The sequence below is a fragment of the Pengzhenrongella frigida genome (genome assembly GCF_004168625.1).
Classification (GTDB): domain Bacteria; phylum Actinomycetota; class Actinomycetes; order Actinomycetales; family Cellulomonadaceae; genus Pengzhenrongella; species Pengzhenrongella frigida.
The window spans coordinates 1-57671 of sequence record NZ_SDWW01000025.1; the positions used below are offsets into that span (position 1 = coordinate 1).

The window sequence follows — 57671 nt, forward strand, 5'->3', positions numbered from 1 at the left end:
ACGCCGACACCATCCTCGCCAAAGCAACCCGCCCCAAGCCCACGAACACACAAGACGCGTCAGTTACACGCCACTAGGCCTGGACCATACGTTCGACGAAACAATCGCAACGATGGCGTCCTAGACCGGGCATGCCCCAATTCTTCCGGACCGGCCAACGGGGTAGTTCGTTCGGACTCTTACGATTCTCGAGGGCTGGCTTCGCGTGCGGCGCCCTGTTCCGTCGTCGCACCTTCGGTGCTCAGCGTGCCGGTCGAGGATTCCAGGTGCGCGCGCACGAACCACTGGAAGAGTTCCAACTCGTGCAGGTGCCCGATCAGGAGATCGTTGGTGACCGGGTCGTTCTCCTCGGTGTCTGCGGCCGCTGCGCGATGTGCGGTGATCACGCCGCCGTAAACCTCGTCGAGCGCGCCGAGGTGCTCGATGGCACCTGCGCGGCCGATCGAGTAGTCGTCCCAGGTGCGCTCGGCTACCAGGGCGCCCGGAGTGCCGACCGGCGAGGCACCAAGGGTGGCGATGCGCTCAGCTGTGGCGTCCACCATCACGCGGACCGCATCGACCTGCGGATCGAGCATCTGGTGAACCGCGATGAAGTGCGGCCCCACGACGTTCCAATGGATGTGCTTGAGCGTCAGGGCGAGATCGTTCAGCGCATTGAGCCGCTCTTGCAGCGTTCGCGCCACCCTGGCCCCGTCCTGCAACGACATCGACGGGACGGTGAACTTCGGCAGATTTGTCGCGCGGGCCATGGAGGTTCCCTTCTCAGTCCTGGTGCTGAAGGCGCCGAACATAGGCGGTCGTTCACCCCCTACGCAACCGAGACCACGTGCGTGGTCCCGCCGGCTCATTGCCAACCCGGGTCCGCAAAGGCCCGGCCGGACGGCCCTTTACGCCGCGTGGACGTCCACGCGGCTACGCCTCAAGAACATCGTCGATGTGGACCTCCATCGTGGTCACGGTGACGGGCGGGGTGATGTCGCCGAGCAGGTCACGCAGCCGCGCTGCGGCCAGGTCGCGCATTGCGTCGGCGATGGGCAGCAATGGCTCGCCGTAGCGTGCACTGATGGCCACGGTGATGCCGGCGTAGGCATCCTGGGCCCCGACGGCGATGATGATGTCGTCCACCCGTGCGCCCGGCACGGCGGTCAGCGCGTCGCGCAGGTAGGTGATGAGGACTTGTTCGCTGACGTGGACCGGGCCGCTGGGCGCCTGCGCCGTGATGGGCAGGGACCTGCGGGTGACACGCAGTGCCCGGGCGCGCATCCGATCAGAGATCTCCACCCAACGGGCATCGGTGTGCGCGCGGCTGGCGGTGATCGCGGCTGCCCAGCGGGCATCGGAAACCAGAGCCGTACCGGCCTCGTTCGATTCGTGGGCGTTCTGGGGGGTCATCGCCACTGCACCATCCTGACAGCCAAGGTTCCTCGCGCGCGGTGCAGTTGTCCGCGGACAACTGCCGGGCTGGTCTGAAGGACGTCGGCGATCTCGTCGTAGGACAGTCCCTCCATCTCGCGCAGCAGCCACGCTGCTCGCTGCCGCCAGGGCAGCTCGGTGAGCGCGAGCTCTAGTGCGGCCCGCAGCTCGGCGTGCTCGACCTGGTGGACCGGTCCGGTCTCAGCCAAGGCTGGCAGGGCTGTGAGGAGTTCGTCGTCAACGGCGATCGGGCGCCGCCGACGCCGCGCGGACAGAACGACGTTGGCCGTGATCCGGAACAACCAGGTCCGCAGCTGTGCCTCGCCGCGAAAGCCCGGCAGCTTCGACCACGCTCGCTCCAGGGCGTCCTGGACGGCGTCCTCGGCGGCGTCGAGGTCGCCGTCGAGCATGTTCACGGCGTAGCGGAACATCGCCGCGGCGTGTCGGTCGAAGATCGTTGCGAATGCCGCCCGGTCCCCCATCCCGGCGCTACGGGCCAGCACCAGGTCAGAGACGTCATCGACGGACTCATCCACCGGTTCACTCCGTGGCGGTTCGCCAAGGGCGTTGGTCGGGGCGATGACGACTCCACCTGTCCGAAGGACTCACCAGGCACCGGCAAGGTGTCGGGCCCGGCGGTGACATTACCCGATCAGTGAGTGTGACCCACGTCACACTGAGGGGACCGTGACGTTTTCGGTGGAGCGGCGTCTAACTCTGTGTAGAAGTCAACTTTTCGATGTCAGGAGACCCATGTGAGTGACACCACGATCAACAAGCCGGCCACCTCCCTGACGGCCAACCCGTCCAGCGCGGTCGCGACGGCGCCCGCAAGTTTGCTCGTCACCGAGCACGGCAAGACGACCATCTCCGACGCGGTCGTGGCGAAGATCGCCGGGATCGCGACCCGTGAGGTCTCTGGCGTACATGCCCTGGGCGGCAGCACTGCTCGCGCCGTGGGCGCGCTGCGCGAGCGGATCCCGGGCGGGCGCATCAACCACTCCCAGGGGGTCTCGGTCGAGGTCGGCGAACGGGAGGCGGCCGTGGACCTCGAGCTCGTTGCGGAGTACGGGGTGTCGATCACGGACCTGTCTGCCGGGATCCGCCGCAACGTCATCCTCGCCATCGAGCGGATGACGGGGCTGGCCGTGACCGAGGTGAACATCGTCATCCAGGACGTCTACCTGCCCGCCGACGACGAGGACGGCGACGACACCGGCGACGCCCCGCGCGTCCAGTGAATGCACCGGGTGAGGCCGCCGCGACGAACGCCGACGTCCACCACCCCGTCATCGAGCAGCCCGCCACGGCGGACCAAGGCAGGCTCGCTGACGCGGTAGCGAACGCGGCTCGCGCCGTGCCGGGGGTCGTCGGCCTGCACACCGGCACGTTCGGTGAGATCGCCACCTATCTGGCCGGACGCCGGGTGGAGGGCGTACAGATTCGCCCCGATGGCTGCGCCGTCCACCTCGTCTTGGCCTGGGGAGCGCCCGTGCTCGCCACTGCGGACCTGGTCCGCGCCGTGGTCGCACCACTGGTGGGAACCCCGGTCGACATCAGCATCGAGGACGTCCTCGACCCGTCCTTTCACTCGTCGGAGCCGTCGACGGTGTCGTCGCCGGGATCAGGGGGACGGCATGACCGCGCATCCTGACCTGGGTGTTCAGGTGGCGTGGCGCGCTGAGAGGCGTCACGCGGCCCGGAGCCACCACCCGGATCTCGGCGGGGACGCCCAGGAGTACCTGCGCGTGATCGCCGCGATCGATGCGAGGTACGGGCTGTGCGTTGATCCGGGCGGCCGCCCATCGGGCCGCACCTACGCACGGGCCGCTGCCGAGGCCGATCTGCTCACCGCGGCCCGGCGCACGGTGCGCCGTTGGGCGCGCCGCGCCCGCCGGCTGACCCGGACGCTCCGCACGCGGCTGCCACGCTCGATCCCCGGCGCGCGCCGCTACATCGAGCTGTGACCGGGCTCCACGACGACCCTCAACTGCTGCACCTCACATGGAGGAGATCCTCATGACCACGTCCACCATTGGCCTGATCGCTGGTCTGCTGCTGGGGGTCGCCGCTGCTGCCGGAGGTTTCAGCGGGTTCCTCATCGCGCTGGTCATCGGGGTCGTCGGCTACGCCGTGGGCGGGCACCTCGATGGCGAGTTCGACCTCACCCATCTCCTGGGCGGGCGTCGCCGTGGCTGAGGACACACAGCTCACGCGCGCGGCGCCGAGCGAGCGCGGTGACCTGGAGATCGCCGTCCGCGTGGTCCAGAAGGTCGCGAGAATCGCGGCCGGTGAGGTGCGCGGGGTCGCGAGCACCGGGTCGGGGCTCGACCACCTCCTCGGGCACCAGTACCCGAGCGCGGACGCCACCGTCGCCGGCGCACACGCCAGCATCCGCGTGGACGTCGCGGTCCTGTGGCCCTACCCGCTCGCACTAATCGGCGCGCAGGTCCGCGACCACGTCCGCGCCCGCGTGAACGAGCTGGTCGGCCTGAACGTCGACGCCGTCGACGTGACGGTCTCCAAGGTCGTGCTCGCATCCCAGCCCGAGACGCGGAGGGTCCAATGACCACCATCGCGCAGCCCACCGGCGACGCGCAGCCCGGCGCAGGCGCCCGGCTGGAGCCGTTGGCGGCCGCCAAGGCCCCCGTGGGTCCCGGCAAGATCACCGCCGTGGGAGTCGTCCTGGCACTGGGGCTCCTCAGCCTCGGCGTCATCGCCCTCCACGACGCCCTGATCCCCTCGGGACTTGTGGCCGGCCCCTCGTGGATCGACTCGGGGCTCACCACCCTTCACGGATCGGAGCCAGCGCCGTGGATGGTCCCCTCCGGTCTCCTCATGGCGACCGTCGGCGTGTGGGCATTGGTCACCGCGCTGCGACCCAGGCCCAGCACGGCGATCGCGTTGACAGCCCGCACCGGGGTGTATCTGCGCCCCCGGGACGTCGCGCGCATCGCTCGCACGGCCACCGAGAACGTCGACGGCGTCACGTCCGCCACGGCGAACGCCACCCGGCGCACCGTCACCGTGTCCGTGCGCGCCATCGCGCCCGGACAGATCGCCGCGGACGTGCAACAGGCGGTTGCCCACGCGCTGGACGCCCTGGCCGCCGCACCCAGGATCCGCGTCCGAGTCACCCCCGAGCGGGGCCCACGATGAGCCGGGCCACCATCGCGGCCGATCGGGTCGCCACGTTCGTCGTCGCCGTCATCCTGATCGGCGTCGGCGTGACCGCGATCGCCTGGTGGCTCGACCTGTTCACATGGATGCCCGCCCGGCTCGACCTGACCGCGGCGTTGGACCTCGTTTACCAGTCCTGGTGGCCGTGGGCCGCCGGTGTCGCGGGCTTGGTCGCGGTACTCGTGGGGCTGCGATGGCTGATCGCCCACGTACCCGACCGCGGTGTGGGCGACCTCAAGCTGGCTGGCTCCGGCCCTGGCGGCAAGCTCCGGGCAGCCGCCAGCCCCGTCGCTGAGGCTGCCGCCCAGGTGCTGGCTGGCGCCCCCGGCGTCCGCTCCGCCTCCGGCAAGGTCCTGCACGAGCGGGGCCAGCTCGTGGCCCGCCTGACCGGGACCATCGAGACCGGTGCCGACCTGCACGCCATCGCGCAAGCCGCCGACAAGGTCGCGGCCGAGCTCGGCGCGGTCCTGGGACGCAACGACCTTCTCTGCCAGGTCCAGCTCAAGACGGCCACCCGCACCCGGGTCCAGCCCCGCGTCAGGTAGCACTCCCGCCCGACTCGCACCCCCGCCCGCGACCGGGTTGGGGCCACCTTCCCGCGGACGCCACCCGGCGGCCGCTTGCCCACCGCACCGAGGAGCAACCATGAGCGCCACCGACAAGATCAAGAACACCGCCGAAGACCTCGCCGGTCACGCAAAAGAAGCCGTTGGCAGCGCCACCGGCAATGACCGGCTCGAGGCCGAAGGCCGCGCCGACCAGACCAAGGCCGACCTGAAGAAGGCCGGCGAGAACGTCAAGGACGCCCTCACCGACTGACCACACCCCTCGGGCCCCGGCGCCCACCCGGCACACCTCAACAGCACCGACACAAGGAGCCACACCCATGATTTCGACCATCATCTCCGCGATCATCGTCGGCGCGATCATCGGCGCCCTCGGGCGCCTGGTCGTGCGCGGCCGCCAGAACATCTCGATCCTGGCCACCATCGTCATCGGCATCATTGCCGCCCTCATCGGCACGTTCATCGCGAACGCCCTCAATGTCGGCGCCACCGACGGCATCGACTGGATCGAGGTCGTCATCCAGGTCGTCCTCGCCGCAGTCGGCGTGGCCCTCTACACCGGCACCCGCACCCGCAGCCGAGTGCACTCCTGACCCACCCACCACCACGCAACACCTCATGCGTCGGGGACCGATCGCACCGTCGACCGGTCCCCGACGCTGGCGGGCCAGCGCGCCCGGGTCAGCCTCCACGCGCAGCCTCCGTCACGCTCGACAACCGCCTGAGAACCAGTCCCGACACGCGCTTTCGCCCGAGGTCACCACACGAGGGAAACCAACCCATGACGACGCAAGAAGAGACCAACACGTCCGCGAAGCTCCTGTACCGACCCGTCGGAATGGCCAGCTCGATCGTCGGTGGACTCCTCGCCTCGGTGATCTTCCGAAAGATCTGGCAGCACGCCGCGCCCGGCGACCAGTCCGCCCCTCCCACAGCGCTGACCACCGAGTACCCCGTCCGGCAGATCCTGCTCGCCGCCGTTGTCCAAGGCGCGCTGTACTCGCTGGTCAAGACCGTCATCGACCGCACCGGAGCACGGGTGTTCCAGCGGTGGACCGGAGAATGACCGGGCAACTAGCTGCCAGCTGTCCGCATGGCTTCCGCATCCGTGATCGCGAACGACTCCTGCCACCCCTCGTGCCGAAGGATCCACCGTGACGTCAACCTCGACCGCTCCCGGCGCCACCCCGCGTTCACCTCGCGGCCCGCTCCGATCGGCAGTGGTCTTCAACCCCGTACGGGTGGAGGACATGCCAGCGCGGCGTGAGGTCATCGAGTCCGTCCTCACCGACGCGGGCTGGCCGAGCCCTGCGTGGCTCGAGACCACCGAGCAGGACCCCGGCGCCGCCCAGGCCCGCCAGGCGATCAAGAACGGTGCCGAGCTCGTGTTCGCCTGCGGCGGCGACGGGACCGTGCGCTCCTGCATCGAGGGGCTCGCCGGTACCGGCATCGCCCTGGCGATCCTGCCCGCCGGGACCGGGAACCTGCTGGCGACCAATCTCGGCGTGCCACTCGATACCGCAGCGGGCGTGCGCCTGGCCACCGCCGGTGGCCGCCACCGCATCGACATCGGCGAGGTGGAGGGGCGCGCGTTCGCGGTCATGGCGGGGGTCGGCTTTGACGCCGCCCTGCTCGGGGACGCCTCCTCGACGCTGAAGGCCCGCATCGGCGCCCCCGCGTACGTCCTGTCCGCGCTGCGCCACCTGCGCGACCGCCCCATGAGCCTGCAGATCCGCATCGACCAGGAGCCCACCCGCAAACGTCAGGCGCGCACGGTCGTGATCGGCAACGTCGGACGACTCCAAGGTGGGGTCGACCTCCTGCCGGACGCGTCACCCGACAACGGGCAGTTCGATGTGGCGATCCTCGCGCCCCGCAGCCTGGGCCATTGGGTCGCGCTCGCCTGGGGAGTGGTGCTCCGCCACCGGCGCGTCCAACACCGGGAGGTCCTTCGCGGCTCCCGCATCACCGTGACCAGCGACCGCGACCAACCCCGCCAGCTCGACGGCGACATCATCGACCCCGGGCGCAGCCTGACCGTTGACGTGCGGCCCGGCGCACTCGAGGTCTGCGTACCGCTGCCCAACGGCGGCTCCGATCCGTCCGCCCGCACGAGGTCCCCCGCAGGTGACTGACGCGGAGCGACCAGACCCGTTACCCCACTGGAGGTTCTTGTGAAGATGCCCGACGCGCGCGGCGAGGCGAGCGCAGCAGTCATCTCTGCTCTTCTTTCACCGTCCGGATCCGGTGACGTCGGTCCCGCCGCGGCCGCGGTCGACGCGGCGCTGCGGCAGTGCCACGACCTGCTGCACGACGAGGACCTGCAGCTCGCGTTGCTGGTGCTCTACGAGCTGCACTATCAGGGCCTGCGCGGCGTCGACGAGCGGTGGGAGTGGAACCCCGACCTGCTCAAGGTGCGAGCCCAGATCGAAGGCGCCTTCGAGGACACGCTCCGCCGCCACACGCAGGTCCCGGTCGGCGTCGGACCCCACGGCGAAGACGTCGCCGGTGCCCTGTTCGCGCTGGCGGCCAAGGACACCGGACCAGGGCTCTCTGCGTACATCGCCAAACGTGCCACAGACCAACAGCTGCACGAGCTGCTCATCCACCGGTCGGTGTACCAGCTCAAGGAGGCAGACCCGCACACCTGGGCTATCCCCCGGCTGGCGGGGGCACCGAAGGCCGCCCTGGTCGAGATCCAGGCCGACGAATACGGCGGCGGCGATCCGGAGCGGATGCACTCGACACTCTTCGGCCGAACGATGCGCGGCCTGGGCCTGGACGACACCTACGGCGCCTACGTCGACCTCGCCCCGGCCCTCACACTGGCCTCGGTGAACATGATGTCGATGTTCGGCCTGCACCGGCGCCTGCGGGGGGCCATCGCCGGCCACCTCGCCGCATTCGAGATGACCTCGTCCATCCCCAACCGTCTCTACGGGAACGGATTCCGACGGCACGGATATGGGGAGGATGTGACCTGGTACTTCGACGAGCACGTCGAGGCGGATGCGGTGCACGAGCAGATCGCCGGCCGGGACCTGGCCGGGAAGCTCGCCGAGCAGGAACCCGGACTGCACGACGACGTCCTGTTCGGAGCTGCCGCCTGCCTCTACGTCGACGGACTGGTCGGCTCGTGGCTCGTCGAGCACTGGCAGCGCGACGAGACCAGCCTGCGCACCACGACCCGACCCGCCGCTCTGGTCGCACGATGAACCCAGACGCGGCAGCGAGTCCCCACGCCGTGGCGCCCGCCGACGGCGCACCGCCCCGAGCGACCGTGATCGTCCCGTGTCCCGACGGCCCCTTGCTCATCCGCGGACCAGTGGAGCTCCGCACCCCGTCAGGCGAACTCATCCCTCGACGGCGACGCACCGTGGCGCTGTGCCGGTGCGGCGCAACCGGCATCCCGCCGTTCTGCGACGGCTCGCACAAGGCGGTCGGCTTCCAGAGCGCGCGATGATGCCGAAAATGGCGCCATCGCTCTCGAACCGGGCGGCCGCTGACCCTTGGTGGAGCGCGCCCCCGGTCGTGCGTGCGCGCAGGAGTCTCGCCACCGGCACCCGATAGCGGTACCGGCGTCTACCATCCGTCAAGTCGCTCCAGGGGGGAGCGACCTTAGCCAGGGGAAACCGATGCTCTACCTGCTCCGCCCGCACCAGGGGATCCGTTGGATCGACATGCTGAGCTACATACGTGCCGCCGCTGGCGAGCGCAGGGTCGACCTCGACGGCCTCGACTGGCTGGAGGACGACGCCACCACCGAGGGCACGACCCTCCTACGACTGCGCCTCGCGCTCCGGCACGGCACGGCGACCCGGACTGGGATCGTCGTCGACGCCGGAGAGTTGGTCGCGTTGTCCCGCTGTGAGCAGATTCGGTCCGACTACGAGGACCTGGTCGCCACCCGACCGAACTACCGCAAGTCGCTGGCCGAACTCGAGGCTGTCATGCCCGGCACGATCGCTGACGAGGACGAGTCGGACGCCTTGCTCGATGAGGAAATGGTCGAGACGTTGGCCGCGTCCGATGCCGATCTCGTCGCCGCGCTCGAAGTCACTGCCGACCCCGTACTGGTGAACCACTGGCGGTCCTTGGGTGGGTCGGTCCCGGACCCGGTGTAGCCGCACCGCCACAGCGAGCCTTGACCGACCGCTCCTGAGTCTCGCGGGCGGAATCGGTGAGATGGCCGACGGCGGTGGCTCTTCCGCCACGTCGATCGCTCCATGCGCGTGATGGCGGCGGCCCTGCGGTCCGGCGGCGACGCCCACGCGGTGATGGACTGGTACCTGCTCAGCGACGAGCTTTTCGCCCCACGACCGGAACCAGTTGGGCACTCGGTGCTCGACGACGCCGAACGAGGAAGAACGACTTTGAACTGGGCTACAACGAGTCAAGGGCTCGATGACCGCTGCCCCTCGCCGTCGATGCTGCCCCTTGGCGACCTGCGGATGGCGCAACTTGATCAAGTCCCCTACCCCGAACGTCGCTCTGACCTGCCTACTCGCCACCGGGCCGAGGATTTGAACCTGCGAATCCCCATCGTCTCAACAAGAGTCTCGACACTCATCGCGTCGCTCCGCGAGCCTCTCACCTGCACAAACGCGCCAAGGACGTTGCGACCACGCAGCGTTTGTGCCCCGTTCTTGCCCCGTGACACGAAAAGGCCCAGGTCAGAAATTGCTTCTGACCTGGGCTTTTGTCGGGCTGACAGGATTTGAACCTGCGACCCCCTGACCCCCAGAATCATTCTTTGCGCTCAGAGACCTGCATTGATCTAAGCGTTTGCGCAGGTCAGGGGTCCACTCGCGTCCACCCCAATCCAGGCTTGCCCGAGGCGCTTTTTGGGGGCTAGGCTCCGTGTTATGGCACATTCTTGACCCCCTGAAGAATCGGCACAACAATGGCGAGAGGGGCTGGCATGCCCAGGACACGAAGAGACCGCGGCGATGGAACCTTGTACTTCGACGACCACACCCAACGGTGGGTCGGGCAACTGGACCTCGGTCGTGACTACACCGGCAAACGGCACCGCCCGAAGGTGTCCGGGCGCACCCGGGCCGAGGCGCGCATCAAGCTGTTGGACCTGCGCGCCAAGCACGAGGCCGGCGTCGACCTCAGCTCCCGATCCTGGAACTTCGCCGACCTCACCGCGGCCTGGCTCGAGCGGGGCTTGCCCGCGGACCTGTTCGAGAACGCCCGCTCGAACTACGAACGGATGCTCACCCTGCACGTCGTGCCGGTCCTGGGGGACATCAAGCTGCTCGAGCTGAAGTCCGACCACGTCGAGGCGATGCTCGACGAGATGGCCGAACAGAACCTGGCCGCCTCCTCCATGCGCCACGCCCTGAACCTCACCCGCCGCGTGCTGCGCTTCGCGATGCTGCGCGACCTCGTCATCCGCAACGTCGCCGAACCCGTCCAGACCCGCCGCGGCCCCAAAGCCCAACGCTTCGGCCTGACCGTCGACCAAGCCAAAGGCCTCCTCGCCGCCGCCGCAACCGACCGCCTGGCGAACATGCTCACCCTGTGTCTGCTCCTCGGGCTGCGCCCCGGCGAGGCCTCGGCCCTGACGTGGCCGCACGTGAAGACCGACGGCGACCGGCCCACCATCACCATCGCGGCGAGCCTGCGCCGCACTCCCCTGGGCGAACTGGTCCTCGTGCCACCCAAGACGTTCACCAGCCGGCGCACCCTGGAAATCCCACCACCCGTGGTGGACGCGTTGAACAAGCAGCGCAAACTGCAGGCCGCCGACGCCGCCACGGCCGGACAGGCGTGGTCCAACATCCACGACCTCGTGTTCAGCACCGAGGTCGGCACACCGCTGGACCCGTCCAACGTGCGCCGGACCTACAACCGCATCGCCAAAGAAGCCGGCATCGTCCACCTGCACCCGCACATGCTCCGCCACGCCGCGGCCAGCTTGCTTTCCGCCGCCGGTGTGCCGATCGAAGACATCTCCGACACCCTCGGCCACCGCTCGGTCGCGGTGACCGCCGAGATCTACCGCCACCCGATCGCGCCCATCCGCTCCGGACACATGATCGCCATGAACCAACTCTTCGACGCCCCACCCGAACCCAAGAAGGCTCAGCCGAAACGAGCCAAGCCCGCGCCGACGAAAACGAAGGCCCAGCCCACGAAGCCGAGAAGGCCCAAGCCGGACGGCGGTGTCTCCGACAACGGTGACCGACAGCCCCCGGCGCCGGTGGCCAAGGCGCGATCCACATCGATCAACAACGCATCCCCGACAAGTTGGACCGAACCGAGCTGACAACCATCCGGCCGCAGGCACGCGCGCGGACAATGTCAGGGCATTGCCCTGACCGTGCCCGTCAAGGCGGTCCCGTCATTCGCCTTCGCCCCCCTTCACTTTGAAAAGTGCACGCCCCACCGCACCCTTGCCAACGCGCCTCTGGAGGTCCCGCACGGGGTCGACCTCAGCCACCAACCTGTTCGATCAGCTCCTGCGCAACCCGCCCCGCCGTGCCTGGCGGCCGTGAGGTGGCGCGGTGGGTACGTCGACCGTCCCCCGATTCGGCGCGAACCCTTTACACTAGATGCGTTGGTGTTGAGGTTTCCCGACCTTGGAGGTGTGGTCATGGCTCCGACGAGTGATGAACTGCTCGCCAGTCTGCCCGAAACCTTTCGCTCATCGGAGGCCCTCGACCACGTCAGCGAGCGTCAGTTCCGCCGCCTCAAGGACGAGGGCAGAATTGCCGCGCTTTCCCGCGGCCTGTACCGCAAGAGTGACTGGCTGGGCGATGAGGACCTGATCGAGATCGCCGCCAAGTCGCCCCAGGCCACGCTCTGCCTGCGCTCGGCCCTCGCTCGCCATGAGTTGATCGACGACATCCCGGTCGAGATCGACATCGCTATCCCGCGCGGATCGTGGACCCCGCAGACCGCTGCCCCGGTCAGGTGGCGCCACTTCGACCCAGACACCTTCTCCATCGGCCGCAGGCAGCTGAACACCGACGGTGGACGCAACATCGGCCTCTACTCCGCCGAGCGAAGCATCATCGACGCCTTCCGGATGCGCCAACTCGAGGGTCCCGATCTCGCCAACGAGGCACTCAAGCGATGGCTTCGTCGTGGCGGTCAGCCCTCGGAGCTTCTGGCTTTGGCCAAGTCGTTCCCGCGCGCCCGGACCGCGCTGCGCAAGACGCTGGAGATCCTGCTGTGAGCCGCGTGACAAGGGGTACGCCGTCTGGCGACGCCCACCTCGACCTACAGAACGAGGCTCGCCGCACCGGGCGCCCGACCCAAGAGTTGCTTCAGCTCTACGTGCTCGAAGGGTTCCTCGCCCGCCTCGCGGTCAGCGAGGTTCGCCAGAGCTTCGTCCTCAAGGGCGGTGTCCTGCTGGCCGCCTTCGACTCGCGGCGACCGACCAAGGACGTCGACCTGGCCGCCATCGACCTTGCAGGCGACACCCAGACGATTCTGGAGCTGGTGCGCCGAGTGCTGGTAGCCGAGCCGCCCGGCGATGACGGCGTCGAGTTCGTCGGCGACACGGCGACCGCTGAAATCATCCGCGAGGACGACGAGTATTCCGGAGTGCGTGTGCACATTGAAGCGCACCTTGCCAGCGCCAAGCTCCCGTTCCATGTCGACGTAAACGAGGGTGATCCAATCTGGCCCGAGCCGACAACCGTTGCCGTGCCCCGGCTTCGAGGTGGCGACCCGATCGAGCTGCCGGGCTACCCGATGCACATGGTTCACGCCGAGAAGATCGTGACTGCCATCCAGCGCGGTATCGCGAACACGCGGTGGCGCGACTTCGGCGACATCTGGAGCCTCTCGCGCCGGCACCCGATCAGCGCGAGCGACCTGGCGAGCGCGATCGGTGAGGTCGCCCGTCACCGCAAGGCGAGCATCCGGCCACTGGCCGAGGTTCTCGACGGGTACGCCGAACTCGGGCAGGCACGGTGGGCTGCCTGGCGCCGCCGCAGCAACTCCGCCCGGCTGCCCGAACAGTTTGCGTCAGTCCTCGAAGAAGTCGTCGCGTTCGCAGACCCTGTGCTCTCCGGCTTCGTCGCCAGCGAGACGTGGAACCCGAACGGTGGCGATTGGGAGTAACGACGCCGACAGCATCTGCCCGGACACTAACCTGCTCGGCTGCCGCAAGAACCGCAGCGGCGAACTGCTCCGGCTCGCCCGTCCCGACGCAAAGACCGCGGCACGCACGCGACGGCCAACAAGCGCGTCGCTGCGGGACGCTCCTTCGTCGGGTTGCGACCGCAGTGGCTGACGGAGGTGGCGACAATCGCCACTGCCATGCCCGTGAACGCCCCCGCCACGACCCGCGAGCCCACGCTCGGCGGGGTCGAAGGCGTCACAGAGAATATCGCCATGGGCCCAGCGAAAAGCGTTGCCGGCACCGCCCAGAACGTCGATGCCCTCCTCGCCAAGACCCATGCGGAGCCCGTTACCAGACCCGCGGCGATTGCCAGAATGACCGTCAACTCGCCCTCTCCGGTGTTGCTCGGAACCCGACGCACGACTGTCCGCTCGTCTCGTGGTCCACGCCCGTAGGTCCCCGCCAACTTGCCCGGACCCAAGTGGGAGCCACTTGCTGCCAGATGATTCTGCCGACCGGCGCTCTCACCCCAAAGTGAAGGAAGGTGCCTTCGAGAAGACGACCCTGCCGCGTTGACGAAGGTAGGAGCGTCGAGACGCCGTTCGCTCCGCGCCTATCCGGGCTCGTCAGTGGGCGGCGTCGACCAGATCGTCGCCATTCTCGTCGCGGCCTCGTCCACCGCCGTCCTGGCGATCTCCGCCTCCGCAACCCCTGCGTTAATGAGCTGCCGCACAAGGCCAACTGGCAACGAGGGCAACACGACGTCGGGCCGGCTGCGCTGCGGCAGCACGCCGTCGCGCACGCACGCCCAGAACGCATCGGCGTCGACGGCCAGCTGATCACGCAGGATGTGGGCCCACATCGACGGCGCATACGAAGTGCGGTCGACAGGATGGGAGATCCGCGTGCGAAGCACCGAACGATTCGCCAGTCGCAGCTCGTACTTGACGTTGCCCTGCCCGGGCTTGTCGCGCGAGCTGACGCACGTCCCAGCCCTCGTGTTCGCAGAAGGCGCGATGGTGGTGACGATCCGCTGGCGGGTACGGGTCCCCGGTCACTGGTCAGCGAGCAACCACGCGCGCAGCTGGTCGTCGTCGGACAGGCGCATCAGGTTCACCAGGCCCCAGTTCTCGGCGTGGTTCGGCGCGTCCGCGAGGTGAGAGTCCCAGTCCTGGGCGTAGTCCCGAAGCCCCTCGAGCGTCTCGGTGATCGCCTCCTCGAACGTCGACGCTTCGGCGGCAACCGCGAGCCCCGGGATGAACACGACGCAGGCGCCGTCCTCGAACACGACCCGAGCACGGGAAGCCACCGTGGCCGCGAGGAACTGGCGAAGCCGGACCGCAGAGACGACCGCGGACACATCCGGGCCACGGGTCACGGTCACCAGGCGGCCAGCGCGCGCGGTGTCCAGGATCGCCTTCAAGTTCGTGCGCGCCACAGTGAAGCCGTCGTACGACGTCACGCTCATGGGACTCCCCCGTGAGAACCAGAAACCCACTCTCCTGACGTACGGAACGTACGCGGCGTACGCCGCGTACGCCAGGGGCGAAGCGCCAGCGACGCGTGCACGAGCAATGGGCTCGACGAGAGCAGGCGTCGACGTGATTAGTGCCAAGGACGATGCTGCCGCGCCCAAGCGTCCGGAGGCACACAAGCTCGCCGTCGGCGTGGAAAACTGACCACCGTGACCGAGACCGTGGAGCAGCCGAACGGGGCATATGCCCCGTTCGCGTACGCGACGGCTCCGAACTCGGCCCTCTACCGACGCATCATGCACACCTTCGTGCGCGCCAAGGAGCGCTTCACCGTGCACCTTCGCCCCGAGGACATCCGGTCGGCCCTCGAGGATGACGGCGGCATCTCGGTCACGGACGCGGCCGTCGCAGCCGCGCTGGACTCGCTCGCGGCGCCCACGTGGGGCAACCTCGTCGCCTTTCCTGATTCGAGCCGGGTCACCGCCATCGAGGACTTCTACCGACGACGAATGCTCTACCAGTTGTCGCACGCTGGCGAGGCGGCCGAGCGCGCGCTTCGCCAGTTCGACGACTCGCTCGGCGCCCGCGGGGCGCTCCAGGCGGTCGCCCTCGAGGACATCGCCATCCTGCTCCGGTCGCTGGTCAGCCTGGGGAAACCCGGGGAACAGCCGATCGACGAGGCGCGCATCCATCAGGACCTGCGCTCGCTGCGGGACCGGTTCACCGAGCTGGCCGACAACGCGGTGCTCTTCATGGGTTCGGTGCAGCGCTCGATCGACCTCCAAGCCGCTGACCTCGACGCATTCCTTGCATACAAGGACAGCCTGATCGGCTACCTCGAACGATTCATCGCGGACCTCGTCACCCGCGGCGCGCAGATCAGCGCGCTCCTGCGGCGATTCTCCAGCCACGACGTGCAGCGTCTGTGCACCATCGCCGCCCGACGTGAAGCTCAGGATGCCGCTCCCGGCCTGATCTCCGCCGGCGCCAGCCTTGAGGCACCTCCGGTGCCCGAGCGGACCGACGCGAGCGTGCCCGATCCCCTGGCCGATCTCACCGTCATGTGGCTGCGACGCTGGGAGGGCCTGACGGACTGGTTCGTCGCCACCCCCGCGCGTGAGAGTGAGGCCAAGCTCCTACGCGCCCGAGCACGGTCAGCCATCCCCGCCCTGCTCGCGGTCGTGGCCACCTTGCACGACCGGCATTCGGGGCGTTCGGACCGGTCAGCGGACTTCCTCACCCTGGCGTCGTGGTTCTCCGCCCTGCCCGACGACGAAGCCCGGCATCGGCTGTGGCGCGGCGCGTTCGGGCTCGCCCCCGCACGCCACCTGTCGACCAACCCCGAGACCGAGGAAGCCTGGGAGCATGCCCGCGTCGGACCGTCGACGCAGTGGGCCGAATCACCCGGAATGCAGATCAGCAGCCAGCTACGCCGGACCGGTACCTACGAGCGCCGCGGCCGGCAAAACAGGGTGACGGACCGCACGGGAGCCAAGGCGCTGCTGGCCGACCGGGCCCGCGAGCAGTCCGAGCAGACCGCTGCGGCCCGGCGGCGCATCCTCACCGACGGCCCAGTTCGGCTGTCGACCTTCGCCGTCCTCGACCGCCAGTCCTTCCACCTCTTCCTCGCCCTGCTCGGCGACGGCCTGGCGGCGCTGCGCCCCGATCTGGACCACGCGGAGATCTATACGTCCGACGGCGGGTTGCGCCTGACCATCACCCGGCTGCCTGGCGCACCCCCGATGCGACTCGAGACGGTCGACGGGGCACTGAGCGGTCCCGACCACCTGGTCGACATCGGCCTGGTGGGGCTGGCCGCCGTATGACCGACGCCCGGCACGTGGACGGCATCGCACCGCGCATCGCGACCGTCCTTGAAGAGCGGGATCGGGACGAACAGATCCGCGCCGCGCGGGCTCTGCTGGGCAGCCCGCTGCTGCGGGCCGATTCCGATCCGGAGGCGTTCCGCCTCGCCCGACGCCACAGCGACCACCTGCGCCGGTGGTTCGAGCAGAACACCGGCTGGCGTCTGGTGGTCGATGCGCGGGTCGTGCGTCTGCTCAAGGCACCCAGCTTGAGCGGCCCCGCATCGTTGGCGATCGCCGGGAGCCACTCGGCGCGGGCGCGCCGCGGGGACCCGCCGTTCACCCGACGGCGATACGTGCTGCTCTGCCTGGCCCTGGCGTCGCTCGAACGGTCAGATCCGCAGGTCTCCCTGGGCCGGCTTGCCGAGAACGTCGTGCTCCTGTCCAGGCAGACCCCGCTCGAGGGTGTCGAGTTCGCCCTCGCCACCCGCGACGAGAGGTCCGACCTGGCCGCAGCGATCCGCCTCCTGCTGGGGCTCGGGGTCTTGACCCGGGTTGCCGGGGACGAGGAGTCGTTTGTTCAGTCGGGCGGTGACGCGCTCTACGACGTCGACCGCCGGGTGCTGTCCCGGCTGCTCGTGGTGCGCCACGGCCCGTCGGTCATCGTCAACACGCCGGGCTTCGACTCCGGCGAGCTCGAGATCAGCCAGCTCGAAGGCGCACTGTTCGCCGAGCCACCCGCCTTCACCGACGACGAGACGAACCGCCGCGTGCGGCATGCGCTGACCAGCCGGCTGCTCGAAGACCCGGTCGTCTACTACGACGAGCTGGACGAGGCCGAGCGCGTCTACCTCACCCGCCAGCGAGCAGCGATCACGCGGCGCATCACCGAGTTCACGGGCCTGACCGCCGAGATGCGCGCCGAGGGGATCGCCATGGTCGACCCGCTCGACCAGCTGACCGACCTGCGGATGCCCGAGTCAGGCACCGACGGGCATGCCACGCTGCTGATTGCGGAGCACCTGGCCGGATCCGGCTCGACCGAGATCGAGCAGCTACGTCACCTCGTGCGCAAGCTCGCGGGCGAATACTCGACCTACTGGCGGCGCACCGCGCAGCAGCCGGGCGCCGAGAACGCCATCGTCGCGGACGCCGTCGGGCGCCTTGCGGGCCTTGGCCTGGTACGCATCGCGGGCACGACCGTCACCCCCCGACCGGCACTGCACCGCTTCTCCATCGGCGCACCCACGATCCGCGCAGCAGTGCTCAGCGCACCGGACACCAGCAGAGGAACCCATCGATGAACCAGGACTCCCCGGCACCTCGGCCTACGACCCGCCGCTGGCAGCCGCTTCGCCTCGGCCTCGTCGACCTCTTCTACTACGACGATGAGCAGTTCTGGTTCCACGACGGCAGGCTCCTGCTGCGGGGCAACAACGGCACGGGCAAGTCCAAAGTCCTGGCGCTCACGTTGCCGTTCCTGCTTGACGGGTCCCTGGCCGCGCAGCGGGTCGAGCCCGACGCCGACCCGAAGAAGCGGATGGAGTGGAACCTGCTGCTCGGTGGGGACCACCCGAACAGCGAGCGGCTCGGGTACACCTGGGTCGAGTTCGGCCGCGTCGACGACGACGGCATCGAGCACTTCACCACGCTGGGTTGTGGCCTGAAGGCCGTGACCGGTCGCGGGATCTCCCGGCACTGGTTCTTCGTCACGGACCGCCGGATCGGCGACCTGCGGCTCGTGGACGCGAACGGCGTCGCCCTGGCGCGCGAACGGCTGCGCGATGAGCTCGAGGACCGGGGTCGCGTCTACGACACACGCGAGGAGTACCGCCACGCGGTGGACGAGGCGCTTTTCGGGCTCGGCCCGAGCCGGTACAGCGCACTTGTCGATCTGCTCATCCAGCTTCGTCAGCCGCAGCTGTCGAAACGACCGGACGCACGCGCACTGTCCGGGGCGCTCACCGAGGCGCTCGCACCTCTTGACCAAGCCGTGATCGCCGACGTCGCCGAGTCGTTCCGCAGTCTCGAGGAGGACCGGAGCCGGCTGCTGGAGGCCGAATCGACGCACGACGCCGCTGCGGCCTTCCTGCGCCACTACGCCGAGTACGCGCGCGTGGCCTCGCGCCGCGCTGCGAAGGGCGTGCGAACCACGCAGAGCGAGTACGAGCACCTTGGCCGCGAACAAGGCGTCGCCGACGAGAAGCTCGCCCTCGCGCTGGCCGAACTCGATCGAGTGACCGGCGCCGAAACACAGCTCGCCCTGGATCGCAGCGGCCTGCTCGGCACCCAGGAGGCCTTGCGCACCAGTCCGGAGATGGATGCGGCCCGCGAGCTCGAGGAGGCGGGGAAGGCTGCCGCAGTGTCGCAGGCAGCCGCGGCTCTCGCCCTCGGCGACGTCCAACAGGCAGAGAAGCGCCGTGGAGCGACGGCGGCCGAACTCGAAACGGCGACGCGGGCTGACGGCGACGCGCGGGAGCACTTCGGCCGGCTCGACAGCAACGCCGCCGATCGCTTCGTCGCGGCGGGGCTCGGCGCGACCCACGGCGCCCTGCTCACCGACGACGGGACAGCCCGGGAGGCAGTGTCCCGGCGCCGCGACCAGCTCGACCACGTCGGGAGGCTAGTCACCACCGCGGACCAGGCACACCGGCACGCCGAGCAGCAGCGACAGGCGTTCGACGACGCACAGGCCAGGGCAGCCCAACGCAGCGAGCAGGCCGCGGCGAGCGACCGAGTCCTCGAGGACGCAATCACCGGGTACGCGGTCAGGCTCGGTGACTACGTCCGGTCGCTGACCGTCCTGGTGGTCGAGGACCACGACGACGTGCTCGACCTCAGTGCCCGCTGGGCGGTCGCCCAGGATGGTCCAGCACCCGCGCGCCGGGCGGTCGAACGGGCCGCTGCGGAGGCGACCAGCCAGATCGCGGCGAGCCGCGCACGGAGCGAGAACGAGAAATCCGAGCTGAGCGCTGAGCTCACAGAGGTACGCGCGCGGCTGGCCGAGCTCGACCAGGGCGAGACACCGCAGCCAGCCGGCCTGCCGACCCGCGACACCCGGGTGCGCGCGAGCGCACCCGGGGCGCCGTTATGGCGGCTGACCGACTTCGCGGAGAACCTCGATGCCACCGATCGAGCCGGCCTCGAGGCCGCGCTCGAAGCTGCCGGGCTGCTCGACGCCTGGGTGCGACCCGACGGCTCGGTCACGCGAGTCGCGACGGGCGATCTCGTCCTCGGCGCGGCGCCCGACGGCGGCGACGGCGACGAAACCCCACCACTACCCGCACCTGACTCCCTCGCCGCCGCCCTGAAACCATCCGTCGCCCCGGGCGGTGCGGGCCCGGACGCGACCCCGGCGGTCAGCGACGCCGTCGTACAGGGAGTAATCGCGCGGATCGGCTGGGGCAAGGACTCCGGGGCGCCGGTCTGGGTCGATCGCGACGGCAACTTCGCGCTCGGACCCGCGCGCGGCGCGTGGTCGAAGTCGCACGCGCAGTTCATCGGAGCCAGTGCACGGGAAGCCAACCGGCGCGCGGCGATCGAGCTGCAGCAGGCGCGAGCACGTGAGCTTGAGGCGCTCCTCGAGGCGTTGCTCGGCGAACTCGCTGCGCTCGAGGTACGTCGTCACGCAGCCGAGGTCGAGCAGGGCAAGTATCCGCAGGAGAGCGAAACGCTCTTGGTGCGCGCCCACGCCGCCGTGGAGGCCGCAGTCCGCGAGGTCGACGGTGCCCGCGCCGACGCCCTGGAGTCCGACCAGGCCTGGCAGGCCGCGCTGCGGGCCGCGACCCACTGCCGTGAGCTGGCCGCCGAGGCTGCCGCCGACGTCGGATCCGCCCACACAGCCGACGGGCTGCGCACGAACCGAGACGACCTGGACGAGTACGCAGCGGCGCTGCGGCTCGCCCGGGAGGGCCGCGATGCTGCCGCCCGCGCGGGGCGGGACCTCGCGGCCGCCGTCGTGCGGGCACAGGACGCTGCGGCCGACCACACCGATCGGCAAGGCCGGCACCTCGCCGCCGGCCGGGAGAACACGCTCGCGACCGCCCGGCACGCGACCCTGCTCGGTGCCGTCGGCAAGGCCGTTGCGGAGCTCCAGGAGGACCTCGCCCGGATCCGAACGGCGCTCAGCGACCTCGACGGCCTGGCCACCAGGCTGGTGCGCGAGCGAGACAGCGCGAGCCGTCTGCTCGGTATCGCCGAGGAGCGCATCGCTGGCCTCGCCCGAGAACGCGAGGCCGCCACCGGCCGTCGGGCCGACGCCATCACGGTCCTGCGCCGGTTCGCTTCCACCCAGCTCTTGCACATCGCCCTGCCCGGCATCGACACGCCCGGCGCGGAGCCGGCCTGGACAGCACGTGCGGCAACCACGCTGGCCCGGGAGGTCGAGGCCGCCCTCGTGGACGTCGCGATGGACACCGACGCGTGGGACCGGGTCCAGCAACGCACGTCCAACGCGTTCACGGAGCTGAGCGCCCAGATGAGCCGGCAGGGTCACACCGCAATCTCCGAGCAGCACGAGGAAGGGATGACCGTCCGCGTCGCCTTCCAGTCGCAGGAGCTCGCCATCGACGCCCTGGTGGACACGCTCGCCAAGGACATCGAGATCCGCCAACAGATCCTCAGCGCACGCGAGCGGGAGATCCTCGAGAACCACCTCGTCACCGATGTCGCGGGCCACCTGTCGGACCTGTTGGGTCAGGCCCAGGGCCAGGTGGACGACCTGAACCGCGAGCTGTCCGGGCGAAAGACGTCGACCGGAATGCAGCTGCGGGTGCTCTGGCGCCCCCGCCCCGACGGACCGTCCGGATTCGCGGTCGCGCGGGGCCTTCTGCTGCGCTCCGCGGATGTCTGGAACGCAGCCGATCGCGCGGCGATCGGAGACTTCCTGCAGGCCCAGATCTCGGCTGCGAGGCTCGCGGATCCCACCGCCGGCTGGGCAGAACAGCTCCAGATCGCCCTGGACTACCGGACCTGGCACGACTTCGCGGTAGAACGACAGCAGAACGGGCAGTGGCGACCCGCAACGGGCCCAGCCTCGGGCGGCGAGCGGGTACTGACGGTCTCGATCCCGCTGTTCGCGGCGGCGTCCTCGCACTACCACTCCGCCAGCAACCCCTTCGCGCCGCGCCTCATCCTTCTCGACGAGGCGTTCGCGGGCGTGGACGACGACTCGCGCGCCAAGTCCCTCGGACTGCTCGCAACGTTCGACCTCGACGTAGTGATGACCAGCGAGCGTGAGTGGGGCTGCTACCCGCAGGTTCCCGGACTAGCTATCGCCCAGCTATCCCGGGTTGAGGGCGTCGACGCCGTCGGGGTCACGCGGTGGCGGTGGGACGGCAGGAACCGCACCCTCGACGCCAGCCCCGGCCAGAGCGCCGCCGCGGGCGAACCCCGCACCAGCGAGGTCGACGCCGGAAGCCTGTTCGACTGATGCAGGCCAACGACGACGTCGTACGCCTTCAACGGCTCCTGGGCGGGCCCGAAACCGCATGGCTTGTTCGGCGGGTACGCGCACGCCTGGGACAAGGCCACACGGGGCCGTTGACTGGGTCGGTCCAGCTCCGCGAACCGAGCGCTGACCAACGCGCGGCCATCATGCGCATCGTCGGGGCGCCGCGACGACCGGGCGCCACCTTGCGGGTGGACCTCGGCGAACTCGAGGACCTGCTACGCCGAGGTGTCTGGCCCAACGGTTTGGCCGACGCCGTCGCGGTGCTCACCGGGCCGATCCCGAACCGGCCGCGAGAACGCGCAACCGCCGACGCCGCGTGGGCCGACGCACAGGACGCCTTCAACCCCGCAATCCTGGTTCACCCGACGCTGGCCGACTGGTGGCAGCAATGGTGCACGGCCGGGCACCTCAAGCGAGCGGCACGCTCCGACCCCAGCGTCGCGCGCCGGCTCGCCGTCGACGCAGCCACCTGCCTATGCGCCCTGCCGAGCACGGGCGAACCGCTGGCCGTGTTCGCCCGCCGCACCACAGGCGACGCGCACGGATTGGACCGCACACGCCCGCTGGGCCGTGTGGTCTTGGCCGCGGTCGGAGCACTGGGCGAGGTTGATGCGAAATCCGCTGCCGACGACGCACTGGGACCTCGTGAGATCTGGGCGAGCGTCGGAGTCCTTGTCTCGGCGGTGTCCTCAACGGTGCTGTGCCTGGGCGTGCCCGGAGAACCGTCCGCTGAAACCGGCGGGACGGCTGGCGCGCGCGCCACCGCGATCGCCCTGCGCGAATGGCGGAGCGCCGGGCTACCCGTCGTTCTCACTCTTGAGCAAGTGCGCTCTGGAGGCATCGGCGTCGTTCCGGCAGGCGAGGTGATCCACGCGTGTGAGAACCCCAGCGTGGTCGAGGTTGTCGCGGATGAATTGACGCGGCGCGGCGGGCCCGAAGCGGCGTCCATGGTCCCGCCCGTTCTGATCTGCACCTATGGTCAACCCGGTGCCGCCGTCCTGGAACTGCTCGACCACCTCACCGCTGCAGGGGCGGGCGTGCGTTACCACGGCGACTTCGACTGGGCCGGGCTGCGCATCGCCTCGACGCTCGCGGCCCACACCCCGTGGGAGCCGTGGCGGTTTCGCGCGCCGGACTACGCCTCGGCTGTTCACGGACTCGATTCGCAGCCGCCCGAACTCACCACCGAGCGGGAGCGACTCCCCCTGCGCGGAGCCCCTGCGGCATCGGCCTGGGACCCCGCACTGGCCGACGCCATGCGTGCGACCGGCATCGCGATCGAGGAAGAGGAGGTCATCGCTCTACTCGTCGCCGACCTCGTACCTGCACCACTCCAGAAGCGCGAACCACACTCCCCCGATCGATAACCAACGAACGAGGTCTTGCCGGTAAAACCGCTCTTCGCAGTTAGCCGGGCAGCGGGCGGGCCCGTCGTTGAGGTAGTAGGCCCGTGACCTCGGTGATTATGGCTGTAACGAGCAGATCATGGTTTCAAATCGAGGTCACGGGCTTGGTTCAGCGTCCGTAGTTCAGGTGGTTCCCGAGAGCGGCATCTCGGCTGTGTCGCGACTGTTGGATCTGCAGGGGTTGGAGGTCCGGGACGTCACCACGGACCGGCACGGTGGTCGTGTGGTCCATATGGTGACCGCCGATCTGCCCGCGTCGGTGTCCTTCGCGCGGGGAGTTCTCGACCTCGGCGAATGGCCAAGTCACGACGGCGCCGCGGGATATCCCGTACGGGGTACGGCTACTATGGTAGACACAGCGCTCATTAAAGCTGACAGTGGTTGATTTACGTACCGTAAAAAGGACTCGAGATGGCCACAAGGCCGCTGCCGGTGAAGGTCAGTCACGCCGCGACCACCCTGGGCGAACAAGTGTCGACCTGGCGCAAGCTTCAGGGACTGACCGCTGAGCAACTCGCCCAGCGCGCAGGCATCACCCGGGGCACGCTGAGCCGGCTCGAGCACGGCGATCCCGGCGTCGGGCTGGGTGTGTTTCTCTCGGTCGCCCAGGCGCTGGGGCAGATGGAAGGCGTCGTCAAGGCACTAGACCCGTACGAGACCGACCTGGGCCGCGCCCGCGCGGACTGGAACCTCCCGCGCCGGGTGCGTCCATGACGGGGGCCGACGCGACCCAGGTCTCGGTCGCGCTGCGCATCGGCGAGCAGGACGTGCACGCCGGAACCGCCTTCATCCAAGAGCGTCGGGGTGCGCTCTCCACGACCTTCACCTACACCCCGGCGTTCCAGTCCGACACCCGCGGGTTCTCGATCAGCCCCGACCTGCCACTGACCGCAGGCCGACACCACCTCACGGGCCTGCCCGGAGTTTTCGCCGACAGCGCCCCCGACCGGTGGGGCCACAATCTGATCGCCAAACGGGTCCGCGGCGAGGCCCGCCACGACGGCCGACCGGTCCCCACCGTCCTGGAGGTCGACAACCTCCTGGGGGTCAGCGACCTGACCCGCCAGGGAGCGCTGCGGTTCCGCCTCGACGACGGGCCGTTCCTGGCCGCAGATTCGCACGTGCCCACCCTGATCGAGCTACCCAAGCTGCTGCGAGCCGCGGACGCGATCTCCACCGGCAACGAGGGCGACACCCTGGCCGCGGTCAAGGTGCTCCTGGACGCGGGGACCGGCTCGCTCGGCGGGGCCCGACCCAAAGCCTCCGTGCGAGACGGGGAGCGACTGCTGATCGCCAAGTTCCCCCACCCCGGCGACCAGTGGGACGTCATGGCGTGGGAGAAGACCGTTCTGGACCTCGCCGAACGCGTAGGGATCGCCGTGCCCCGCAGGCGCCTGGTCAGCATCGACGGACGACACGCGCTGCTGCTCGACAGATTCGACCGGATAGGTGCGCAGCGGGTGCACTACCTCAGCGCGATGTCCCTGGTCGGCGGCCACGACGGGACCACGTACGACTACCTCGAGGTCGCCGAAGCGCTCGCCAGGCACGGCGCCACCGTCGCTGCCGACCTCGCTCAGCTGTGGCTGCGCATCGCGTTCTTCCTCGCGGTGAACAACACCGACGACCACCTGCGCAACCACGGGTTCCTGCGCGCACGGGCCGGGTGGTCACTGGCACCCGCCTTCGACGTCAACCCCAACCCGGACCCGCGGGCCCAGCCCGTGACCTCCATCGGGTTCGCGTCCGGCTCACGCGCCGTGCGCCGGCAGGCGCTGCTGGCCTGCGCCGGCGACTTCGGCCTCAGCCCCCAGGTCGCGAAAGAGAAGCTCGCGACCGTGACAGCGAGCGTGAACAACTGGCGTCAGGTCGCGGCAAGCAACGACATCCAAGCGGGCGAGCAAGACCTGTTCACCGACTGCTTTCAAGCCGAATGAAGGCACCGCCACGGGCGGCCGGCGAACGGAGGTAACCCCGAGCATCTCAGCGGTCAGCCGCACGTTGGCCGCGCCCGATGCCGAGCCCCGCGCGAGAACCGGCCTTCGCCCCGGCGGCCGGGAGTTCTGACAGGATCGGGCGATAACCAGCACAGGGCTCTCTCGCGGGCGGCCGGACGAGTTGCGGGAGGGGTACGCAATGGCCGAGGTTGGCGCGATCCTCGAGCCCGCGTTAACGAGGCTTGGCTCGTGACCACGAACAACTTGGCCAACGCTGTCCTTCCGCTGGTTCGCACCCGCGCCGACCTGCACCGCTGGGGCGCCGCGAACGAGCACGACCGTCAGATGCACGAGGCCGTCGACATCCTGCAAGCTGCCATCCCGTCCACAGATCCGTCCGAGGCCCATGCCGTGACCCACAAGGCGCTTGCTTCCGCGATCACGGTCATCGCCCGGGCCGACGACTCCAGCAGATCGACTGCATGACAAGGGGTAGCTCCACACTCGAGAATACAAGAATTTCACCCAGAAATCGACCGCCTCAATGTGTCACAACGGCAAAATCACGATTCGACGGCGCGAATTCTGCTCACTTTTTCGGGGTTACCGAAACAATGTCACCGAACCGTCAATCTATCGACGATCACTGCGTAGGCACCCCAGAGTGCCTATGCACAGGTCGGAGCCGATCCGCTGATGCGACCCGGCCCTCTGACCTGCTGTTATACCGTCGGGCTGACAGGATTTGAACCTGCGACCCCCTGACCCCCAGTCAGGTGCGCTACCAAGCTGCGCTACAGCCCGCCGGCCCCGGAGGGCCAGCGGAAACACTACCTCACCGGGGCCCCGGTTCCAGACCCTCGCCCGGCGGCCCGCATCACGTTCAGCTCCGCCCCCACCACCCCGAGCACCGCGAGGTCCACGACAACCCCCGCCATCGCCGCCCACTGGTCGAGCCGGAACACCGCGACCTGCGTCACCAGCAGCGAGACCAGCACCGCCCGCCGGAACCACACGTACCCCACCAGCCGGTCCCCGCGCACCCGTGCAGCCCCGATCATCACGAACAAGACTGACACTCCCCCGCTGACCACCAGCGCGCCCACGACCCAACCAGGCACCGCACTCCCGCCGACCCACACAACCAGCCCGCGCCCGACGGTCGCCACCCCGGCCAGCGAGAGCACCCCCACCGCAACCCACGGCGCCCACCGCGCCCGCACCACGAGCCTCGTCGCCCGCACCACCCACGACGCCACCGCCCCGATCGGATCGGGCAGTTCGTCGGCGTCGGACTCGACCACGTCCAGCAGCGCCCGCACCTCCCCCGCCCCGGCCACGGGCCCAGCCGAGGAGACCAGGTCGCGCGCGCGACGTCGGGCACGCGTGCTGAAGCCGCCCGCAACCCCCGCCACAGCCAGGTCCACGGCCCCAGCAAGCGCCTCGGAGGCGTGCGGCGGTCGACGCCCCTGCACACCCTCGGAGACGAGCAGCAGAGCGACCACCACGAGGTAGATCAGCGACGCCGTCGGCTCGTAGAAGTAGTCGTTGTCCGACGTGACGAACTTGCCGATCTCGTCGATGAACAGCCCGAACCCGACCCCGCCCACGAGTGCCCCGACCGGCCGCACCACGGGCCCCGCGAACGACAGCAGCAGCACGAACGCGAGCGCCATCAGCAGCCCGCCCCACAGCACGTGCGCCACGTGCAGCCCGCCGCCCCCGAGCTGCGGGTACCCCAGCGCAGCCAGCGACAAACGAACCAGCAGCACCGTGACAACAGCAGAGACGAAGAACCCCGCCACGTGCCGCCCGCCGGCCTCGTCCCGCGGCAGCCCCCAGCGCAGCAGCAGGCCCCGGCGCCGAACCCCGTCGGGTCCGGCCACCGGGGCCGCGTCGCTAGCTGAAGAGGACGAGCTCAACGCCGGCGCTTCTCCCGCACCCGCACCGAGATCGAGATCGGCGTGCCCTCGAACCCGAAGGTCTCGCGCAGCATCCGCTCGATGTACCGCCGGTACCCCGCCTCGAGGAACCCGGTGGTGAACAGCACGAACCGCGGCGGGCAGGTGGCCGCCTGGGTCGCGAACAGGATCCGCGGCTGCTTGCCACCGCGCAGCGGGTGCGGGTGCGAGGCCACGAGCTCGCCGAGGAACGCGTTGAGCTTCCCGGTCGAGATCCGGGTCTCCCACGATGCGAGCGCGCGCTCCAGCGCCGGAACCATCCGGTCGGTGTGCCAGCCGGTCTTCGCGGAGAAGTTGATCCGCGGGGCCCACTGCACCTGCACGAGGTCCTGGTCGATCTCACGCTCGAGGAACGAGCGACGGTCCTCGTCCATCAGGTCCCACTTGTTGTACGCGATCACCAGCGCGCGCCCGGCCTCGACGACCTGGGAGATCACGCGGGTGTCCTGCTCGGTCATCTTGACCGAGGCGTCCACCAGCACGACGGCGACCTCCGCCTTCTCGATCGCGGCCTGCGTGCGCAGCGAGGCGTAGAAGTCGGCGCCCGAGGTCTGGTGCACGCGGCGGCGGATGCCGGCGGTGTCGACGAACCACCACGGCTTGCCCTTGAGCATGACGAGCTCGTCGACCGGGTCGCGGGTGGTGCCGGCGACGTCGTCGACCACGACGCGCTGCGAGCCGAGCACCTTGTTCAGCAGCGAGGACTTGCCGACGTTCGGCCGGCCGACGAGGGCCACCCGGCGCGGGCCGCCCACGGGGATCGCGGCGCCGTGCGCGGAGATGGTCGGCAGCGCCTTCATGGCGGCGTCGAGCAGGTCGCCCGTGCCGCGCCCGTGCAGGGCGGAGACGGGGTGCGGCTCGCCGAGCCCGAGGCTCCACAGGTCGGTGGCGTCGGACTCGGTGCGCGGGCCGTCGACCTTGTTGGCGCACAGCACGACCGGCTTGCCGGCCTTGCGCAGCAGCTTCACGACGCGCTCGTCGGTCGCCGTCGGGCCCACCTGGGCGTCGACGACGAACAGCACGGCGTCGGCCAGCGAGATCGCGATCTCGGCCTGCTCGGCCACGCGCGCGGCGATGCCCTTGGCGTCGACCTCCCAGCCACCGGTGTCGATGACGGTGAAGTGCCGGCCCGCCCACTCGGCGCGGTAGTTCACCCGGTCGCGGGTGACGCCGGGCTTGTCCTCGACGACGGCCTCGCGGCGGCCGAGGATGCGGTTCACCAGCGTCGACTTGCCCACGTTGGGGCGGCCGACGACGGCGAGCACGGGCAGCGGCGCGGATCCGGGCTCGCCGGCCTCGTCGGCGAACTCGCCGTTGAGGAGCTCCTCGTCGTCGTCCTCGAGCTCGTAGTCGGCCATCCCGGCGCGCAGCGCGCGCTCACGGGCAGCATCGAGTTCAGTTTCGTCCGCGGCCTCGGCAGCGGTTTTCTCGGCCACGACGGGTGCCGTCACGTCCGGCACTAGCTCGTCGGGCAGGGTCTGGTCGGTTCCACTCATACCCCTATCCTCCCAGCCCGCGGGCCTTACTTCGAACCGCGCCCCGATCGCAGCGGGTCATCGGTCGGCAGAGGGAGCCGGGTGCGCGCCGCCGCGGACGTCACCAGGTCCGCCAGCGCGACCCGGATCGCCTCGTTCGCGCGCTCGAGCGCGACCCGCCCGGACGTGCCGGGCGTGCGCTCCAGCTCCAGCGGCCGGCCGAACTCGACGGCCAGGCACCGGCCCAGCCCGGGCACCCGCGCGACGCCGTCGCCGGTGCGCCGGATCCCGAGCATCGCGACCGGGACGACGACGGCCGGCGCGTTCAGCGCGAGCCACGCGACCCCGGCCTGCGCGCTGGTCGCGTCGCCGCGGCCGCGGGTGCCCTCGGGGAACACCCCGACCACTCCCCCGCGCCGCAGCACCGCGAGGGCGCTGACCAGCGCACCGCGGCCGCCGTCCTTCTCGACCGGGATCGACCCGGAGGCGCGCAGCAGCACGCCGCTGGGGCCGGTGAAGCTCTCGGCCTTGACGAGCAGGTGGACCGGGCGCGGGGTGACGCCGACGATCACAGGACCGTCCATCGCGCTGGTGTGGTTGGCGGCGAACAGCACCGGGCCGCTCGTCGGCACGTTGCCGATCCCGGTCACCCGGGTGTCCCACACCCCGTACGCGAGGAAGTGACCGACCCAGTGCGACCAGCGCGGCCCCCACACCGACGGGCCCACCCGCCCACCGGTCGCCTGCCCGACGGCGGCCTGCTCGCGTCCGGCATCGGCGCGGCCGAACCCGCGGGGTCGGGTCATGCAGCGCGCCCGGTGACCGTGGCGACCACGTCGAGCACCGCCTGGACGGTCTGCTCGAGATCGAGGTCGGAGGAGTCGACGGTGACGACGCCGTCGGCCGCGACGTGGAACTGCACCACGGTGGAGTCGTCGGCGTCGCGGCGCAGCACCTGGTCGCGGGTGGCGAGCATCGCGGCCGCGTCGGCGGTGCCGTGCACGTCCAGGGCGCGCCGGGCGAGCCGGGCGTCCTCGCTCGCGGTGAGCAGGATGCGCGCGTCGGCGTCGGGCGCCACGACGGTGGTGATGTCGCGGCCCTCGGCGAGCACGCCGCGCCCGCCCGAGAACGAGTCGGGGAGCCCCTGGGCGGCGATGGCCGCGCGCTGCAGCCGGACCAGCTCGGCCCGCACGGCGAGGTTGGTGGCGACCGCGCTGACGGCCGTCGAGATGCGGGTGTCCCGGATTGCCTCGGCGACGTCCACGCCGCCCACGTGCACGGTCGGGGCCTGCGGGTCCACGCCCATCACCAGCGGGAGCGCGGCCACCTCGGCGGCGACCGCGTCGGCGTCGTCCAACGGCACGCCGCGCTCGAGGCACCACCAGGTCGCCGCGCGGTACATCGCGCCGGTGTCGAGGTAGGCGAGCCCGAGCCGGGTCGCGACCCGTTTGGACACCGACGACTTGCCGGACCCGGACGGTCCGTCGATCGCGATCACCAGCGGAGTGGAGGGGGTCGTGCCGGGCATGTGTGCGGTTCCCATCAGCTTGCGAGCCGCCAGCCGCGCGCGGTCAGTTCGGTCTGGAGGTGCTCGGCCCGGCCGGGCAGCACCGAGATGGCCGCCATGCCCACGGGTCGGCCCGAGGAGTGCTCGAGCTGCAGGTCCTCGAGGTTGACGCCGGCCGCGCCGACGTCGGTGAGCAGGCGGGCGAGCTCGCCGGGCGCGTCGGGCACGAGGACGGTGACCACGGCGTAGACGCTGGGCGTCCCACCGTGCTTGCCGGGGATCCGGGCGACCCCCGCGTTGCCGCCCGCGAGGGTGCGCGCGAGCACGCCGAGCGCGCCGGGGACGGTCTCCGGCCCGGCGCCGGGCTGGGCCGCCTGGTCGAGCGCATCGATGAGCAGGTCCAGGTCCGCGCGCATCGCGACCAGCACGGCAGCGACGGCCTCGGCGTTCGCGGCCAGGATCGACGTCCACAGCGTGGGGTCGCTCGCAGCGACCCGCGTGACGTCGCGCAGGCCCTGACCGGACAGGTCGAGGGCCGCGTGGGGTGCGTCGCGCAGGCGCATCGCCACCAGGCTCGCGGCGACCTGCGGCACGTGCGAGACGACCGCGACGGCGTCGTCGTGCGCGCGCGGGTCCATCGAGCGGGGCACCGCGCCGAGGTCGGCGGCCAGGTCGCGCACGGCGAGCAGCGCGTCCCGGGACGACTCGCCCGAGTCGGTGATCACCCAGGGGCGACCGACGAACAGGTCGGGCAGGGCCGCGGCCGGGCCGGTCTTCTCCCGGCCGGCCATCGGGTGCGAACCGACGTACCGGGTCAGGTCCGCCCCCGCGGCGCGCAGCGAGTCCAGCACGTGCCCCTTGATGCTGGCGAGGTCCGTGACGACGGCGGTCGGGTGCGCGGCCAGCTCGGCCAGCACGACGTCGGCGGTCACGTCAGGCGGCGCGGCCACGACCACGAGGGTCACCGGGGCGTCGTCGGGCGCGGGCAGGCGACCGGCCCCGACGTCGCGCGCCAGGGCGAGCGCGGTGCGCGAGGGATCCCACAGCACGACGTCGACCCCGCGGGTGGACAGGCCGAGGCCGACGCTCGCGCCGAGCAGGCCCGTGCCGACGACCCGGACCGGGCCACGCGTGGCGACCGGAGCCGAGTCGTCCAGGCTCACGCCGCGGTCACATCCCGACCGTGGTCATCAGCGAGCCGACCTCGGGCTGGCTGAGCACCCGAGTCGTGCCCGAGCGCAGGTCGCCGAGCCGGATCGGGCCGATCTGGGTGCGCACGAGGCGGTTGACCGGGTGGCCGACCTCCTCGAACAGGCGGCGCACGATGCGGTTGCGGCCCTCGTGCAGCACGATCTCGACCAGCGCGGCCTGCGGCGTGGAGTCGACGATGTGGTACCGGTCGACCTTGGCGATGCCGTCCTCGAGCATGATGCCGTGCAGCATCTTGTTGGCGACGTTCGAGGCCACGCGGCCCTCGACGTACGCGAGGTAGGTCTTGGGCACCACGTGCGACGGGTGCGCGAGGCGGTTGGCCAGCTCGCCGTCGTTCGTGAGCAGCAGCAGCCCCTCGGTCTCGGCGTCGAGCCGGCCGATGTGGAACAGGCGCTCGTCGCGGTCCGCGACGAACCGGGCGAGCGACGGGCGCCCCTCCGGGTCGTGCATCGTGGACACGACGCCGAGCGGCTTGTTCAGCGCGATCGTCACCAGCGAGGTGTCGAGCTGGACGCGCATCCCGTCGAGGTGGATGATCGCCGTCGTCGGGTCGACCCGCACGCCGAGCTCACGCATCTGGACGCCGTCGACCGTGACCCGGCCGGAGGCGATGAGGTCCTCGCACGCGCGCCGCGAGCCGAGGCCCGCCGTGGCCAGGACCTTCTGCAGCCGGATGCCGTCGGCGACGTGCACGTCGCGCTCGGGCTCGGGCGGGGTCACGGGCCGGGCGGGCCGGCCCAGCGTCGGGCGCTGACGCGCGGGCGCTCCGCCGGAGCTGCGACCGGCTCCCCGCTGTCCGCGTTCCGGGCGGTTGCCACCAGTGCTCGTGCTCACGTGTCATCTCCTGCTACATCGTCTACGCCCTCGAAGGCGTCGAAATCTGGAAGGTACGGTGCCAGGGGCGGCATCTCATCGAGCGAACCGAGCCCCATCCGCTCCAAGAAGTATCCCGTAGTCCCGTACAGGACCGCGCCGCTCGACGGATCGGTGCCGATCTCCGCGACCAGGCCGCGGGAGGTGAGGGTGCGCACGACGCCGTCGACGTTGACCCCGCGTACCGCCGAGACCTGCCCGCGGGTGGCCGGCTGGCGGTACGCGATCACCGCGAGGGTCTCGAGCGCGGCCTGGGTCAGGCGCGCGGTCTGGCCCTCCAGGACGAAGCGGCCGACGACGTCCGCGTACGCCGGCGCCGAGTAGATCCGCCACCCGTTGCCGGCCCGGCGCAGGTCGAACCCGCGGGGTCGCGCGCCGGTGGGCCGGCCGTCGACGAGGCCGCGGTACTCGGCCGCGAGCTCGGCGCACAGCTCCTCGACGACGGCCGTCGGCAGCGCGAGCACGCTCGCCAGCTGCACGGCGGGGATCGGCTCGTCGGCGACCATGAGCACGGCCTCGAGCGCGGCGAGCGCGCCGCCGGGCAGGTCGGCGACGTCGAACGCCAGCTCGTCGGCCGCGACGTCGGGCGTGCTGGCCACGCCGTTCACCGGGCCTGCGTCGGACTCGGTCATGTGGTCTCCCCCACGTCGTCGTAGTCGTCGACGACCTCGATCTCGCCGTCGTCGGTCCCGGTCCACCGCACGGTCAGCTCCCCGAGCGGGGTCACCTGCTCGAACCCGACCGCGCCCTCGCGGAACAGCTCGAGCAGCGCGAGGAAGCGGACCACCACGACGAGCGGGGTGTCGGCGTCGGCCACGAGGGTCCGGAACGACGAGGCCCCGCCCCGGCGCAGCCGCTCGACCAGGATGGCGGCCTGCTCGCGCACGCTGACGACCGGCGCGTAGACATGGCTGAGGTCGACCCCGGGCGGGGCGGGACGCGGGGCGATCGCCCGGGCGGCGAGGGCCGCGAGCTGTTCCGGGCCGACCTGCCAGACGAGCTCGGGCAGCAGCGCCGCGAGCTGCGGCTCGAGCGAGACGGTCCGCGGGTAGCGCCGGCCCTCCGCCGCGAGCCGGACCGCGATCGCCGCGGCCACCTCCTTGTAGGCGCGGTACTGCAGCAGCCGGGCGAACAGCAGGTCGCGCGCCTCGAGCAGCTCGAGGTCCTCGGCGTCCTCGACGGCGCCCGCGGGCAGCAGCCGGGCGGCCTTGAGGTCGAGCAGGGTCGCGGCGATCACGAGGAACTCGCTCGCGGTGCCCAGGTCCCACTTCGGCCCGCCGGCGGCGTCGGAGGCGCGCAGGTACCCGATGAACTCGTCGGTCACCTCGGCCAGCGCCACCTCGGTGATGTCGAGCTTGTGCTTGGAGATCAGCCCGAGGAGCAGGTCGAACGGGCCGGAGAAGTTCTCGAGGTGGACCTCGAACGCCGAGGTGCCGACCGGGCCGGTCGCGGGTGGAGCCGTCGGCGCTGCGCTCCCGAGCGGGGCCTCAGGCCGCGTCGCCACGGGCGACGAGCTCTCGAGCCAGCTGGCGGTAGGCGATGGCGCCCGAGTGGGTCGGCGCGTAGGTCGTGATCGGCTCGGCCGCGATGGAGGAGTCGGGGAACTTCACCGTACGTCCGACGACCGTGTGCAGGAGGGTGTCGCCGAACGCCTCCTTCACCCGGTTGATGACCTCGCGCGAGTGCAGCGTGCGCGGGTCGTACATGGTGGCGAGGATGCCGTCGACCTCGAGGCGCGGGTTGAGCCGGTCGCGCACCTTCTCGATGGTCTCGACGAGCAGGGCGACCCCGCGCAGCGCGAAGAACTCGCACTCGAGCGGGATGAGCACGCCGTGCGCCGCCGTCAGGGCGTTGACGGTGAGCAGCCCGAGCGACGGCTGGCAGTCGACCAGGATGACGTCGTAGTCGTCGAGCACCGGTCGCAGCACGCGGCTGAGCGCGGACTCCCGGGCCACCTCCCCCACGAGCTGCACCTCCGCCGCGGACAGGTCGATGTTCGCCGGCAGCAGGTCGAGGTTCTCGATCCCGGTGCTGCACACGACGTCGGTGATGGACGCGGAGCGCTCCATCAGCAGGTTGTAGATGGTCAGGTCCAGCTCGTGCGGGCTGACTCCCAGGCCGACCGACGCCGCACCCTGCGGGTCGAGGTCGACCACGAGCACCCGCCGGCCGTACTCGGCCAGGGCCGCGGCGAGGTTGATCGTGGTGGTCGTCTTGCCGACGCCACCCTTCTGGTTGCACAGGGCGATGATGCGCGCCGGACCGTGCGACGACAGCAGGGCGGGGATCGGGAAGTGCGGCAGGAGCCGGCCAACCGGGTCGAGAAGAGCAGCTTCCGCTACGGCGGACGTTCCGGAACTGGGCTGGCTGCTCACGGACTCAAGTTACCCCAGCACCTCGGCGGGTCGACGCACAACGCGCCGCGCGCGCCGGGCCGCCGTGGGCGAGGGCTCGGAACTCAGCCCAGGGCCCGCGGGTGGGACGCCGCGTACACCTCGCGCAGGGTGTCCGGCGTGACCAACGTGTAGATCTGGGTCGTGGTCACCGACGCGTGCCCGAGCAGCTCCTGCACCACCCGCACGTCCGCGCCGCCGGCCAGCAGGTGCGTCGCGAACGAGTGCCGCAGGGTGTGCGGGGAGATGTGGTCGGCGCCGGGGAGTTGCGCGCGGTTCGCGGCGGCCCGCAGCACGGCCCACGCGCTCTGCCGGCTCAGGCGGGCGCCGCGGGTGTTGAGGAACATCGCCGGCGTGCCGATACCGCCGGACGCGAGCACCGGCCGAGCCCGCACGAGGTAGGCCTCGGCCGCCTGCACCGCATAGGAGCCGACCGGGACCACCCGCTCCTTGCGCCCCTTGCCGAACAGCCGGACCGAGGCGCGGCCGGGGGTCAGGTCGAGGTCGTCGACGTCGAGCCCGATCGCCTCGGAGATCCGGGCCCCGGTGGAGTAGAGCAGCTCGAGCAGCGCGCGGTCGCGGAGCGGACCGGGGCCGTCGCCCACGCTCGCCGCCTCGAGCAGGCGTTCGACGTCGGACGTCGAGATCGCCTTGGGCAGCCGCTTGGGCCGTGCGGGCGGGTGCACCGCACTGGCGGGGTCGACGGCGACCAGGCCCTCGAGCGCGCAGAACTTGTGCCACCCGCGCACGGCCACCACGGTGCGCGCGGTGGACGACGCCGAGAGGACCGCGCCGCCGTCGGACCCGGTGCGCAGCGCGGTGACGAACTCCTCGACGTCGGCCGCGGTGATCTCGGCCGGCGTCGTGCGCCCGCGGGCCACGAGGTGCGCCACGTACCGGTCGAGGTCGCGGCGGTAGGCCGCCAGGGTGTTCGCGGACAGGCCGCGCTCGACGGTGAGGTGCGCGAGGTACTCCTGCACGACGCCGACCACCGCGGGAGCGGTCGCCGTCGGGCGCGATGGCACCCCGAGGACCACGGTCGGATCAGGCACGGGTCAGATCGGCAGGAACGGGTCGACGGCCACTGCGAGGAACAGCAGCGTCAGGTAGGTGATCGACAGGTGGAACAGCCGCATCTCGCCGAGCTTGACGACTCCCGGCTGCCGGGCGCGCCGGTACAGCCCGATGCACGCCGCGAGGAACCACAGGCCCAGGGCCGCCGCCACGACGGCGTAGACCCAGGTCATCGAGGCCAGCGGGACGAGCGCGAGGGAGCTGGCGATCATCGCGACCGCGTAGGCCATCACCTCGGCCGCGACCCGCCGGTCCCCCGCGACGACCGGCAGCATCGGCACGCCGGCTGCGGCGTACTCCTTCTTGAACTTCATCGACAGCGGCCAGTAGTGCGGCGGGGTCCAGAAGAAGATCACCCCGAACAGCGCGACCGGCGCCCAGCTGAGCGAACCGGTGACGGCCGACCAGCCGATCAGCACCGGCATGCACCCGGCGATCCCGCCCCAGACGATGTTCTGCGGCGTGCGGCGCTTGAGGATCATCGTGTAGCCGACGATGTAGATCGCGAGCGCACCCGCGGTCAGCGCGGCCGACACGAGGTTGACCAGCAGCGCGAACCACAGCAGCGAGGCCGCCCCGAGCACGAACCCGAAGATCAGCGCGTTGCGCGGCGAGATCTCGCCCGTCACCAGCGGGCGCCGCTTGGTGCGGTTCATCAGCTGGTCGATGTCGCGGTCGAGGTAGCAGTTCAGGACGCCGGCCGACCCGGCCGCGGCGGCGCCGCCGACCAGGGTCGCGAGCACCAGGGCGATCGACGGGAAGCCCTGCTCGGCGAGGATCATCGTCGGCACGGTGGTCACGAGCAGCAACTCGATGATGCGCGGCTTGGTCAGCGCGATGTAGGCCCCGACGCGCTCGCGCGCCCGGGCCAGCCCGACGGCCCCCGTCCCGGCTCGCGCAGTCCGGTTCGCGGGCGTGCGCCCATCCACCGCCCCGGGCTCGCCGGAGGTGCTGTCGATCGGGATCGGGCTCGAGAGTCGCACGCGCGTGGATTCTTCCGTTCATCGGCCGGTGGAGGTGACGGGGGCGGACGGAGGCAATGCTACGGCTCAACGCGCGCTCGCGAACCCCTCCGTGACGCACAATCGTGTGACTTTGGTCCCGGATCGCCTCGCGGTGTCCAACCGACGGGCCCAGCACCCCCGCGACGCCCAGGTCGGTAGGCTCATTGCGGATCACCCCGGCCCTGGGGCGCTCCGAGTACCGATTGCGTTTCGTGACGTCCCGGGTCGTGCAGACCTGGACAGGGAAGAGGTTCGGTGAACGTGTTCGCCCCGGCCAGCCAGGTCAAATGGTCCGATCTCGATCGAAAGGCCGTGGACACCGTTCGCGTCCTGGCGGCCGACGCCGTCGAGAAGGTCGGCAACGGCCATCCCGGTACCGCGATCAGTCTGGCCCCGGTCGCCTATCTGCTGTACCAGAACCGCATGCGGCTGGACCCGTCGGACCCGACCTGGCTCGGGCGCGACCGCTTCGTGCTGTCGGCCGGGCACTCGTCCCTGACGCAGTACATCCAGCTGTTCCTCGCCGGCTACGGCCTCGAGCTCGAGGACCTGGAGGCGCTGCGCACCTGGGGCTCGAAGACCCCCGGCCACCCGGAGTTCCGGCACACCGCCGGCGTCGAGATCACCACCGGTCCGCTCGGGCAGGGCATCGCGTCCGCCGTCGGCATGGCCATGGCGTCCCGCCGCGAGCGCGGGCTGCTCGACCCCGCGGCGGCGCCGGGCACGAGCCCGTTCGACCACTCGATCTTCGTCATCGCCTCCGACGGTGACCTGCAGGAAGGCGTCTCCGCGGAGGCGTCCTCGATCGCGGGCACGCAGGAGCTCGGCAACCTGACCGTCATCTGGGACGACAACCACATCTCGATCGAGGGCGACACCGACATCGCCTTCACCGAGGACGTCCTGGCGCGGTACGCCGCCTACGGCTGGCACGTGCAGCGAGTGGACTGGACCAACGGCGGGACGCAGTACGCCGAGGACATCGACGCGCTCAACGCCGCCCTCGACGCCGCCGCGGCCGACCCGCGGCCCTCGATCGTCGGGCTGCGCACGATCATCGCCTGGCCCGCGCCGACCAAGCAGAACACCCACGGCTCGCACGGCTCGAAGCTGGGCACGGCCGAGGTGCGGGGCCTGAAGGAGGCCGTCGGCTTCAACCCCGACACCGCGTTCGACGTCGACCCGGCCGTCCTGGCGCACACCCGCGCCGTCGGCGAGCGGGGTGCGGCTGCCCGCGCCGAGTGGACCCTCGGCTACGAGGCCTGGCGCACGGCCAACCCGGACCGCGCCGCGCTGCTCGACCGGCTCCGGGCCGGCGAGCTGCCCGCCGACTGGGACGCGGCCCTGCCGGTGTTCGCGCCGGGCAAGGCCATCGCCACCCGCGCGGCCTCGGGCGAGATCCTCTCGGCCCTGGCCGACGTGCTGCCCGAGCTGTGGGGCGGCTCGGCCGACCTCGCCGGCTCGAACAACACGACCATGAAGGGCGAGCCGTCCTTCATCCCGGCGCGCCGCTCCACGTCGGAGTTCGCGGGCGACGAGTACGGCCGCACGCTGCACTTCGGCATCCGCGAGCACGCCATGGGCGCGATCCTGTCCGGCATCTCGCTGCACGGCCTGACCCGCCCGTACGGCGGCACGTTCTTCACGTTCAGCGACTACATGCGCGGCGCGGTGCGCCTGGCGTCCCTGATGGGGATCCCGGTCACCTACGTGTGGACGCACGACTCGATCGGCCTCGGCGAGGACGGCCCCACCCACCAGCCGGTCGAGCACCTGACCGCGCTGCGCGCCATCCCGGGCCTCGCGATCGTGCGGCCGGCGGACGCCAACGAGACCGCCCAGGCCTGGAAGGCGCTCCTCGAGCGCAACTCCGGCCCGGTCGGCCTGATCCTCACCCGCCAGAACGTGCCCACGTTCCCGCGCGGCACCGAGGGCTTCGCGTCCGCGGTCGGCGTCGACAAGGGCGCGTACGTGCTCCTCGAGGCGTCCGGCGGCATCCCGGCCGTCATCCTCATCGGTACCGGTTCCGAGGTCCAGCTCGCCGTCGAGGCGCGCACGCTCCTCGAGGCCGAGGGCATCGCCACCCGCGTGGTGTCCATGCCGAGCCAGGAGTGGTTCGCCGAGCAGCCCGACTCCTACCGCGAGTTCGTGCTCCCGTCCACCGTGAAGGCCCGCGTCTCGGTCGAGGCCGGCATCGCGATGTCGTGGCACAAGCTGGTCGGCGACGCCGGCCGGTCGGTGTCCCTCGAGCACTACGGGGCGTCGGCTGCCGCCGAGACCCTCTTCGAGGAGTTCGGCATCACCACCGCCGCGGTCGTGTCCGCCGCCAAGGAGTCGATCGCCGCCAGCAGCGATGCTGCGGCGTCGAGCACCCCGGCGGCCCCGACCCAGGCCAAGGCCGGCGACCAGCTCTGACGACGGGCGCCGCGCAGCACTGAGTTCCCGGGCGCCCACCCGCACGACAAGGGGGACGTCCCCGCGGTCCATCGCCGCGGGGACGTCCGTTCCGGAAGGCACTACGAGAAGGAGGACGGTCATGACCGAGAACCCATCCGCTCCGACGCTGGACGCCCTGGCCCACGCGGGGGTCGCCATCTGGCTCGACGACCTGTCCCGGGACCGCTTGCGGACCGGAAACCTCGAGAACCTGATCACCTCGCGCCGGGTCGTGGGGGTGACCACCAACCCGACGATCTTCGCGGGGGCGCTCGCCGGCGGCGACGCGTACGACGCCCAGCTCGCCGAGCTCGCCGCGGCCGGGATGCCCGCCGAGCGCGCCGTCTGGGCGATCACGACCGACGACGTCCGGGCCGCGGCCGACGTGCTGGCCCCCCAGTACGCCGCCTCCGACGGCATCGACGGACGGGTGTCGATCGAGGTCGACCCCCGCCTGGCCCGCGACACCGCCGCCACCATCGACCAGGCCCGCGAGCTGTGGGCGCGGGTGGACCGGCCGAACGTGTTCATCAAGATCCCGGCCACCGCCGAGGGCCTGCCGGCCATCTCGCAGGCGCTCGCCGACGGGATCAGCGTCAACGTGACGCTGATCTTCTCGCTCGACCGCTACCGCCAGGTGCTGGATGCGTTCCAGTCCGGGCTCGAGCGCGCCCACGCTTCCGGGCGCGACCTGGTCCCGATCGGGTCGGTCGCCTCGTTCTTCGTCTCCCGCGTCGACTCCGCGGTCGACGCCCGGCTCGACGCTCTCGGCACCCCGGCGGCCACGGCCCTGCGTGGTCGGGCCGCGATCGCCAACGCGCGGCTCGCCTTCGAGGTGTACCAGCGCGCGCTGGCCGGCGAGCGCTGGCAGCGTCTCGCGGTGGTCGGGGCCCGACCGCAGCGCCCGCTGTGGGCGTCGACCGGGGTCAAGGACCCGAGCTTCTCGGACACCCGGTACGTCGACGAGCTCGTCACCGCCGGGGTCGTGAACACCATGCCCGAGGCCACGCTCGCGGCCGTGGCCGACCATGGGAACCTGCACGGCGACACCATCGCCGGCACCTACGACGAGGCCCGCGGCGTGCTCGCCGGACTTGCCGAGCTCGGGATCGCGATCGACGACGTCACCACGGCGCTCGAGGACGAGGGCGTGCTCAAGTTCGAGAAGAGCTGGGACGACCTGCTCGCGACGATCGCCGCCGGGCTCGCGCGCGCCGCCGGCGCACGGCGCCCCGTGCACACGGGAGAAGCCGGCCGGTGAGCACGGACGAGGGGCGTCTCAAGGCCCCCGCACCCCAGTCCCCCACCCCGCCCTCCCCCGATCCCCGGCACCCCGACCGCAGGGCGAGCGACCGTCGCTCGACCGAGCGCCGGACCGCCGGTCGGCGGGTCTCCGACACCACGGCCGCCGACAGCGCACCCGCCGACCACACCGACGGCGACAGCGGCTGGGTGATGTCCTGGGTCGGCGACGGCGACGACCCCCTGCTCGAGGTCACCGCCGGGGGTGCCGCCGCGGCCGCCGTCGGGCAGCACGCGGACCGCCTCGCCACCGACAAGATCGCCTCCCGGATCGCCGCGGGCGACGCCGGCCTGTGGGGTCCGGCCGCCGAGGCCGACTCGGCGATCCGGCTGGGTTGGACCGGCCTGCACGCGACCACCCGTGCGATCCTGCCCGCGCTCGCCGAGCTGCGGACCGCCCTGGCCGCCGACGGCATCGACCGCGTCGTGCTGGCCGGGATGGGCGGCTCGTCCCTCGCCCCCGAGGTCATCACCCAGACGGCCGGCGTCCCGCTCGTGGTGCTCGACTCGACCGACCCCGAGCAGGTCCGGGCCGCGCTCGCCGGCGACCTCGCCCGGACGGTGCTCGTCGTGGCGAGCAAGTCCGGCGACACCGTCGAGACGGATGCGCAGCGGCGGGTCTTCGAGGCCGCCTTCGCGGTCGCGGGCCTGGACGCCGGGCGGCACCTCGTGGCCGTGACCGACGCGGGTTCGCCGCTCGAGGCCACGGCCCGCGCCGCCGGCTACCGGGCCGTCTTCCTCGCCGACCCGACCGTGGGGGGCCGGTTCTCGGCCCTCTCGGCGTTCGGCGTCGTGCCGTCCGCCCTCGCCGGCGTCGACGTCGTGCGGCTGCTCGACCAGGCGGCCGCGGTCGCGGACATCCTCACCGAGGATGCCGACTCGAACCCCGCGCTCGTGCTCGCCGCGGCGATCGCCGGCACGTCCCCGCTGCGCGACAAGCTCATGCTCGTCGACGAGGGCTCCGGCCTGATCGGCCTCGCCGACTGGGTCGAGCAGCTCGTCGCGGAGTCCACCGGCAAGGCCGGGCGCGGTCTGCTCCCGGTCGCCACGAACAGCCCCGCAGGTGAGCCGCCCGAGCTCTCCTCGCCCGCCACCGATGTGCTCGCGGTGCGCTTCGTCGCACTCGTCGACGACGTGGACGACCCGGCCGCCGAGGTCTCGATCCCGGGGGACGAGGTCACCGTGGCCGGTGAGCTCGGGGCGCAGTTCCTCCTCTGGGAGTACGCGACGGTGGTGGCCGCGCACCTGCTCGGGGTCAACCCGTTCGACCAGCCCGAGGTCGAGACCGCCAAGGATGCGGCGCGCCACCTGGGCGCGGCGCCCCCGGACCGGGAGCCGGCCGCGTTCGTCGACGGAGGGATCGAGGTCCGCGCCACCCCCGACCTGCTGCTCGACCCGGACGGCGTCCGGATCGAGGACGCCGCGGGGGTCATCGACGCGCTGCTCCTGAGCGTGCCCGACGACGGCTACCTCGCCGTCACGGCGTTCCTCGACCGCGCGGAGAACGTCGACCTCGCCCAGGTGCGGGACGCGCTGGCGATCCGGACCGGGCGTCCGGTCACGTTCGGGTGGGGCCCGCGCTTCCTGCACTCGACCGGCCAGCTGCACAAGGGCGGGCCCCCGGTGGGGGTCTTCCTGCAGCTCACCGGCGCTCCGGCGGTGGACTTCCCCGTCCCCGGCCGGCCCTTCACCTTCGGTCAGCTGATCGCGGCCCAGGCCGCGGACGACGCCGCAGCCCTGGCTGCGCACGGCCGACCGATCCTGCGCCTGCACCTCACCGACCGGGCCGCGCTCGCGCACGTGACCCATCTGCTCCGCTCGAGAAGAGTCCCCGCATGAGCCCTCGCACGAACCCTCACAAGGTCACCGCCGACGACAACCCGCTGCGTGATCCACGGGACCGCCGCCTGCCCCGGATCGCCGGCCCGTCCGGGCTGGTCATCTTCGGCGTCACCGGCGACCTCGCCCGCAAGAAGCTCCTGCCCGCGGTGTACGACCTGACCAACCGCGGCCTGCTCCCGCCCGGTTTCGGGCTGACCGGGTTCGCACGGCGGGACTGGGAGACGCAGGACTTCGCCCAGATCGTGCACGACTCCGTGAAGAAGTACGCCCGGACGCCGTTCCGGGAGGCGACCTGGCGCCAGCTCGCCGAGGGGATCCGCTTCGTGCAGGGCGAGTTCGACGACCCGGAGGCGTTCGAGCGGCTGGCCACGACCGTGCACGACCTCGACGTCGAACGCGGCACCGGCGGCAACCACGCGTTCTACCTCTCGGTCCCCCCGAGCGCGTTCCCGATCGTGTGCCGCCAGCTCGCGAAGTCCGGGCTGTCGAAGTCGCGCGAGGGCTCGTGGCGCCGGGTGGTCATCGAGAAGCCGTTCGGGCACGACCTGGAGAGCGCCCGGGCGCTCAACGACGTGGTCTCGGAGGTCTTCGAGCCGGACGACGTGTTCCGCATCGACCACTACCTCGGCAAGGAGACGGTCCAGAACCTGCTGGTGCTGCGGTTCGCGAACCAGATGTTCGAACCGATCTGGAACGCGCACTACGTCGACCACGTGCAGATCACCATGGCCGAGGACATCGGCATCGGTGGCCGCGCCGGGTACTACGACGGCATCGGTGCGGCCCGGGACGTGATCCAGAACCACCTCATCCAGCTGCTCGCCCTGACGGCGATGGAGGAGCCGGTCTCGTTCTCGCCCGAGGACCTGCGGGCCGAGAAGATCAAGGTCCTGTCCGCGGTGCGCGTGCCGCGCGACCTGGCCAAGCACACCGCGCGCGGGCAGTACTCCGCCGGCTGGCAGGGCGGTGAGGAGGTCGTCGGGTACCTCGAGGAGCAGGGGATCCCCGCGGAGTCGACCACCGAGACGTTCGCCGCCATCCGGGTCGACATCGACACCCGGCGCTGGGCCGGGGTGCCGTTCTACCTGCGCACCGGCAAGCGGCTGGGGCACCGCGTGACCGAGATCGCGGTCGTGTTCAAGCGCGCACCCCACCTTCCGTTCGAGTCCACGGCCACCCAGGAGCTCGGCAACAACGCCCTGGTCATCCGGGTGCAGCCCGACGAGGGCGTGACCCTGCGGTTCGGCGCCAAGGTCCCGGGCACGGCCATGGAGGTGCGCGACGTCACCATGGACTTCGGCTACGGGCATGCGTTCACCGAGTCCTCCCCGGAGGCGTACGAGCGGCTCATCCTCGACGTGCTGCTGGGCGACCCGCCGCTGTTCCCGCGGCACGAGGAGGTCGAGCTCTCCTGGAAGATCCTCGACCCGATCACCAAGAGCTGGGCCGCCAAGGGCAAGCCCGAGCCGTACCGCTCGGGCACCTGGGGACCCGCGTCCGCCGAGGCCATGATGGCCCGCGACGGCCGGACCTGGCGCGCCCCGTGACCCCCACCCGCACCGTCCCACCCACCCGCTCCTGTACCTGTACCCGCATCCGGACGAGGAGGCCCTCCCTGTGATCATCGAGATGCCGAGCACCACCACGAACGACGTGAACAAGCGCCTCGTCAAGCTCCGCGACGAGGGCGGAGCGGTGGCCCTGGGCCGCGTGCTCACGCTCGTGATCGACGTCGGCGACCACGGGGTCGAGGCGGCCATCGAGGCCGCCAACTTCGCCAGTCGCGAGCACCCGTGCCGCGTCATCGTCATCGCGCCGAACAACGACCGCGAGAGCAACGAGCTCGACGCCCAGATCCGCATCGGCGGCGACGCCGGCGCGAGCGAGGTCATCGTGCTGCACCCCTCCGGCGAGCTGCGCGGGCACGGCGACACGCTCGTGATCCCGCTGCTGCTGCCGGACGCGCCGATCGTCGCCTGGTGGCCGTACGAGCCGCCGGCCAACCCGGCGGCCGACCCGATCGGCCGGATGGCGCAGCGGCGCATCACCGACTCGACCGAGTGCAGCCAGTCCCTGCAGACCCTGCAGCGGCTGAGCACCGTCTACAGCCCGGGCGACACCGACCTCGCCTGGACCCGGATCACCCTCTGGCGGGGGCTGCTGGCCGCCGCCCTGGACCAGCCGCCGTACGAGTCGGTGACCCGCGCGGTGGTGGCGGGCAACAGCACGCACCCGAGCGTCGACCTGATCGCGGCCTGGCTCGCGCAGGAGCTGCGCTGCCCCGTCGAGATCGAGCGCCAGCCCGACGCCCCGGCGATCACCCTGGTCAGCCTCGAGCGCAAGTCGGGCCCGATCGTGCTGGACCGCCCGGACGGCAAGACCGCCGCGCTGCGCCAGCCGGACCAGCCCGAGCACCGCATCGCGCTGCCCATCCGGCAGCTGTCGGAGTGCCTCGCCGAGGAGCTGCGGCGCCTCGACGCGGACGAGGTCTACGCGGACGTGCTGACCAAGGGGCTGGCGAGGCTCTGATGGGCCCGCGCGAGGTGATCGTGCACCCGGACGCGGTCGTGCTCGCGCAGGCCGTCGCTGCGCGGCTGCTGACCCGGCTGGTCGATGTGCAGTCGGTCCGGCGCCCCGCGCACGTCGGCGTCACCGGCGGCACGGTCGGGATCGAGATCCTCGCCGCGGTCGCCGCGAGCCCGCTCCGCGACGCCGTCGACTGGAGCGGCGTGCACCTCTGGTGGGGCGACGAGCGCTTCCTGCCCGACGGCGACCCCGAGCGCAACGAGACCCAGGCGCGCCGGGCGCTGCTGGACCCCCTCGCCGGGGCGCTGCCGGCCGGGAACGTCCACCCGATGCTCCCGTCCGACGCGCCGGGGATCGCCTCCCCCGAGGACTCCGCGGCGGCATATGCGCGCGAGCTCGCCGCCTTCACCGGAGGGCCCGACGACGGCTCCGGCGCCAGGGTGCCCGCGTTCGACGTCCTGATGTTCGGGATGGGCCCGGACGGCCACGTCGCGTCCCTGTTCCCCGGCCACCCGGCACTCGGTGCCGCGGGCACGTCGACGGTCGGGGTGCACGGCGCCCCCAAGCCGCCGCCGGAGCGCGTCTCGTTCACCTTCGAGGCGATCCGGGCCGCACGGGAGGTGTGGGTGGTCGCCGCAGGTGCTGCCAAGAGCGCAGCGATCGCAGCCGCGCTGGGCGGCGCGTCGGTCGAGCAGATGCCGGTGGTGGGCGCCGTCGGGCAGGAGCGCACGCTCTGGCTGCTCGACGCGGCCGCGACCCCGGCCGCCTGACCGGCGGTCCTGTCCGGACGAACGAGACCTGACGGCGCGTCAGGGTGGCCACGTTGCCACCCTGACGCGGGACTGCTGGGTCAGGCGCCGCCGCGACGCAGGCGAAGGGCGGCCAGCGCCTCGTCGAGGATCGCTTCGCCGTCCTCGTCCGTGCGACGTTCCTTCACGTAGGCGAGGTGCGTCTTGTACGGCTCGTTCTTGACCGGCGCCGGCGGGTTGGCCTGGTCCTGGCCGGCGGGGAAGCCGCACCGCGGGCAGTCCCAGGTCACCGGGGCCGCGAGGCCAGCCTCTTCGGCGAAGCTCGGCCGCGTCTCGTGGCCGTTCGCGCACCAGTAGGAGATCCAGACCCGCGGCGCGCTGTCGCCCCGCTCGGCCTCCCCCATCGGTCCCGCACCCACTCTGGAACCACGGATCGCACTACCACTCGCCACGATCGACCTCCGATGTCGTTGGGTGACTTCTCGCTGGTGAGGTGCGTCAGTTGGTGACGCGCTGGATGAGACCCAGCAGCACGATCACGATCGCCCAGGTGACGGCGATCATGATGGTGAGCCGGTTGAGGTTGCGCTCGGCCACGCCGGAGCTGCCGATGCTGCTCGAGACACCACCGCCGAACATGTCGGACAGGCCGCCACCCTTGCCCTTGTGGAGCAGCACGAGCGGGATGAGCAGTCCGCTGGTGATGACCAGCAGCAGCTGGAGAGAGATACGCAGGGCATCCACGGTGGCGGGTCGCTTCCTGAAGGTTCGGTGGGCGCCGCCGTCGGGCGCCGGGTCAAGGGTAGGCGACGAGCGCCCGTTACGGCGACGTCCCGCGCAGGCGGGACGTCGCCGTGTCGATCAGATCGAGCTCAGGGGACTACAGGCCCACCGAGTGCGACTGGTAGCGCACGATCTTGGCGAACTCCTCGGCGTCCAGGCTCGCGCCACCGATCAGCGCGCCGTCGACGTCGGGCTTGGCCATGATCGATGCCACGTTGCCGGACTTCACCGAACCGCCGTAGAGCACGCGCACGGCGGCCGCGACGGCGTCGGTGTAGAGCTCGGCGAGCTTGCCGCGAATGGCGCCGCAGACCTCCTGCGCGTCCTCCGGGGTGGCGACCTCGCCGGTGCCGATGGCCCAGACGGGCTCATAGGCGATGACGACCTGCGCGGCCTCTTCCTCGGTCAGGCCCGCGATCGAGCCCTCGAGCTGCGCGAGGGTGTACGCGACCTGGTCGCCGGCCTTGCGGACGTCGAGGCCCTCGCCGACGCAGACGATCGGCACGACGCCCTGGCTGAAGGCCGACTTGGCCTTGGCCGCGACGAGCGCGTCGTCCTCGTGGTGGTACTGGCGACGCTCGGAGTGGCCGACGGCGACATAGGTCGCGCCGAGCTTCGCGAGGAAGACCGGGGAGATCTCCCCGGTGTACGCGCCCGACAGGTGCGCCGAGACGTCCTGGGCGCCGTAGACGAGCTCGAGCTTGTCGGCGTCGACCAGCGTCTGCACGCTGCGCAGGTCCGTGAACGGCGGCAGCACGGCGACCTCGACGGCCGAGAAGTCGTGCTTGGCGTCCTTGAGCGTCCAGGCGAGCTTCTGCACGAAGTGCGTGGCTGCGTGGTGGTCGAGGTTCATCTTCCAGTTTCCCGCCATCAGCGGGGTGCGTGCGGTGGCCACGAGGGGCTCCTTCAGTTCGGTGATGAGTGGTCGGATGAGGTGGATCAGGCGTCGAGGACGGCGATCCCGGGCAGCGTCTTGCCCTCGAGGAACTCGAGGCTCGCGCCGCCACCGGTGGAGATGTGCCCGAACTTGCTCTCGTCGAAGCCGAGCAGCCGCACGGCCGCGGCCGAGTCACCACCGCCGACGATCGAGAACGCGCCCTGCTCGCCCGCGTCCACCATGGCCTGCGCGAGGCCGCGCGTGCCGGCGGAGAACGCCTCGAACTCGAACACGCCCATCGGGCCGTTCCAGACGATCGTCTTGGCATCGAGCAGCTTGCTGCGGAACAGCGCGATCGAGTCCGGACCGATATCCAGGCCCATGCGCTCGTCCGGGATCTGGGTCGAGGGCACGACGTCGTGCGGCGAGTCGGGCGCGAAGCCGTCGGCGACGACCGTGTCGGACGGCAGGACGATCTCGACGCCGCGCTCGGCGGCCAGGGCGAGGTAACCCTTGACGGTCTCGACCTGGTCCTGCTCGAGCAGCGACTTGCCCACGGTGTAGCCCTGGGCGGCGAGGAACGTGTACGCCATGCCGCCGCCGATGAGCAGCCGGTCGGCCTTGCCCAGCAGGTTCGCGATGACGCCGAGCTTGTCGGAGACCTTCGAGCCGCCGAGGACGACGACGTACGGGCGCTCGGTGTTCTCGGTCGCCTTGCGCAGCGCCTCGACCTCCTTCAGCACGAGCCCGCCGACGGCGGACGGGAGCTTCAGGGCGATGTCGTAGACCGACGCCTGCTTGCGGTGCACGACGCCGAAGCCGTCGGACACGTAGAAGTCCGCGAGCGTGGCGAGGTCGTCGGCGAGGGCCGCGCGTGCGGCGTCGTCCTTGGACGTCTCGCGCGGGTCGAACCGGATGTTCTCGAGCAGCGCCACCTGGCCGTCGGCGAGGGCGCCGACCGTGGCCGTGGCGGACTCACCGATGGTGTCGGCCGCGAGGTGCACGTCGGCACCGAGCAGCTCGCCCAGGCGCGCGGCGACGGGGGCGAGGGAGTACTTCGCCTCCGGGGCACCCTTCGGGCGACCGAGGTGCGCGGCCACGACGACCTTCGCACCGGCGTCGATCAGCTTCTTGAGCGTCGGGACGGCCGCGCGGACGCGCCCGTCGTCGGTGATCGTCGTTCCGTCGAGGGGGACGTTCAGGTCGCAGCGGACCAGCACGCGCTTGCCGCGCAGGTCGCCGAGGTCGTCAATGGTCTTCATATCGCACTCCGAGGTTCGCAATGGGGGTCGGGACGCAACAGCGTCCGCGTGCTTCGCGCGACCCGAGGGTGGTGCGAAGCACGCGGACGCATGTCAGCTGCTCAGATCAGGCTGCGTCAGAGCCGCTCGCCGACGTACGTGGTCAGCTTGACGAGCGAGTTGGAGTAGCCCCACTCGTTGTCGTACCAGGAGACGACCTTGACCTGGTTGCCGATGACCTTGGTGAGGCCGGCGTCGAAGATCGACGAGGCCGGGTTGGTCACGATGTCCGTGGAGACGATCGGGTCCTCGGTGTACTCAAGGATGCCCTTGAGGCCGGGGGTCTCGGACGCCGCCTTGATGGCCGCGTTGATCTCCTCGGCGGTGGTCTCGCGCGAAGCGATGAACGTGAGGTCCGTCGCCGAGCCGGTCGGGGTCGGAACGCGCAGCGCGTAACCGTCGAGCTTGCCCTTGAGCTGCGGGAGCACGAGCGCGACAGCCTTGGCGGCACCGGTCGACGTCGGCACGATGTTGATCGCGGCGGCGCGGGCACGGCGGAGGTCCTTGTGGGGGCCGTCCTGCAGGTTCTGGTCACCCGTGTAGGCGTGGATCGTCGTCATGAGACCGCTGACGATGCCGACCGTCTGGTCGAGGACCATGGCCATCGGGGCGAGGCAGTTCGTGGTGCAGGACGCGTTCGAGATGATGTGCTGCGTCGCTGCGTCGTAGTCGGTGTGGTTGACACCGACGACGAACGTGCCGTCCTCGTTCTTGGCCGGAGCCGAGATGATGACCTTCTTGGCGCCGGCGGTGATGTGCGCCTTCGCCTTGGTCGCGTCCGTGAAGAACCCGGTCGACTCGATCACGATGTCGGCGCCCAGGGCGGCCCAGGGCAGGTTCGCCGGGTCGCGCTCGGCGAGGACCTTGAACGACTTGCCGTCCACCGTGATGGACGAGTCGTCGAACGTGATCTCGGCGGGAAGCTTGCCGAGGATCGAGTCGTACTTGAGGAGCATCGCGAGAGTCTTGACGTCCGTGAGGTCGTTGACACCCACGATCTCGATGTCCGCCCCGGAAGCCAGAATGGCCCGGAAGAAGTTACGGCCGATACGGCCAAAGCCATTGATACCGACGTGAATGGTCACGTTGCCTCCTCAGCGCCGGCCATCGCCGGCGCACACGATTGCCATGACAAATGAATACACACTGGAAAGCGATTCCGATGCCCCGCGGGATCTCGCCTGCGGACCCGCTGTGGCTCACCGGATGAAACGAGCCTATACCGCCGGCTCACCGGTAGCAGGGACCAACGTCACTCGTGAGACGGCGCCCGCCACCGCACGTGACGCCGCGGGGTCTGACCTGGTCAGACGCTACAGATCGAGCTGGTCGGGACTGAGCCCGGACTCCGTGTCGCCGATCCCCAGCTCGCCCGCGCGCTTGTCCGCAGTGGCCAGCAGCCGCCGGATCCGACCGGCCACGGCGTCCTTGGTGAGCGCGGGCTCGGCCAGCTTGCCCAGCTCCTCGAGCGAGGCGTGCTTGTGCGCCAGGCGGAGCTCGCCGGCCTCGCGCAGATGGTCGGGCAGCTCGGCGCCGAGGATCTCGAAGGCCCGTTCGACCCGTGCGCCGGCGGCGACGGCCGCGCGGGCGGACCGGCGCAGGTTCGCGTCGTCGAAGTTGGCCAGCCGGTTCGCCGTGCCGCGCACCTCGCGGCGCATCCGGCGCTCCTCCCAGACCATCATCGCGTCGTGCGCGCCGAGGCGGACCAGCATCGCGCTGATCGCGTCGCCGTCCCGGATGACGACCCGGTCGACACCGCGCACCTCGCGTGCCTTCGCGGTGATCCCCAGCCGGCGAGCGGCGCCGACGAGCGCGAGCGCGGCCTCCGGTCCGGGGCAGGTCACCTCGAGCGAGGCGGACCGGCCCGGTTCGGTGAGCGAACCGTGCGCGAGGAACGCACCTCGCCAGGCCGCCTCGGCCTCGCCGATGCCGCCGGAGACCACCTGCGGGGGCAGGCCGCGGACGGGTCGACCCCGGTTGTCCAGCAGCCCGGTCTGCCGCGCGAGCGACTCGCCGTCCTTGACCACGCGCACCACGTACCGGCTGCCACGCCGGATGCCGCCGGCCGACACGACGATGACGTCGCTCTTGTGGCCGTAGACCTCCGCGATCGCCTGCCGCAGCCGGCGTGCGGCCACCCCGGTGTCGAGCTCGGCCTCGATGACGATCCGGCCCGAGATGATGTGCAGCCCGCCGGCGAACCGCAGGGTTGCCGAGACCTCCGCCTTGCGGCAGGAGGTCTTGTCGACGTGGAGCCGAGCGAGCTCATCTTTCACCTGTGCCGTCAGCGCCATGGCGTCATCCTGCCATCTACCGTGTCGCTGTTCCGACGTCTCCGAGGAAGTCGTCGAAGACATCGCGATATGCCGCCGCGAGCCGGAGCGGATCGTGCCGGGCCGTCCCGTCACCGGTCCCGACCTGACGAAGCAGCAGGCGAGCGCCCATTTCGGCCGCGGCCGCCTCCAGCGGCGCGACGTCCTCGACCGCGCGGGGATCGGCGATCACGGCGTCGACCCGGAGGTCGGGTGCGTGCTGGTGGAGCACCCGCAGGTGTGCGGTCGCGGACATGCCGTCGGTCTCGCGATCCTTCTCCGGGGAGAGGTTCAGCGTCACGCAGCGCCGGGCGGGCGTGTCGTGCAGCGCCGCCGCCAGCTCGGGCACGAGCAGGTGCGGCAGCACCGAGGTGTACCAGGAGCCCGGCCCCAGGACCACCCAGTCGGCGTCGTTGATGGCGGCGATCGCCTCCGGGCAGGCCGGCGGGTCCGCGGGCACGATCCGGATCTGCTCGATCGTCCCCTGCGCCACCGCGACCGCGCTCTGCCCGTGCACGACGCGGCGGGTCAGGACCGGCCCGTCCGGCCCCGGCAGCAGGCGGGCGACGTCGGCCTCGATCGCGAGCGGGACGGCCGCCATCGGCAGCACGCGGCCCTGCGCGTTGAGCAGGCGACCGACCCAGTCGAGGCCGGCGACGGTGTCTCCGAGCTGTTCCCACAGCGCGACGATGAGCAGGTTCCCGACCGCGTGCTGGTCGAGGCCGCCCGCGGAGGTGAACCGGTGCTGCAGGAGCCCGCTCCAGGTGCGACCCCACTCGGAGTCGTCGCACAGCGCGCTCAGCGCCATCCGCAGGTCGCCCGGCGGGAGCACCCCGAGCTCGTTGCGGAGCCGACCGGACGAGCCGCCGTCGTCCGCGACCGTGACGACCGCGGTGAGGTGGTCCGACATCAGCCGCAGCGCCCGGAGGGTGGCCGCCAGCCCGTGACCGCCACCGAGCGCGACGACGACGGGTCCCGCAGCGCGGGCAGCACTCACGCGGCTACTCCTTACCGAGGTCGCGGGCGCCGACCGTCACCTGCTGGCCGAGCGCGCGCAACTCCCCCGCGATGGCGTTGCTGATCGCGACCGACCGATGCTTGCCCCCCGTGCAACCGACCGCGATCGTGACGTAGCGCTTCTCTTCCTTGAGGTACCCCGCGAGCACCGGCTCGAGCGCGGCGACATACCGCTCGACGAACACGCGCGCCCCGGGCAGGCCCAGCACGTAGTCCCGGACCGGGGCGTCCTGGCCGGTCAGGTGGCGCAGCTCCGTGACCCAGTACGGGTTGGCGAGGAACCGCACGTCGACCACGTGGTCCGCGTCCAGCGGGATCCCGTACTTGAAGCCGAACGAGATGATGTTGATCCGCAGCACGTCGTCGGCCGTCCCCGCGACGGCGGAGCGCACCTCGCGTGCCAGGTCGTGCACGTTGAGCTCAGAGGTGTCGATGATGACGTCGGCCCGCTCGCGCAGGTCCGACAGGAGCGCCCGTTCCGCGCTGATCCCGTCCAGCACTCCCCCGGCGCCCTGCAGCGGGTGCGGCCGACGGACCTGCTCGTAGCGGCGCACGAGAACCGCGTCGGACGCATCGAGGAACAGGATCCGGTACTCGATCCCCAGCTCGCGCAGCGTCTCCAGCACCTGCGCGAGGTCCACGAAGAACTCACCGCCCCGGGCGTCGACCACGGCCGCGAGCCGCTGGACCCCGACGCCGGGTGCGCCGCGGTTCATCATCCCGATGAGCGGTGCGAGCATCTGCGCCGGCAGGTTGTCCACGACGTACCAGTCGAGGTCCTGGAGCACGGCGGCAGCCTTGGTGCGCCCGGCACCGGACATGCCCGTGATGATCAGCACCTGTGCGGCGTTCAGCCGAGGTGAGGGGGTCGCCGCGTCCAAAGCAGGAATGCCGAAGGGGACGGTGATCGGATCTGGTTCGCCGGTCATGCGTCCAGCATGCCAGCCCGATCGCCCATCGCCCGCGGGCTCGCCGGGTCGGGGGCGGCCGACTCGGTCACGTCCGCCGAGCCGGCCCCGGCCCGCGGGTCGTCGTCGGCCGCCACGTCGTCGTCGGCCGCCACCGCGTTGTCGGCTGCCACTGCGTCATCGGCCGCCACCGCGGGGATCGCGGCGCGCGCCGTCGCGGCCAGCGCCTCGACGACCGCGGCCGCGGTCCGCTCCCCCATCCCCGGCACGGACGCGATCTCCTCGACGGAGGCCATCCGCAGCCGCTTGAGCGAGCCGAAGTGCTTGAGCAGCGCGTTCGACCGGGCGGGCCCGAGCCCGGGCACGTCGTCGAGCACGGAGACCGTCATCCCCTTGCCGCGGCGCTTGCGGTGCGCGGTGATGGCGAACCGGTGCGCCTCGTCGCGGACGCGCTGCAGCAGGTACAGCCCCTCCGAGCTGCGTTCGAGGATGACGGGGTAGTCCTCCCCCGGCATCCAGACCTCCTCGAGGCGCTTGGCGAGCCCGCACAGGGCGACGTCGTCGATGCCGAGCTCGGCCAGGGCGCGGGCGGCCGCGGCGACCTGAGGCAGGCCGCCGTCCACCACCACCAGGTTCGGCGGGTAGGCGAACCGCGCCCGCTTGGCTGGGACCTCGGCCCCGACCTCGCCGCTGATCCCCGCGCCGTGCACGGCCAGGCTGCCGGGCCCCTCGGGTCCGACGGCGGTCCTGGGCGCGCCGGGTGGGGCGTCCTCGTCGACGCCGAGCTCGAGCTCCACGTCGCCGGACTGGGAGCGCTCCGCCAGGTAACGCCGGAACCGGCGGGTGATCACCTCGTGCATCGCGGCGGTGTCGTCGCGCGCGCCGTCGCCGTCGGGCCCGCGGAGCGCGAACGTGCGGTACTCGCTCTTGCGCGCCACCCCGTCCTCGAACACGACCATCGAGGCCATCTGGTAGGTGCCCTGCGTGTGCGAGATGTCGTAGCACTCGATGCGCAACGGCGCCGTCGACAGGTCCAGCCCCTCTTGGATCTCGCGCAACGCCTGGCTCCGCGTGGTCAGGTCGCCGGCGCGCTTGGTGCGGTGCAGCGCGAGGGCGTGCTCGGCGTTGCGCCGCACCGTCTCGGCCAGCTCGCGCTTGTCGCCGCGCTGCGGGACCCGGACGTCGACCCGGCTGCCGCGCAGCCCGGCGAGCCAGGCGGAGACCTGGGCCGGGTCGGGCGGCAGCACCGGGACGAGGACCTCCCGCGGCACGGCCCCCGCCGCGGCCCGGACCGCAGGAGCCGGCTCGCCGCGGGACCGCGAGCCCGAGCCGATGAACGCCAGCTCCTCGGCGCCGTAGACCTGCTGCAGCAGGTGCTCGACGAGCTCGGCGTCGGTGACGTCCTCGACCTTCTCCACGATCCAGCCGCGCTGGCCCCGGATCCGGCCGTCGCGCACGTGGAACACCTGCACCGCGGCCTCGAGGTCGTCGCCCACGAGCGCGAAGATGTCGGCGTCCGTGCCGTCCTGCAGCACGACGGCGTTCTTCTCGGTCGCCCGCTCGAGCGCCCCGATGTCGTCCCGGAGCCGGCCGGCCTGCTCGTAGTCCTGGATCGCTGCCGCCTCCTGCATGCGCTCGGTCAGCCGCCGGATGAACTTGGCGGTGTCACCGGCCATGAACGCGCAGAAGTCCTCGGCCAGCGCGTGGTGGTCGGCCGGGCTGATGCGGCCGACGCAGGGCGCCGCGCACTTGTCGATGTAGCCGAGCAGGCAGGGCCGGCCCTGCTGGTTCGCGCGCTTGTAGACGCCGGCCGAGCACGTGCGCACCGGGAAGACCCGCAGCAGCAGGTCGACGGTCTCGCGGATCGCCCACGCGTGCGCGAACGGGCCGAAGTAGCGGGTGCCGGGCCGCTTGGCGCCGCGCATCACCTGCACGCGCGGGATCTTGTCCGCGAGCGTGACCGCCAGGTACGGGTAGGACTTGTCGTCGCGGTACTTGACGTTGAACCGCGGGTCGAACTCCTTGATCCAGGAGTACTCGAGCGAGAGCGCCTCGACCTCGGTGCCGACGACCGTCCATTCGACGGAGGCGGCGGTCGTCACCATCGACTGGGTCCGCGGGTGCAGCGCGGACAGGTCCTGGAAGTAGTTCGCCAGCCGTGAGCGCAGGCTGTTCGCCTTGCCCACGTAGATCACGCGGCCGTGCTCGTCGCGGAACCGGTACACGCCCGGTGAGTCCGGCACCTGCCCCGGGGCGGGGCGGTACGTCGCGGGATCAGCCATGTCGGTGAGCGTAGTTCGTCCTTCTGACAGCCCCCACAGCCCCGTCACCCCCCACCGCCCCGGCGGACCAACCCCGGCACGCCCGGCAAAGCAGGGCATTCGCCCCGGCCCGCCGCACACCGATAGCGTTCCTAGATGACCGCCACCCACACGTACACCGTCGACGTCACCTGGACCGGGGCCGGCCACACCGGCACCACGAGCTACACGGCCTACAGCCGGGACCATGACATCTCGATCCCCGGTCGGCCGGTGCTGCTGGGGTCCGCCGACCCCGCGTTCCGGGGCGACCCGGCGCGGTACAGCCCGGAGCAGCTCTTCGTGGCGTCGTTGTCCGAGTGCCACATGCTGTGGTTCCTCCACCTCGCGGCGCGCGACGGCGTCGTCGTCGTCGGCTACGAGGACGAGGCCGTGGGCACGATGCGGGTCGAGTCGGCGGGTGCCGGCCAGTTCATCAACGTCGTGCTGCGTCCGCGCGTCACGGTGCGGCTGCCCGCGGCGGACGACCCGACCTCGACCCGCCCGGTGACCGACGCCCGGCTCGCGGCCGTGCACGAGCTCGCGCACGAGCACTGCTTCGTGTCGCGGTCGGTCAACTTCCCGGTCCTGATCGAGCCCGCCCGGCTGACCACCGCGGACTGACCCGGCTCCGCGGGCCGACCCCGGTCAGCTCGCCTTGGCTGCGGCCCGGGCCTTGGCGCTGCGCGCCGGCGCCTTCCGTTTCGCGGCCTTCGCCGGTGCGGTGACCTTCGCCGGACCGCCGGCGCCGAGCGCGCTCGTGGCCAGCAGGACGCTCGCGGGCGCGACCGCCGGACCCGCGGCGAGCGTCGCAGCGAGGAACTGGCCCGTGTAGCTGCCGGCCACCGAGGCCACGTGCTCGGGGGTGCCCTCGGCCACGACCATCCCGCCGCCGCTGCCACCCTCGGGGCCCATGTCGATGACCCAGTCGGCGTTCTTGATCACGTCCAGGTTGTGCTCGATGACCAGGACGCTGTTGCCCTTGTCGACCAGCGACTGCAGCACCCCGAGCAGCTTGCGGATGTCCTCGAAGTGCAGGCCGGTGGTCGGCTCGTCGAGCACGTAGATCGTCCGGCCGGTGGACCGCTTCTGCAGCTCGGCCGCGAGCTTCACGCGCTGCGCCTCACCGCCCGAGAGGGTCGGTGCAGGCTGGCCGAGCCGGACGTACCCGAGGCCGACGTCGACCAGCGTGCGCAGGTGCCGAGCGATCGCGGGGACGGCGGCGAAGAAGTCGGCGGCCTCCTCGATCGGCATGTTGAGCACGTCGGCGACGGTCTTGCCCTTGAAGTGCACCTCGAGCGTCTCGCGGTTGTACCGCGCGGAGTGGCACACCTCGCACGGCACGTACACGTCCGGCAGGAAGTTCATCTCAATCTTCAGCGTGCCGTCGCCCGAGCACGCCTCGCAGCGTCCCCCCTTGACGTTGAACGAGAACCGGCCGGGCGCGTAGCCGCGGACCTTCGCCTCGGTCGTCTCGGCGAACAGCCGGCGCACGTGGTCCCAGACGCCGGTGTACGTGGCCGGGTTCGACCGCGGCGTGCGACCGATCGGACCCTGGTCGACGTGCACCACCTTGTCCAGGTGCTCGAGGCCGGTGACGCGCTTGTGCCGACCGGCCACCTGCCGCGCCCCGTTGAGCTCGTTGGCCAGCACCGTGTACAGGATCGTGTTGACCAGGGTCGACTTGCCCGAGCCCGAGACGCCGGTGATCGCGACCAGCGCGCCGAGCGGGAAGGACACGTCGATCCCGGTGAGGTTGTGCTCGCGCGCACCGACCACCGTGAGCATCCGGTCCGGATCGATCGGCCGACGCTCGCTGGGCATCGGGATCGACCGGCGGCCGGAGAGGTAGGCCCCCGTGACGGAGTCCTGCGCTGCGAGCAGCCCCGCGAGGTCGCCGGAGTGCACCACCCGACCACCGTGCTCGCCCGCCCCCGGGCCGATGTCGACGATCCAGTCCGCCGAGCGGATGGTGTCCTCGTCGTGCTCGACGACGATCAGGCTGTTGCCCAGGTCACGCAGGCGCGTGAGCGTCTCGATGAGCCGGCGGTTGTCCCGCTGGTGCAGGCCGATGCTCGGCTCGTCGAGCACGTAGAGCACGCCGACGAGGCCCGAGCCGATCTGGGTGGCGAGCCGGATGCGCTGCGCCTCCCCACCGGACAGGGTCCCGGCCGGTCGCTCGAGCGAGAGGTAGTCGAGCCCGACGTCGAGCAGGAAGCCCAGCCGCGCCTGGATCTCCTTGAGCACCTGGGCCGCGATGGCCTTCTCGCGCTCCCCGAGCTCGAGCGCGTCGAGGAAGTCCCGCGCCTCGCGCAGCGGCAACGCGCAGACCTCGGCGATCGAGGCGCCGCCGACCTTGACGGCGAGCACCTCGGGCTTGAGCCGCGCACCCCCGCAGGCCGGGCACGGCACCTGGCGCATGAACGCCTCGTACTTCTCCTTGCTCCAGTCCGACTCGGTCTCGCCGTGCCGGCGCTCGAGGAACGTCATCACGCCCTCGAA

57 protein-coding genes and 1 tRNA gene (1 of these 58 running past the window's edge) are annotated in these 57671 nt (G+C 71.2%); 31 read left to right on the plus strand and 27 right to left on the minus strand.

Translation table 11 applies throughout. The annotated features are described in order from the left end of the window. Positions 1 to 179: 179 nt before the first annotated feature. The 3 genes from EUA98_RS11220 to EUA98_RS11230 form a co-directional block, all read right to left on the minus strand. The gene (locus EUA98_RS11220) at positions 180 to 749 is read right to left on the minus strand and encodes a Dps family protein (protein WP_130102778.1); all 570 of its coding nucleotides are present in this window, start codon (positions 747 to 749) and stop codon (positions 180 to 182) included. Between the two features lie 163 nt (positions 750 to 912). Next, entirely contained in the window at positions 913 to 1392 is a 480-nt protein-coding gene (locus tag EUA98_RS11225) for a hypothetical protein (RefSeq protein WP_130102779.1), read from the minus strand. Beyond that, on the minus strand, positions 1389 to 1949 hold the full coding sequence (locus tag EUA98_RS11230) for an RNA polymerase sigma factor (protein WP_207219057.1): 561 nt from the start codon (positions 1947 to 1949) through the stop codon (positions 1389 to 1391). Before EUA98_RS11230 ends, EUA98_RS11225 begins: the two co-directional genes overlap by 4 nt. A 219-nt stretch (positions 1950 to 2168) precedes the next feature. On the opposite strand from EUA98_RS11230, the gene EUA98_RS11235 reads away from it, so the two are divergent. The 17 genes from EUA98_RS11235 to EUA98_RS11315 all read left to right on the plus strand — a co-directional run bounded on the left by EUA98_RS11235 (position 2169) and on the right by EUA98_RS11315 (position 13241). Beyond that, positions 2169 to 2654 (plus strand): Asp23/Gls24 family envelope stress response protein, encoded by a 486-nt coding sequence (locus tag EUA98_RS11235; RefSeq protein WP_130102780.1) that lies wholly within the window; start codon positions 2169 to 2171, stop codon positions 2652 to 2654. After that, positions 2651 to 3067, plus strand: a complete 417-nt coding sequence (locus EUA98_RS11240) for a hypothetical protein (RefSeq protein WP_207219058.1) — start codon at positions 2651 to 2653, stop codon at positions 3065 to 3067. Before EUA98_RS11235 ends, EUA98_RS11240 begins: the two co-directional genes overlap by 4 nt. Then, positions 3051 to 3380, plus strand: a complete 330-nt coding sequence (locus EUA98_RS11245; protein ID WP_130102781.1) for a hypothetical protein — start codon at positions 3051 to 3053, stop codon at positions 3378 to 3380. Before EUA98_RS11240 ends, EUA98_RS11245 begins: the two co-directional genes overlap by 17 nt. A 52-nt stretch (positions 3381 to 3432) precedes the next feature. Further along, positions 3433 to 3612, plus strand: coding sequence for a hypothetical protein (locus EUA98_RS11250; protein WP_130102782.1), 180 nt, complete (start codon positions 3433 to 3435; stop codon positions 3610 to 3612). Then, positions 3605 to 3982: an Asp23/Gls24 family envelope stress response protein gene (locus EUA98_RS11255; RefSeq protein ID WP_165372802.1), complete on the plus strand. Its 378-nt coding sequence runs from the start codon at positions 3605 to 3607 to the stop codon at positions 3980 to 3982. Before EUA98_RS11250 ends, EUA98_RS11255 begins: the two co-directional genes overlap by 8 nt. Next, positions 3979 to 4572 (plus strand): DUF6286 domain-containing protein, encoded by a 594-nt coding sequence (locus EUA98_RS11260; RefSeq protein WP_130102784.1) that lies wholly within the window; start codon positions 3979 to 3981, stop codon positions 4570 to 4572. The genes EUA98_RS11255 and EUA98_RS11260 overlap by 4 nt, the downstream gene beginning before the upstream one ends. Continuing rightward, complete coding sequence (locus EUA98_RS11265) at positions 4569 to 5138, plus strand: Asp23/Gls24 family envelope stress response protein (protein WP_130102785.1); 570 nt, start codon at positions 4569 to 4571, stop codon at positions 5136 to 5138. The genes EUA98_RS11260 and EUA98_RS11265 overlap by 4 nt, the downstream gene beginning before the upstream one ends. 100 nt (positions 5139 to 5238) lie before the next feature. After that, positions 5239 to 5412, plus strand: a complete 174-nt coding sequence (locus EUA98_RS11270; RefSeq protein WP_130102786.1) for a CsbD family protein — start codon at positions 5239 to 5241, stop codon at positions 5410 to 5412. A gap of 67 nt (positions 5413 to 5479) precedes the next feature. Further along, positions 5480 to 5752: a GlsB/YeaQ/YmgE family stress response membrane protein gene (locus EUA98_RS11275; protein WP_130102787.1), complete on the plus strand. Its 273-nt coding sequence runs from the start codon at positions 5480 to 5482 to the stop codon at positions 5750 to 5752. A 188-nt stretch (positions 5753 to 5940) separates the two neighbouring features. Then, positions 5941 to 6225, plus strand: a complete 285-nt coding sequence (locus tag EUA98_RS11280; RefSeq protein WP_130102788.1) for a DUF4235 domain-containing protein — start codon at positions 5941 to 5943, stop codon at positions 6223 to 6225. A 184-nt stretch (positions 6226 to 6409) separates the two neighbouring features. Beyond that, on the plus strand, positions 6410 to 7294 hold the full coding sequence (locus EUA98_RS11285) for a diacylglycerol/lipid kinase family protein (protein ID WP_130102789.1): 885 nt from the start codon (positions 6410 to 6412) through the stop codon (positions 7292 to 7294). Between the two features lie 45 nt (positions 7295 to 7339). Beyond that, positions 7340 to 8374, plus strand: coding sequence for an iron-containing redox enzyme family protein (locus tag EUA98_RS11290; RefSeq protein WP_130102790.1), 1035 nt, complete (start codon positions 7340 to 7342; stop codon positions 8372 to 8374). Beyond that, entirely contained in the window at positions 8371 to 8622 is a 252-nt protein-coding gene (locus tag EUA98_RS11295; RefSeq protein WP_130102791.1) for a CDGSH iron-sulfur domain-containing protein, read from the plus strand. Before EUA98_RS11290 ends, EUA98_RS11295 begins: the two co-directional genes overlap by 4 nt. A gap of 172 nt (positions 8623 to 8794) precedes the next feature. Then, entirely contained in the window at positions 8795 to 9283 is a 489-nt protein-coding gene (locus tag EUA98_RS11300; protein WP_130102792.1) for a hypothetical protein, read from the plus strand. Between the two features lie 833 nt (positions 9284 to 10116). Further along, entirely contained in the window at positions 10117 to 11436 is a 1320-nt protein-coding gene (locus tag EUA98_RS11305) for a site-specific integrase (RefSeq protein WP_165372803.1), read from the plus strand. A gap of 327 nt (positions 11437 to 11763) precedes the next feature. Further along, positions 11764 to 12348, plus strand: a complete 585-nt coding sequence (locus EUA98_RS11310; RefSeq protein WP_130102794.1) for a type IV toxin-antitoxin system AbiEi family antitoxin domain-containing protein — start codon at positions 11764 to 11766, stop codon at positions 12346 to 12348. Further along, complete coding sequence (locus EUA98_RS11315) at positions 12345 to 13241, plus strand: nucleotidyl transferase AbiEii/AbiGii toxin family protein (protein WP_242511403.1); 897 nt, start codon at positions 12345 to 12347, stop codon at positions 13239 to 13241. The genes EUA98_RS11310 and EUA98_RS11315 overlap by 4 nt, the downstream gene beginning before the upstream one ends. Before the next feature lie 614 nt (positions 13242 to 13855). Here the strand turns inward: EUA98_RS11315 and EUA98_RS20085 are convergent. Then, positions 13856 to 14104, minus strand: a complete 249-nt coding sequence (locus EUA98_RS20085) for a hypothetical protein (protein WP_207219060.1) — start codon at positions 14102 to 14104, stop codon at positions 13856 to 13858. Positions 14105 to 14296: 192 nt separating this feature from the next. After that, on the minus strand, positions 14297 to 14710 hold the full coding sequence (locus EUA98_RS11325; RefSeq protein WP_130102795.1) for a prevent-host-death protein: 414 nt from the start codon (positions 14708 to 14710) through the stop codon (positions 14297 to 14299). 216 nt (positions 14711 to 14926) lie between these two features. Between EUA98_RS11325 and EUA98_RS11330 the strand changes: the two genes are divergently transcribed. The 7 genes from EUA98_RS11330 (at position 14927) to EUA98_RS11360 (ending at position 25803) form a co-directional block, all read left to right on the plus strand. Beyond that, positions 14927 to 16543, plus strand: a complete 1617-nt coding sequence (locus EUA98_RS11330; RefSeq protein WP_207219061.1) for a TIGR02677 family protein — start codon at positions 14927 to 14929, stop codon at positions 16541 to 16543. Further along, on the plus strand, positions 16540 to 17826 hold the full coding sequence (locus EUA98_RS11335) for a TIGR02678 family protein (RefSeq protein WP_130102796.1): 1287 nt from the start codon (positions 16540 to 16542) through the stop codon (positions 17824 to 17826). The genes EUA98_RS11330 and EUA98_RS11335 overlap by 4 nt, the downstream gene beginning before the upstream one ends. Then, positions 17823 to 21953, plus strand: coding sequence for a TIGR02680 family protein (locus tag EUA98_RS11340; protein ID WP_130102797.1), 4131 nt, complete (start codon positions 17823 to 17825; stop codon positions 21951 to 21953). The genes EUA98_RS11335 and EUA98_RS11340 overlap by 4 nt, the downstream gene beginning before the upstream one ends. Continuing rightward, a complete protein-coding gene (locus EUA98_RS11345; RefSeq protein WP_130102798.1) occupies positions 21953 to 23341 on the plus strand; it encodes a TIGR02679 family protein in 1389 nt (462 codons plus the stop codon). The genes EUA98_RS11340 and EUA98_RS11345 overlap by 1 nt, the downstream gene beginning before the upstream one ends. A 450-nt stretch (positions 23342 to 23791) precedes the next feature. Further along, positions 23792 to 24094 carry a helix-turn-helix domain-containing protein gene (locus EUA98_RS11350; RefSeq protein WP_130102799.1) on the plus strand — a complete coding sequence of 101 codons (303 nt, stop codon included), beginning with the start codon at positions 23792 to 23794 and terminating at the stop codon, positions 24092 to 24094. Then, complete coding sequence (locus tag EUA98_RS11355) at positions 24091 to 25317, plus strand: type II toxin-antitoxin system HipA family toxin (protein ID WP_130102800.1); 1227 nt, start codon at positions 24091 to 24093, stop codon at positions 25315 to 25317. Before EUA98_RS11350 ends, EUA98_RS11355 begins: the two co-directional genes overlap by 4 nt. Positions 25318 to 25566: 249 nt before the next feature. Beyond that, positions 25567 to 25803 carry a hypothetical protein gene (locus EUA98_RS11360; RefSeq protein ID WP_207219062.1) on the plus strand — a complete coding sequence of 79 codons (237 nt, stop codon included), beginning with the start codon at positions 25567 to 25569 and terminating at the stop codon, positions 25801 to 25803. Positions 25804 to 26047: 244 nt separating this feature from the next. On the opposite strand, the gene EUA98_RS11365 is transcribed toward EUA98_RS11360, so the two are convergent. The 12 genes from EUA98_RS11365 to EUA98_RS11420 all read right to left on the minus strand — a co-directional run bounded on the left by EUA98_RS11365 (position 26048) and on the right by EUA98_RS11420 (position 36684). Next, positions 26048 to 26121: transfer RNA gene (locus EUA98_RS11365), tRNA-Pro, on the minus strand. A gap of 26 nt (positions 26122 to 26147) precedes the next feature. Further along, entirely contained in the window at positions 26148 to 27203 is a 1056-nt protein-coding gene (locus EUA98_RS11370) for a hypothetical protein (protein WP_130102801.1), read from the minus strand. Between the two features lie 32 nt (positions 27204 to 27235). Continuing rightward, entirely contained in the window at positions 27236 to 28774 is a 1539-nt protein-coding gene (gene der / locus EUA98_RS11375) for a ribosome biogenesis GTPase Der (protein WP_130102802.1), read from the minus strand. Positions 28775 to 28800: 26 nt separating this feature from the next. Continuing rightward, the gene (locus tag EUA98_RS11380) at positions 28801 to 29559 is read right to left on the minus strand and encodes a lysophospholipid acyltransferase family protein (RefSeq protein ID WP_130102803.1); all 759 of its coding nucleotides are present in this window, start codon (positions 29557 to 29559) and stop codon (positions 28801 to 28803) included. After that, positions 29556 to 30281: a (d)CMP kinase gene (gene cmk / locus EUA98_RS11385; protein ID WP_130102804.1), complete on the minus strand. Its 726-nt coding sequence runs from the start codon at positions 30279 to 30281 to the stop codon at positions 29556 to 29558. Before cmk ends, EUA98_RS11380 begins: the two co-directional genes overlap by 4 nt. A 14-nt stretch (positions 30282 to 30295) precedes the next feature. Next, complete coding sequence (locus EUA98_RS11390) at positions 30296 to 31423, minus strand: prephenate dehydrogenase (protein ID WP_130102805.1); 1128 nt, start codon at positions 31421 to 31423, stop codon at positions 30296 to 30298. Between the two features lie 7 nt (positions 31424 to 31430). Then, positions 31431 to 32306 carry a pseudouridine synthase gene (locus EUA98_RS11395; protein ID WP_434063492.1) on the minus strand — a complete coding sequence of 292 codons (876 nt, stop codon included), beginning with the start codon at positions 32304 to 32306 and terminating at the stop codon, positions 31431 to 31433. Further along, positions 32303 to 32977: an SMC-Scp complex subunit ScpB gene (scpB, locus tag EUA98_RS11400; RefSeq protein ID WP_130102806.1), complete on the minus strand. Its 675-nt coding sequence runs from the start codon at positions 32975 to 32977 to the stop codon at positions 32303 to 32305. Before scpB ends, EUA98_RS11395 begins: the two co-directional genes overlap by 4 nt. Then, positions 32974 to 33849, minus strand: a complete 876-nt coding sequence (locus tag EUA98_RS11405) for a segregation and condensation protein A (protein WP_130102807.1) — start codon at positions 33847 to 33849, stop codon at positions 32974 to 32976. Before EUA98_RS11405 ends, scpB begins: the two co-directional genes overlap by 4 nt. Beyond that, complete coding sequence (locus tag EUA98_RS11410; protein ID WP_130102808.1) at positions 33833 to 34720, minus strand: ParA family protein; 888 nt, start codon at positions 34718 to 34720, stop codon at positions 33833 to 33835. Before EUA98_RS11410 ends, EUA98_RS11405 begins: the two co-directional genes overlap by 17 nt. Before the next feature lie 83 nt (positions 34721 to 34803). Further along, positions 34804 to 35763, minus strand: coding sequence for a site-specific tyrosine recombinase XerD (locus EUA98_RS11415; RefSeq protein ID WP_242511407.1), 960 nt, complete (start codon positions 35761 to 35763; stop codon positions 34804 to 34806). A 30-nt stretch (positions 35764 to 35793) separates the two neighbouring features. Next, positions 35794 to 36684, minus strand: coding sequence for a heme o synthase (locus EUA98_RS11420; RefSeq protein WP_242511409.1), 891 nt, complete (start codon positions 36682 to 36684; stop codon positions 35794 to 35796). 387 nt (positions 36685 to 37071) lie between these two features. On the opposite strand from EUA98_RS11420, the gene tkt reads away from it, so the two are divergent. From tkt to pgl, 6 genes are all read left to right on the plus strand, one after another. Then, on the plus strand, positions 37072 to 39231 hold the full coding sequence (tkt, locus tag EUA98_RS11425; protein WP_130102811.1) for a transketolase: 2160 nt from the start codon (positions 37072 to 37074) through the stop codon (positions 39229 to 39231). Positions 39232 to 39352: 121 nt separating this feature from the next. Then, positions 39353 to 40513: a transaldolase gene (gene tal, locus EUA98_RS11430; RefSeq protein ID WP_130102812.1), complete on the plus strand. Its 1161-nt coding sequence runs from the start codon at positions 39353 to 39355 to the stop codon at positions 40511 to 40513. Further along, positions 40510 to 42393, plus strand: a complete 1884-nt coding sequence (locus EUA98_RS11435) for a phosphoglucose isomerase-related protein (protein ID WP_434063493.1) — start codon at positions 40510 to 40512, stop codon at positions 42391 to 42393. The genes tal and EUA98_RS11435 overlap by 4 nt, the downstream gene beginning before the upstream one ends. After that, positions 42390 to 43943: a glucose-6-phosphate dehydrogenase gene (gene zwf, locus EUA98_RS11440; protein WP_130102813.1), complete on the plus strand. Its 1554-nt coding sequence runs from the start codon at positions 42390 to 42392 to the stop codon at positions 43941 to 43943. The genes EUA98_RS11435 and zwf overlap by 4 nt, the downstream gene beginning before the upstream one ends. A gap of 70 nt (positions 43944 to 44013) precedes the next feature. After that, the gene (gene opcA, locus EUA98_RS11445) at positions 44014 to 44925 is read left to right on the plus strand and encodes a glucose-6-phosphate dehydrogenase assembly protein OpcA (protein ID WP_130102814.1); all 912 of its coding nucleotides are present in this window, start codon (positions 44014 to 44016) and stop codon (positions 44923 to 44925) included. Next, positions 44925 to 45692, plus strand: a complete 768-nt coding sequence (pgl, locus tag EUA98_RS11450; protein ID WP_130102815.1) for a 6-phosphogluconolactonase — start codon at positions 44925 to 44927, stop codon at positions 45690 to 45692. Before opcA ends, pgl begins: the two co-directional genes overlap by 1 nt. A gap of 80 nt (positions 45693 to 45772) precedes the next feature. Here pgl and EUA98_RS11455 read toward each other — a convergent pair whose 3' ends face one another. The 9 genes from EUA98_RS11455 to uvrC all read right to left on the minus strand — a co-directional run bounded on the left by EUA98_RS11455 (position 45773) and on the right by uvrC (position 55151). After that, complete coding sequence (locus tag EUA98_RS11455) at positions 45773 to 46123, minus strand: RNA polymerase-binding protein RbpA (RefSeq protein WP_130102816.1); 351 nt, start codon at positions 46121 to 46123, stop codon at positions 45773 to 45775. Between the two features lie 46 nt (positions 46124 to 46169). Beyond that, positions 46170 to 46415: a preprotein translocase subunit SecG gene (gene secG, locus EUA98_RS11460; RefSeq protein ID WP_130102817.1), complete on the minus strand. Its 246-nt coding sequence runs from the start codon at positions 46413 to 46415 to the stop codon at positions 46170 to 46172. 136 nt (positions 46416 to 46551) lie between these two features. Continuing rightward, positions 46552 to 47349, minus strand: a complete 798-nt coding sequence (gene tpiA, locus EUA98_RS11465) for a triose-phosphate isomerase (RefSeq protein ID WP_130102818.1) — start codon at positions 47347 to 47349, stop codon at positions 46552 to 46554. Between the two features lie 44 nt (positions 47350 to 47393). Continuing rightward, complete coding sequence (locus tag EUA98_RS11470; RefSeq protein WP_130102819.1) at positions 47394 to 48593, minus strand: phosphoglycerate kinase; 1200 nt, start codon at positions 48591 to 48593, stop codon at positions 47394 to 47396. A gap of 116 nt (positions 48594 to 48709) precedes the next feature. After that, positions 48710 to 49717 (minus strand): type I glyceraldehyde-3-phosphate dehydrogenase, encoded by a 1008-nt coding sequence (gene gap, locus EUA98_RS11475; RefSeq protein ID WP_130102820.1) that lies wholly within the window; start codon positions 49715 to 49717, stop codon positions 48710 to 48712. Between the two features lie 228 nt (positions 49718 to 49945). Continuing rightward, complete coding sequence (gene whiA / locus EUA98_RS11480; protein WP_130102821.1) at positions 49946 to 50926, minus strand: DNA-binding protein WhiA; 981 nt, start codon at positions 50924 to 50926, stop codon at positions 49946 to 49948. Positions 50927 to 50942: 16 nt separating this feature from the next. Continuing rightward, positions 50943 to 51941: a gluconeogenesis factor YvcK family protein gene (locus tag EUA98_RS11485; protein ID WP_130102822.1), complete on the minus strand. Its 999-nt coding sequence runs from the start codon at positions 51939 to 51941 to the stop codon at positions 50943 to 50945. A gap of 4 nt (positions 51942 to 51945) precedes the next feature. Next, positions 51946 to 52890, minus strand: a complete 945-nt coding sequence (gene rapZ / locus EUA98_RS11490; RefSeq protein WP_130102823.1) for an RNase adapter RapZ — start codon at positions 52888 to 52890, stop codon at positions 51946 to 51948. Then, positions 52887 to 55151 (minus strand): excinuclease ABC subunit UvrC, encoded by a 2265-nt coding sequence (gene uvrC / locus EUA98_RS11495; RefSeq protein ID WP_130102824.1) that lies wholly within the window; start codon positions 55149 to 55151, stop codon positions 52887 to 52889. Before uvrC ends, rapZ begins: the two co-directional genes overlap by 4 nt. Before the next feature lie 135 nt (positions 55152 to 55286). Here uvrC and EUA98_RS11500 point away from each other — a divergent pair, with 135 nt between their 5' ends. Further along, complete coding sequence (locus tag EUA98_RS11500) at positions 55287 to 55793, plus strand: OsmC family protein (RefSeq protein WP_130102825.1); 507 nt, start codon at positions 55287 to 55289, stop codon at positions 55791 to 55793. Between the two features lie 24 nt (positions 55794 to 55817). On the opposite strand, the gene uvrA is transcribed toward EUA98_RS11500, so the two are convergent. Then, positions 55818 to 57671, minus strand: the 3' portion of a protein-coding gene (gene uvrA / locus EUA98_RS11505) for an excinuclease ABC subunit UvrA (protein WP_242511406.1). Its footprint extends 1134 nt past the window's final position; only the last 1854 of its 2988 coding nucleotides appear in the window; its start codon lies beyond the right edge, outside the window; its stop codon occupies positions 55818 to 55820.

Coding starts and splice junctions, on each gene's coding strand:
- EUA98_RS11220 (WP_130102778.1), bottom strand. CDS start 749: ATGGCCCGCGCGACAAATCTGCCGAAGTTCACCGTCCCGTCGATGTCG.
- EUA98_RS11225 (WP_130102779.1), bottom strand. CDS start 1,392: ATGACCCCCCAGAACGCCCACGAATCGAACGAGGCCGGTACGGCTCTG.
- EUA98_RS11245 (WP_130102781.1), top strand. CDS start 3,051: ATGACCGCGCATCCTGACCTGGGTGTTCAGGTGGCGTGGCGCGCTGAG.
- EUA98_RS11250 (WP_130102782.1), top strand. CDS start 3,433: ATGACCACGTCCACCATTGGCCTGATCGCTGGTCTGCTGCTGGGGGTC.
- EUA98_RS11260 (WP_130102784.1), top strand. CDS start 3,979: ATGACCACCATCGCGCAGCCCACCGGCGACGCGCAGCCCGGCGCAGGC.
- EUA98_RS11265 (WP_130102785.1), top strand. CDS start 4,569: ATGAGCCGGGCCACCATCGCGGCCGATCGGGTCGCCACGTTCGTCGTC.
- EUA98_RS11270 (WP_130102786.1), top strand. CDS start 5,239: ATGAGCGCCACCGACAAGATCAAGAACACCGCCGAAGACCTCGCCGGT.
- EUA98_RS11275 (WP_130102787.1), top strand. CDS start 5,480: ATGATTTCGACCATCATCTCCGCGATCATCGTCGGCGCGATCATCGGC.
- EUA98_RS11280 (WP_130102788.1), top strand. CDS start 5,941: ATGACGACGCAAGAAGAGACCAACACGTCCGCGAAGCTCCTGTACCGA.
- EUA98_RS11285 (WP_130102789.1), top strand. CDS start 6,410: ATGCCAGCGCGGCGTGAGGTCATCGAGTCCGTCCTCACCGACGCGGGC.
- EUA98_RS11290 (WP_130102790.1), top strand. CDS start 7,340: ATGCCCGACGCGCGCGGCGAGGCGAGCGCAGCAGTCATCTCTGCTCTT.
- EUA98_RS11295 (WP_130102791.1), top strand. CDS start 8,371: ATGAACCCAGACGCGGCAGCGAGTCCCCACGCCGTGGCGCCCGCCGAC.
- EUA98_RS11300 (WP_130102792.1), top strand. CDS start 8,795: ATGCTCTACCTGCTCCGCCCGCACCAGGGGATCCGTTGGATCGACATG.
- EUA98_RS11310 (WP_130102794.1), top strand. CDS start 11,764: ATGGCTCCGACGAGTGATGAACTGCTCGCCAGTCTGCCCGAAACCTTT.
- EUA98_RS20085 (WP_207219060.1), bottom strand. CDS start 14,104: ATGTGGGCCCACATCCTGCGTGATCAGCTGGCCGTCGACGCCGATGCG.
- EUA98_RS11325 (WP_130102795.1), bottom strand. CDS start 14,710: ATGAGCGTGACGTCGTACGACGGCTTCACTGTGGCGCGCACGAACTTG.
- EUA98_RS11335 (WP_130102796.1), top strand. CDS start 16,540: ATGACCGACGCCCGGCACGTGGACGGCATCGCACCGCGCATCGCGACC.
- EUA98_RS11340 (WP_130102797.1), top strand. CDS start 17,823: ATGAACCAGGACTCCCCGGCACCTCGGCCTACGACCCGCCGCTGGCAG.
- EUA98_RS11345 (WP_130102798.1), top strand. CDS start 21,953: ATGCAGGCCAACGACGACGTCGTACGCCTTCAACGGCTCCTGGGCGGG.
- EUA98_RS11350 (WP_130102799.1), top strand. CDS start 23,792: ATGGCCACAAGGCCGCTGCCGGTGAAGGTCAGTCACGCCGCGACCACC.
- EUA98_RS11355 (WP_130102800.1), top strand. CDS start 24,091: ATGACGGGGGCCGACGCGACCCAGGTCTCGGTCGCGCTGCGCATCGGC.
- der (WP_130102802.1), bottom strand. CDS start 28,774: ATGAGTGGAACCGACCAGACCCTGCCCGACGAGCTAGTGCCGGACGTG.
- EUA98_RS11380 (WP_130102803.1), bottom strand. CDS start 29,559: ATGACCCGACCCCGCGGGTTCGGCCGCGCCGATGCCGGACGCGAGCAG.
- cmk (WP_130102804.1), bottom strand. CDS start 30,281: ATGCCCGGCACGACCCCCTCCACTCCGCTGGTGATCGCGATCGACGGA.
- scpB (WP_130102806.1), bottom strand. CDS start 32,977: ATGACCGAGTCCGACGCAGGCCCGGTGAACGGCGTGGCCAGCACGCCC.
- tal (WP_130102812.1), top strand. CDS start 39,353: ATGACCGAGAACCCATCCGCTCCGACGCTGGACGCCCTGGCCCACGCG.
- zwf (WP_130102813.1), top strand. CDS start 42,390: ATGAGCCCTCGCACGAACCCTCACAAGGTCACCGCCGACGACAACCCG.
- pgl (WP_130102815.1), top strand. CDS start 44,925: ATGGGCCCGCGCGAGGTGATCGTGCACCCGGACGCGGTCGTGCTCGCG.
- EUA98_RS11470 (WP_130102819.1), bottom strand. CDS start 48,593: ATGAAGACCATTGACGACCTCGGCGACCTGCGCGGCAAGCGCGTGCTG.
- whiA (WP_130102821.1), bottom strand. CDS start 50,926: ATGGCGCTGACGGCACAGGTGAAAGATGAGCTCGCTCGGCTCCACGTC.
- rapZ (WP_130102823.1), bottom strand. CDS start 52,890: ATGACCGGCGAACCAGATCCGATCACCGTCCCCTTCGGCATTCCTGCT.
- uvrC (WP_130102824.1), bottom strand. CDS start 55,151: ATGGCTGATCCCGCGACGTACCGCCCCGCCCCGGGGCAGGTGCCGGAC.
- EUA98_RS11500 (WP_130102825.1), top strand. CDS start 55,287: ATGACCGCCACCCACACGTACACCGTCGACGTCACCTGGACCGGGGCC.